The following is a 57671-nucleotide window of genomic DNA, read 5'->3' on the forward strand; positions in this document are numbered from 1 at the left end:
GCGCGCCGCCCGAGCCCTGCTCTCACACGGAGATGCCCGCCCTGGGGATCAGAGCTGGTCGCCGACGAAGACCGTGAGGTCGACGAGGCGGTTGGAGTAGCCCCATTCGTTGTCGTACCAGCCGAGGACCTTCACCGAGGTGCCCTCCTGGACCATGGTCAGGGAGGAGTCGAAGGTGCAGGAGGCCGGGTCGCTGACGATGTCCGAGGACACGATCTCGTCCTCGGTGTAGGTGAGGATGCCCTTCAGCTCGCCGTCGGCGGCCTTCTTGAACGCGGCGTTGACCTCGTCCTTGGTGACCTCGCGGCCCAGCTCCACGACCAGGTCGGTGAGCGAGCCGGTGGGGACCGGGACGCGCATGGCCATGCCGTCGAGCTTGCCCTTGAGCTGCGGGAGGACCAGCGCGGTGGCCTTCGCGGCACCCGTGGTGGTCGGGATGATGTTCTCCGCGGCGGCGCGGGCGCGGCGCAGGTCCTTGTGCGGGAAGTCCAGGATGCGCTGGTCGTTGGTGTAGGCGTGGACGGTCGTCATCAGACCGCGGACGATGCCGAAGTTCTCGTCCAGGACCTTCGCCATCGGCGCCACACAGTTGGTGGTGCAGGAGGCGTTGGAGATGACGTGGTGGTTCGCCGGGTCGTACTGGTCCTGGTTGACGCCCATCACGATGGTGACGTCCTCGTTCTTCGCCGGGGCGGAGATGATGACCTTCTTGGCCCCGCCGGCGATGTGCTTCTCGGCGTCTTCCTTCTTGGTGAAGATGCCGGTCGACTCGATGACGATGTCGACGCCCAGCTCGCCCCACGGGATGTCGGAGGGGTTGCGCTCGGAGAGCACCTTGATCGTCCGGCCATCGACGGTGATGGTGTCGGCGGTGTGGGAGACCTCGTGCTTGAGGCGGCCCAGGATGGTGTCGTACTTCAGCAGGTGCGCGGTGGTGGCGGTGTCACCCAGGTCGTTGACGGCCACGATCTCGATGTCCGCGCCCTGATCAAGCAGTGCGCGGAAATAGTTGCGACCGATGCGGCCAAACCCGTTGATGCCTACGCGGATCGTCACGAACCGATCTCCTCGTTGGTACGCCGGTTCTAGATACCGGCGAGCTGTATTGGGATGTCCCCGACCACCCACGACCCTACCCCCCCGACGTCCCCGTGGTGACATCGAGACAGCGCATGCACGGCAGGGCGGCCCGTACCCGTCGGTAGAGGTACGGACCGCCCTGCCTCCGGGCCTGCGGCCCGGGTGTTCGGCTAGCTGTCGAGGGAGGCGAGCGCGCTGCGGATCAGTGCCGCGCGGTCGGCCGCCGAGGTGAGGTGCTCCAGGCCGAAGCCGAGCAGCACGGTGTCGTCGGTGGTGACGGCGCCGTACGTGCGGAACAGCTCACCGGTGCGGGCCCAGTCCCGGACCACGGCGGGGCTGCCCGCGGGCGGTCCCGGTACGGTCCAGGCGCCGAGGGAGGTCTCGAAGCCCTCCGTCTGCGCGGTGCCGCCGATGACGAGGCTCGTCTCGTCGGCGAGGACGCCGCGACCGCCGCTGCCGGGGTCGGTGACATAGCTGAAGGACAGTTCGACCGTCTTCCCGGCGTAGGCGGACAGGTCGAACTCGACCTGCTGCCAGCCGGCCGACTGACCGGTCAGGCTGTTCCAGGAGCCGCTGGTGCCGGTCGGCGTGCAGCCGCCCGCGTCCCGGCTGAGATAGCGGGTGAGGGCGGGGTGGGCCTGGATGAAGTAGCCGGCCTCGCACTCGACGGGCACGGTGGTGCTGGTGGCGCCGCCCTGGTCGGGCAGCGTGGTCCAGTCGTCGCCGCCCGCGGTACGGGCCTCCAGCAGGGCGTGGTCGTAGCCCTCCTCGGTGTCCCACAGCAGCTGGGTGCGCAGGGTGGGCCGCTCGGCGGCGGTCACCGAGGTGAGGTCGATGGTCCGGGTGAGCCGGTTCCAGGCGTAGTCGGAGTGCGTGACGGCGGCCATGGACACGCCCGCGTAGGGACCGTACGGATTGACCGTGCCCGGGTACTGTCCGCCGCCCGCGCTGCCGAACTGCGGGAAGGTGCCCGGGGGCAGGGTGTCGGAGGTGACGCTGTAGGAGCCGGCGGCGTCCAGCGGGTTGCCGGGCGCGGCGCCGAGCGGCGCGGAGACGCCCGCCAGCTCGCCGCCGCCCTGGAAGGCGGTGGCGCCGGGCAGGGACGTACGGGAGTACGCGCCGAGGTAGTACTGGCTGAAGTCGTTGGACGGGTTGCCGCCGCCGAGGTCGACACTGCCGCCGGCCCGTTCGCCCGCCTCGATCAGCCGGCCGCCCTCGTTGAGGTACGCGCGCAGCTGGAGCTGGGTGGGGTTGCCGGGGATCGCGCTGCCCGTGTAGTGGACGACGGTGTCGAAGTGGCTGAGCACGCCGAGCGCGTCGGGGGCACCCTGCTTGGCGACGTCCCAGACGATCGCCTTGCGGCCGTTGGCCTTGAGCGCGTCGACGTAGGTCTGCGCCTGGGTGGCCGTCGCGCCCTCCTCGGCGACGACGAGGGTGTCGGCGCGGGGCCGTTCGGCGATGGTGTAGGTGAAGCGCTGGCTGGTGACCTTCTTGCCGGCCTTGGTCTCGCCGGTGAACCAGACCTCGACCTTGTCACCGGGCTCGCCGTCCTGGACCTGCGCCCGGTACTCGTCGAAGTGGAGGTTGTCGTCGCCGCCGTAGACCTCGCCGCCCTTCCAGGCGCGCAGTGTCTGGTCGTGGACCCGGCCGCCGTTGACCCGGTAGTTCAGTTCCTTGTCCCGCAGCGACTTGCGGGCGACGACGGAGATCTCCTGGTCGGCGCCGCGCGAGTACGAGGTGGTGAGCGCCGCCGGGGTGAAGTCGGCGGCCTCGATGCCGACCGAGGACTTGGGGCGGTCGGGGGTCGCGGCGGACTCGGCGACGGAGAGCGCGAAGGGGATGTTGGTGACGAACTCCTCCTGGATCAGCTTCTCGTCGTCCGGGAAGTTGAAGCCGGAGCGGCAGTCGGCCGCGTTCCAGGCGTCGTCCGGGTACTTGGCGGAGACGGTCTGGCAGGTGGACATCTCCGGGGTGAACATCGCTGTGCCGTTGACGTTGGCCGCGTGGCCGTCGGCCTCACCGTTGGTGGTGTACAGCTCGGAGGAGACCTGCGGGTGGTAGCCGGGGATCGCGGAGTTCTCGGGGGTGCCGGCGAGCGCCTCGTAGAGCACGTCGTCCGGGGTGGAGGTGGCGACCTGCCAGCCCACGCCGTACAGGAGCAGTTCGGCGGCGGAGTGGTAGTTGATGCCGAGGTCGAATCCGATCCGGCGCTGGAAGGCGTCGATGGCCTTGGTCTCGGGCTCGGAGTTCGGGCCCGTGCCGCGGTAGGTCTCGCTGGTGGGGTTCGGGGAGGAGCCCTCGTTGTCGTAGCCCCACTTGTACGAGAAGTTGCGGTTGAGGTCGACACCGTCGCCGGTGGAGATGACACCGTCGGCGTTGTTGTCCCGCAGGTTCTTGCGCCACAGGCGGGTGTCGTCGCTCTCGAAGGTGTAGTCGTAGCCGTCGGGGTTGGCCGAGAGCACGAACCACAGTTCGGTGGAGTCGACGATGTTCTTGATCCGCTGGTCCTTGCTGTAGTTGTCCAGATAGTGGTGGAGCAGGCGCCGGGTCATCTCCGGGGTGATCCACTCACGGGCGTGCTGGTTGGACATGTACAGCACGGAGGGCTTGGAGCCGTCCTTGCTCTTCTTGGCGTTCTTGGTGAGCTTCAGCGCGAGGATGTCCTGGCCGCCCGCCGACTTCCCGATGGAGACGACCTTGGTGAGCCCCGGATTCTCCTGGGCGGTGGCGAGAATCTCCTCCTGGAGCCCGCCGCTGCCGCTGTACGGCCGGAACACGCCGTCGGAGGCGGCCTCGACGCGTGCCTCCGCCTTCGCGGAGATCTGGTGCTCGGTGAGATCGACGCCCTGCTGCTCCAGCTTGTCGGCCTCCCTGTCGGTGAGGAAGACCTCGACGGTCGCGGTGCCGTTCTCGGGCGCCCGCTCGTTCAGCTCGTGACCGTCCTGGCCGGCGGCCAGCAGCAGCGGGATCTGCTCCTTGGTGACCTCGGCCTTGAAAACCTTGACCTCGTCCGCGTCGGAGTCCTTGTCGGAGTCCGCGTCGGACGAGGTCGCGGTGGCAGCCGCCGGGCTGCCGGGCAGTGCCTGGGCGATGGGTGCGATGAGCGCTCCGCTGGTCAGGAGCGCGCCGACAGCGAGGATCGATCTCGCTCTGTGTCTCATGAACCCCCCTTGCAGGTGTTCGCCACCACGGCGAATGCTTGCCAGGCTCATGTCACCTCATGATCCAGTCAAGGGTGCGGATTGGGTCTTCGACACGCGGGGGGGTGGTGAGGGGGGTGGGTGAAGCGGGGGGTGAAGGGGGGGGAAGCGGGGGGGGTGAAGGGGGGGTGAGGGGGTGGTGGCGGGACGGTGGGGGTGGCTGGGGCCTCCCCCGGGGTGCCCCCGAGGACGCCCCCTCGGGACAACAGCCGCCGCGTACGGTGCCCGTGTTCGTGCCGGGAGACAGCGTCCGTACGGTTTGCGGCCCCACGCGGACCGGCCCAGCCCGACCCGAACTCGACCTTCACGACCCCCGAACGGGTTCGATTCCGTCAAACGTCCGAATTCCAAAGTCCCTCGGATGGGGCCGGTTTTCCGCCATGCGGCGCGACTTTCACGGCCCCACGAGCGGGAAGCCCGGCTTCCCGCGTACGGCCGCCGAACGGCCCGGGCTCTCTTCGTGCGCCGCTCCAGGTGCCGGTGTGGGGGTCGGTCGGCCGGAGCCGGCGTCTTCGGCGGGGTGGGGCGGTGACCGGGGAAGCCGGTCGGGCGCATCAGGCCGGTTCGGCTCATCGGGTGGGGGCGCTCGCCCCGGTGCGGGCCGGCTGAAGCTTCACCCTCCGGGGCTACGTCCACGGGGGCTACGTCCTCCGGGGCTACGTTCTCGGGGGTCACGCCCTCCGGGGCTACGTCCACGGGGGTCACGCCCTCGGGGTCGCGTCCTCCAGGGACTGCGCCTCCTGGTGTCCCGCGCGGCCATCGCAGTGCGCCCGCGCCGCGCCGCGCCCGCGCCGTCGGCAGGGGCGCGCGGGGCACCCCTGCGTGCCCCGGCGGGGCCGTCACCCGGCGACGTTGTCGACCAGGTCCTCCGAGAGGTTGGCCTCGGTGCCCGGGATGCCCAGGTCGGAGGCGCGCTTGTCGGCCATGGCGAGCAGCCGGCGGATCCGGCCGGCCACGGCGTCCTTGGTCAGCGGCGGGTCGGCGAGCGCGCCCAGCTCCTCCAGCGAGGCCTGCTTGTGGTCCATGCGCAGACGTCCGGCGGCGGCCAGGTGCTCGGGGACCTCGTCAGCGAGGATCTCCAGCGCACGGGCGACCCGCGCACCGGCGGCGACGGCCGCGCGGGCGGAGCGGCGCAGGTTGGCGTCGTCGAAGTTGGCCAGCCGGTTGGCCGTGGCCCGGACCTCGCGGCGCATCCGGCGCTCCTCCCAGGCCAGCACCGACTCGTGCGCGCCGAGCCGGGTGAGCAGGGCGCCGATAGCGTCGCCGTCGCGGACCACCACCCGGTCCACTCCCCGCACCTCACGGGCCTTCGCGGCGATCGACAGCCGGCGCGCGGCGCCGACCAGGGCGAGCGCGGCCTCGGGGCCGGGGCAGGTCACCTCCAGGGAGGAGGACCGGCCGGGCTCGGTGAGCGAGCCGTGTGCCAGGAACGCCCCGCGCCAGGCCGCCTCCGCGTCACAGGTGGCCCCCGAGACCACCTGCGGGGGAAGCCCGCGGATCGGGCGGCCCCGGCCGTCGACCAGACCTGTCTGCCGGGCCAGCTGATCCCCGCCGGCGACCACCCGCACGACGTACCGCGAACCCCGGCGCAGACCGCCCGGAGCCATCACGATCAGCTCGGAGCTGTGCCCGAAGATCTCAAGAATGTCCCGCTTGAGGCGGCGGGCCGCCATCGCTGTGTCCAGCTCCGCCTCGATCACAATGCGCCCGCTGACCAGGTGGAGGCCGCCGGCGAACCGCAAAATGGCGGAGACCTCCGCCTTCCTGCAACAGGTCCGGGTGACGGGTAGCCGGGAAATCTCATCCTTCACCGCTGCCGTCATCGCCATGGGCCGATCCTTCCATGCATCCGAAAAATACGGTCGTACGCGGCGGCCAGCAGCTCCGGGTCGTGCCGCGGAGTCCCGTCCGTGCGGGCCACCGTCGCCAGCTCCACCGCGGCTCCGAAGCGCTTGGCGGCATCGGTCAGCGAGTCGCGGTCGGGCACGGCGGCTTCGTCGGCCAGCACCACGTCCAGAGCGAGTTTAGGGGCGTGTCGTCCCAAAACCTCCAAATGACGCTGCGGGGAGAAGCCGTCGGTTTCTCCGGGCTGCGGCGCGAGGTTCAGCGAGAGCACCCGGCGGGCCTTGGTCTCGGTCAGCGCGTCCAGCAGCTCGGGGACCAGCAGATGCGGGATGACCGAGGAGAACCAGGAGCCCGGACCGAGCACCACCCAGTCCGCGTCCAGGACGGCGGCCACGGCCTCGGGGACGGCCGGTGGATCGTTCGGCACCAGGTGCACGGACTGCACCTCGCCCGGGGTGAGCGCCACGGTGGCCTGGCCGCGTACGGTGTCCACCTCGTCGGCGCGGGCCGGGTCATGGCCCCTGACCAGCGCTTGCAGCTCCAGCGGCACCGCCGACATGGGCAGCACCCGTCCGTGCGCGCCGAGCAGCCGGCCCACCAGGTCGAGCGCCTGCACATGGTCGCCGAGCTGCTCCCACAGGGCGACGATCAGCAGATTGCCGACCGCGTGGCCGTGCATCTCGCCCTCGGACTGGAAGCGGTGCTGGATGACCCGGGCCCAGGTCTGGCCCCAGTCGTCGTCCCCGCACAGCGCGGCCAGCGCCTTGCGCAGGTCGCCGGGCGGCAGCACCCCCATCTCGTCGCGCAGCCGCCCGCTGGAGCCGCCGTCGTCGGCGACGGTGACGACGGCGGTGAGGTCGCCGGTGATCCGGCGCAGCGCGGCGAGCGAGGCGGACAGGCCCATGCCACCGCCGAGGGCGACGACCTTCGGCTGGGTGCCGCGCCGGCGACCCCGGCCGACGCGTCCCGCGGGGGCCGTCCGGCCCTCGGGGGTGGCGCGGCCGTCGAGGGTCCTCCGGCGCAGCCTGGCCAGCCGCGGAGTACGGTCGGTCATTCGCGTCCCATGTCCCGGTGCACGACCACCGTCTCCACGCCCTCGGCGACGAGGCGCGCGGCGAGCTTCTCCGACATGGCCACCGAGCGGTGCTTGCCACCCGTACAGCCGATGGCGATGGTCACATACCGTTTGCCCTCGCGCCGGTACCCGGCCGCGATCAGCCGGAGCAGCTCGGCGTAGCGGTCGAGGAACTCCTTGGCGCCGGGCTGGTTGAAGACATACGCGGCGACCTCCTCGTTCAGCCCGTTGAACGGCCGTAGCTCGGGCACCCAGTGCGGGTTGGGCAGGAACCGCATGTCCGCCACCAGATCGGCGTCGACCGGCAGTCCGTACTTGAAGCCGAACGACATCACCGTCGCCCGCAGCTCCGGCTCCTCCTCGCCCGCGAACTGGGCGTCCATCTTGGCGCGCAGCTCGTGCACGTTGAGGCTGGAGGTGTCGATCACCAGATCGGCGTCGCCGCGCAGCTCGCGCAGCAGTTCGCGCTCGGCGGCGATGCCGTCGACGATCCGGCCGTCGCCCTGGAGCGGGTGCGGGCGGCGCACGGACTCGAAGCGGCGCACCAGGGCGTCGTCCGAGGACTCCAGGAAGACGATCCGCCGGGTGACGTTCTTCGACTCCAGGTCGGCGAGCGAGTCGCGGAGATTGTCGAAGAACCGCCGTCCGCGCACATCGACCACGACCGCGATCCGGGCCACATTGCCCTGGGAGCGGGCGCCCAGCTCCACCATGGTGGGGATCAGCGCGGGCGGGAGGTTGTCGACCACGAACCAGCCGAGGTCCTCCAGACACTTCGCGGCCGTCGACCGGCCGGCTCCGGACATGCCGGAGATGATCACCAGCTCGGGGATGGCGGTGTCGGGGATCCCCGGGGCCGCCGCGTCCGTACTCACCTGTTCTCCATCACCCTCACCCGCGCCGGCCTGCTGCGGGCCGGTCTGCTGTGCGTCGGCCGCTCGCGGGCCGGTCTGCTGTGTTCCGGCACGCCGCGTGTCGCCGCGCGTCGTGTCGTCCCGCGGAGCGGCGCCCCGGGTCGTGCCGTCACTGGCGGCGTCGTCACCGGCTGTGTCGCCCCGGGACGCGTCGTCGCTCCGGTTCCCGGGCACGGGCTGTTGCCCGGCTGTGTGCTGCTTGTCCTGCTCGCTCATCTCTCCTGCCCCCGTCTCTCGTCCGGGGCGCTCGCTGTCACGGGCTCCCCTGAGGCCCCCGCCGTCGTCTCGGGTGCCTCGTCCTCCATGTCTTCCATGATCTCCCCGGTCGCCGTGTTCACGGCGGGTGCGGCCGGGGCCGCGCGGGCCAGGGTGGCGGCGACGGTCTCTGCCGTCTTACGACCTATGCCCGGTACCTCGCAGATCTGGTCGATTGTCGCGGATCTCAGCTTCTTCACCGAACCGAAGTGCTTGATCAGCGCCTGCTTGCGGGTCTCGCCGAGGCCGGGCACCTCGTCCAGCGGACCGGCCCGGAACCGTTTGGCCCGCTTGGCGCGCTGGTAGGTGATCGCGAAGCGGTGCGCCTCGTCGCGGACGCGCTGGAGCAGATACAGGCCCTCGCTGGTGCGGGGCAGGACCACCGGGTCCTCGTCGTCCGGCAGCCAGACCTCCTCCAGGCGCTTGGCGAGACCGCACACGGCGATGTCGTCGATACCCAGTTCGTCCAGCGCGCGCCGGGCTGCGAGCACCTGCGGCCGGCCGCCGTCGACGACCACCAGCTGGGGCGGGTAGGCGAACTTCCGGGGGCGGCCGTCGTCGTCCTTGGGGCCGGTGTCGGGGACGGCGTTGCCCTTGCCGTCCAGGAACGTGTCGGCGCCTGAACCAGGACCCTCAGCCGCGCCGGGACCCTCACCCCCGCCGGGGTCCTCGATGCGGCCGTCGGCGCCGACGCCGTCGACATGCGCGTCCGCCACCCATGCGCCGGTGCGCTCCTGCTCGGCGAGGTAGCGCCTGAAGCGGCGGGTGATCACCTCGTGCATGGACCGGACGTCGTCCTGCCCCTCGAAGCCCTTGATCTGGAAGCGGCGGTACTCGCCCTTGCGCTGGAGTCCGTCCTCGAAGACCACCATGGACGCCACCACGTCGTCGCCCTGGAGATGCGAGATGTCGTAGCACTCGATGCGCAGCGGGGCGCTGTCCAGGTCGAGCGCCTCGGCGATCTCCTCCAGCGCGCGGGAACGGGTGGTGAGGTCGGAGGCGCGCTTGGTCTTGTGCAGCACGAGCGACTGCTGGGCGTTGCGCTGGACGGTCTCCATCAGCGCCTTCTTGTCGCCGCGCTGCGGGATGCGCAGGGAGACACCGGAGCCGCGCCGGTCGGCGAGCCACTGCTGGAGCGGCTCCACCGGGTCGGGCAGGGCCGGGACCAGGACCTCCTTGGGCACGGCGTCCCCGCTCTCCTCGCCGTAGAGCTGCTGGAGGGCGTGCTCCACCAGGGCGCCGGTGGTGACGTCCTCCACCTTGTCCGTCACCCAGCCGCGCTGGCCGCGCACCCGCCCGCCGCGGACGTGGAAGATCTGCACGGCCGCTTCCAGCTCGTCCTCGGCGACCGCGATCAGATCGGCGTCGGTCGCGTCGGCGAGCACGACCGCGTTCTTCTCCATGGCCTTCTTCAGGGCCTCGATGTCGTCGCGCAGGCGGGCGGCGCGCTCGTACTCCATCTCCTCGGCCGCCTCCGCCATCTGCTTCTCCAGCCGGCGCAGATAGGCGCTCGTACGGCCGGCCATGAAGTCGCAGAACTCTTCCGCGAGTTCATGGTGGTCCTCCGGGGTGATCCGGCCGACGCAGGGCGCGGAGCACTTGCCGATGTACCCGAGCAGACAGGGGCGGCCGGTGCGGGAGGCGTTCTTGAAGACCCCGGCGGAGCAGGTGCGCACCGGGAAGACGCGCAGCAGGAGGTCCACGGTGTCGCGGATCGCCCACGCGTGCCCGTACGGCCCGAAGTACCGCACGCCCTTGCGCTTCTGACCGCGCATCACCTGGACGCGCGGATACTCCTCGTTCATCGTGACCGCGAGATACGGGTAGCTCTTGTCGTCGCGGTACTTGACGTTGAACCGGGGGTCGTACTCCTTGATCCAGGAGTACTCCAGCTGGAGGGCCTCGACCTCCGTGGACACCACCGTCCACTCCACGGACGCGGCCGTGGTGACCATCGTGCGGGTGCGCGGGTGGAGACCTGCCAGGTCCTGGAAGTAGCTCGCCAGGCGCTGGCGCAGACTCTTCGCCTTCCCGACGTAGATCACCCGGCGGTGCTCGTCGCGGAATTTGTACACCCCCGGGGTGTCCGGGATCTCACCCGGCCTGGGGCGGTAGCTGGAGGGATCGGCCATGTCTCCAACCCTACTGGCGGGCAGTGACACTCCGAGGAGCCTGTGGATAACCTCGCGCGTCACCGTGTGTGACCACTCGGCTCCCGCCCTCCCCCTCCCGCGCACCCGTCTCCTCGTCCGGCACCACATCATGCCGAACATATGTATGACATGCCGTCCGGAAGTACGGCTCTGTTGGGCAACAGGTGTTGTCGGGACTTGGTCAACACGCTTCAATGCGGGGGAACTCGGGGCGGGGAACGGCGGCGCACGGAGCGAAACAGGCCCGGCGCCGACGGGGGTGGCCCCATGACCAACGCCGACGGCCTGACCAGCCGTGGTGAACCGTGACAGAAAGGCCCCCTGCATGCCGCACGCCACTCAGCCCGTGGAGCACCACGACCTCACCACCGCGGAACTGGACACGGCCCTGCGCGGCGGCCCCTTCCACGTCGCACTGCGAGCCGCGATCGCCGCCCGCGGCCTGCCCCTGCAACGCGTCCAGCACCATCTCACCCGCCACGGCGTGAAAGTCGGCGTCACGAGCCTCAGTTACTGGCAGCAAGGCGCCCGCCGCCCCCAGCGCCCCGAGTCCCTGCGGGCCGTCCGGGCGCTGGAGGAGATCCTCCAACTGCCCGAGGAGTCCCTCATACGGCTCCTCGCCGACCCCGACGACCCACGCACCGGCCCACGAGCCGCCACCCGCTCCTACCGCTCCCTCGTCGAGGCCTCCGGCGTCCTGGACAGGCTCCTCGCCGAGCTGGACATCCCACACGACGGCGGACTGCACATGCTCGGCCACCACGAGCGCGTGGACATCGGCCCGCACCGCGAACTCCTCGGCCGCGAGTCCCACCACATCGTGCGCGCCCACCGCGACGGCGTCGACCGCTTCGTCGCCGTCCACCACGGCGACCCCGGCTGCGCCCCCGGCGACATGGCCGTGCACGCCCTGGAGAACTGCCGCACCGGCCGGGTCCGCCGCCACCACGACACCGGCGTCCTGGTCGCCGAACTGCACTTCGACACCCGGCTGCGCGCCGGGGACACGTATCTCTTCCGCTACACCGTCGAGGACGGCACCGCGGGCTCCTCCCGCGAGTACGTCCGCGGCTTCGGCCCCGCCGGCGGGCAGTACGCCCTCCAGGTCCGCTTCCACGAACACGCCCTCCCCGTCCGCTGCCACCGCTTCACCCAGCACTCGGCGGCGGCCCCCCGCATCGGACGTCAGGACCTCCCCCTGACCGCCCACCACTCGGTCCACCTGGTGGAACCCCGCATACGGACAGGAATCATCGGCATCGGCTGGGACTGGGAGTGACCACACCCACCCGACGAACCGACCGATCGACCAGCCTCTAAGCCTCCGGCCCGACGACCAGCCTGCCGTTCTCGGCCTTCACCGGCAGCTCCGGCAGCGCCACCGTCGCCGGGCCCTGAAGCACCTCACCGGTCAGCGCGTCGAACTCGCTCCCATGGCAGGTGCAGATCAACTTCGTCCCTTCCAGGTCACTGATCGCACACCCCGCGTGCGTGCACACGGACCCGTACGCCGTCACCGCCCCGTCCGTGGAACGGCTCACCACCACGTTGTGATCCTGGTACAGCACCGCCCCGCCCTTGGCGACCTCGCCCTCCGCACCGACATCCACCGGCGCGGTCGGCGTGGCGGGCCGCGCGGAGTCCCCCGGCGAACACGCCGTCAGCCCCAGCCCCGCGGCGACCGGCACGACCGCCGCTCCCCGCAGAACGGTACGACGGCTCGCTGAGGGACTGGTGCCGGACATGAGGACTCCACGTGCGTGCGTTCGATGCGGTGTCTGGTGACCCTAGCCGACGGTCATCACGGCAGCTCCGGGAGGTCGACCCAGGGGCGACGGTCGACGCCAGGCGAGGGGGTGAGGAGGAGGACGGACCGGGAGCGGTACGGGAGCAGGACGGGAGCCGCACGGTGGTCGACGGGGACGTAAACGTTTGCGCAAGCGTTTACGTCCATGCGGGAATGGGATACGTTCCCGACCGAGGGGCGTGACGTGGGCGTGGGCGTTGAGCCGAGGCTCAGGGCCCGGCGTCTGATACTTGGCCCCCGGAACCCCGGTCCCCGGCCCGTGGATCACAAGGAGAGGCGCGAGGCGCGATGCGCGTCGCGAAGGAGGCGGCACCATGGCGACGATGGCCGACGTGGCCCGCAGGGCGGGTGTCTCCGTGGCGACCGTCTCGCACGTCCTGAACAGCACCCGCCCCGTGCTCCCCCGGACCCGCCAGGCCGTCCTGGACGCCATCGACGCACTCGGCTACACCCCCAACACCCTCGCCCGCTCCCTGGTCACCTCCCGCACCCGCTCCATCGGGCTCGCGGTGTCGGCCATCACCAACCCGTACTTCACCGAGATCCTCCAGGGCGTCGAGGCCGCCGCCCTGGAACACGGCTACAGCCTGCTCATCGCCGACCCCCACGACGATCCCGACCATGAGCGCAAGGTCGTCCAGCTCCTGCACGAACGCCGCGTCGACGGCATGATCGTCACCCCCTCGTCCGACCCCCGCGCCCTGCTCACCTACCTCCGCCGCCACGCCGTCCCGACGGTCTTCCTGGACCGACTCATCGACCCCACGACGGGCGAGGCTGCTGCCGGGGACGCACCCGGGGGCAGCGGGACCCCGGACGACGGACCCGTGGGCAGCGCCCCCGCAGGAAACGGGCCCTCGTCCCACAGCCCCGCACTCGACGCCCTCGCGGACACCGCGCCCTCGAAGGACCGGCCCACGGACGACGACCCCTCGGGCGGGAAGGCCCTGGCCGACGCGCTGCCGCCCACGCTCGCCGTCGCGGGCCGCCCGGACGACGGCCCCCGCTTCGACCAGGTCTGCGCCGAGAACACCGCACCCACGGCCCGGCTCGTCACCCACCTCGCCGCCCTCGGCCATCAGCGCATCGCCCTGGTCGCGGGCCTGCCCGGCCTGAGCACCACCGCCGAACGCATCACCGGCTACCGCCAGGGCCTCACCGCCGCCGGCCTCCCCCACGACGAGCGTCTCCTCGCGCACGGCGACTCCACCTCGGAGGCCGCCGAACTGGCCACCGCGGCCCTGCTGGCCCTGCCCACGCCGCCCACCGCCCTGGTCACCGCCAACAACGCCATGACCATCGGCGCCCTGCGCACCCTGCGCGCACGCGGCCTGTCCGTACCCGACGACCTCGCCCTGTGCTGCTTCGACGACTTCGCCTGGGCGGACCTGTTCTCCCCCCGGCTCACCGCCATCGCCCAGCCCAGCCGGGAGATCGGCGCCCAAGCGGTACGGGTCCTGCTGGACCGCCTCGCCGACCCGGACCGCCCGGCCCGCACGGTCCGCCTCCCCTGCGCCTTCGTCCACCGCAGCTCGTGCGGATGCCCGGAGGAACGGCCCCGGTGACCGCGCGCCCACCAGGCCACACCCCACGCTGAGCCCCACCCCATTCCCCCGCCCCGCTCCCCCCTCCCCCACCGCCCCGCCACGAGAGAGGAACCGCCCCGTGATCGTCGTCACCGGTGAAGCCCTGATCGACCTGGTACCGCAGGGCACGGGCGCCCTCGCGACCCTGCGACCCGCGCTCGGCGGCGGCCCGTACAACACCGCCGTGGCCCTCGGCCGCCTCGGCTCCCCCACCGCCTTCTGCTCCCGCACCTCGCGGGACGTCTTCGGTGAGGCCCTGCTCGACGGCCTGCGCCACTCCGGCGTGGACGTCTCCGCCGTACAACGCGGCACCGAACCCACCACCCTCGCGGTCGCCACCCTCGACCACGCCGGATCGGCCGCCTACGTCTTCTACGTCGAGGGCACCGCCGACCGGTTCTTCACCGCCCCCGCCGAACTGCCCACCGGCACCCGTGCCCTCTCCTTCGGCACCTGCTCCCTGGTCCTCGAACCGGGTGCGACCGCCTACGAGGAACTGTTGCGGACCGCCGCCGCCCAGGGCGTCTTCACGACCCTGGACCCGAACATCCGCACGATCATCATCGACGACCCGGCCGCCTACCGTGCCCGGTTCCGGAGCTGGCTGCCCTCCGTCACCCTGCTCAAGCTCTCCGAGGACGACGCCCGCTGGCTGGGTGGCACCCCGCAGGAGTGGCTGGCCGAAGGACCGGCGGCCGTGGTGGTCACCCGGGGCGGCGACGGACTGACCGTCTTCACCCGGGACGGCGAGGAGTATTCCGTCCCCGGTGAGAAGGTCGAGGTCGTCGACACCATCGGCGCCGGCGACACCGTCAACGCCGCCCTGCTGCACGGCCTCGCCCAGCGGGACGCCCTGTCCGCCCCCGCCCTCGCCGCCCTCGGCCGTGACGGCTGGACCCGCCTCCTCCGCTTCGCCGCCCGCGCAGCGGCGATCACCTGCTCCCGAGCGGGCGCGGAACCGCCGCACGCGTCAGAGGTGGGGCAGGTCTAGAGACGCCTCAGCGGCATCGGGCTCGGCCCTGACTCCCGTCCTGCCCCTTGCCCCCCCCTGCCCCCTGCCCCCTGCCCCCTGCCCCCTGCCCGAGCCTCACCGGCAGCCGGGCATCTGGCTCACGTCCCCCGCGCTTCACCGCTCACCCACTAACCGCCCGCAACACCCCCGGCGTCCGCCCGTTCAGACGGTCGAGGGCCGTTGCCGTCGCCTCGTCGGCCGGGAGGTGGACCAGGAGGCGCTGGCCGTCGTCCGGCAGGGCGAGGGTCTCGAACGACAGTCGCAGCCGGCCCACGTCGGGGTGGTCGACGAGGTCGATGCCGGAGCGGACGGGCAGCTTCGGCACGGCGGCGAGCCGCTCGGTGAACGCCGCTCCCGCGGTGACCGTCAGCTCGTCCGCCAGCGACTTCAGGTGGGGGTCGTGGAGAGGCACCTCACACCGCAGATGGGCGATCTGCTCGTCGGCGAACCGCTCCCAGCCGGGGAACACGGCACGGGCCCGGTCGTCGGTGAACACCCACCGCATCACATTCGGCGGGCGGCCCTCCAGCAGTCCGAGCGGACCGGCGAGCCGCGCGAAGCCCTCGGTGTGGGCCACGATGTCGCCCAGCCAGTTGAGCAGGACGGCCGACGTGGGCTCCAGGCGGTCGAGAAGCACCCGCACCGTGGGGCGCACGGTGAGCGCGGGTGGCCGCCGGGCCGCGCAATGGATCTTGTCGGCGCCGGACTCCTTGGCCATCCGGTAGAGCAGCTCCCGGTCGGGACGGCTCATCAGCAGGGCGTCGGCCAGGGCGCCGAGCACCTGGGACGAGGGGTTGCTGTCCCGTCCCTGTTCGAGCCGGGTGAGGTACTCGACGCTGATGTCGGCGAGGGTCGCCAGCTCGGCCCGGCGCAGTCCCGGTGTGCGTCGGCGTGCGCCCGTGGGCAGCCCCACCTGGGCCGGCGTGACGGCCTCACGTCGGGTGCGCAGGAAGGTTCCCAGTGGGGTATCGCTCACCCTTTGAACGTACAGCGCGGTCCGGCGTCAAGGGTGTCCCTGCCACTACCACCCTCGGCGCGGTCTCCCTCCGGCCGCCGACCTGACCGAGGGTGGGGGACATGACTGACGACGACCGCTCCGGTTCACTGACCGCCACCGCCCTGCCTCTGTCGCCCGGGGACTGGACGCTCGATCCGGGCGCCTCGGCCGTCACCTTCTCCGTCCGCAAGATCGGGATCATCAAGGTGCACGGACGGTTCACCGAGGTGCGGGCCGAGCTGCGGATCGGTGAGACGGCCGAGGAGTCCCGGGTGGGTGCCGAGATCGCCCTGGCCTCGTTCCACACGGGGAACGCCAAGCGGGACACCCACACCCGCTCCGCCGATCTGCTCGATGTGGAGAAGCGCCCCACCATGGCCTTCCGCTCGACGGCCGTCTCCGGCGCTGGTGAGGACTGGACGATGGCCGGGGACGTGACCATCGGGGACGTGACCCGCCCGGTGTCGTTCGCCGTTTCCTTCGGCGGGGTGTCGCACTCCTCCGCGGATCGCAGGAGGCGGGCCGCTTTCACGGCGACGGGAGAGATCCGGCGCAAGGACTTCGGGCTGACCTTCCTGCCGGGAGTCATCGGTGCAGTTGTCAAGGTGCGGTTGGACATGCACTTCGTCGAGCCGCAGGGCCACGGCGGCTGAACTGCTGTGACAACGGGCGGCGCCCCGCGGGGAGTTCCCGCCGGACGCCGCCCGCGCCTCTATCACCGGATCGAGTGACAACCCTCTTCGGCACCCCGCCTGGCACCGTGCCCGGGAGCCCTCACCGACGCCGCACAACCCGCCAACACGACTCCGCATCGCACTGCACCAAACCAAACCGAGCCGCACCGCACCGCACCGAGGAGCCGACACGGCACGGAGGAGATCCCCCCGTCCGGCCGGTCGGCCCACGTCACCCCACCCTCGACCCGCTCACGCCTTCCGCGCCCGTGTCGTCTTCTTCGCGGGCGCCGTCTTCTTGGTGACGTCCGCCGCCTTCTTCGACGCCGTGTTGTTGGCGGTCCCGGCCGCCTTGGCCGTGGCGGTCTTCTTCGCCGGGGCCTTGGCCGCGACGGTCTTCTTGACCGCCGCCCGGCGCGGGGCCTTCACCGGGGAAGCGTCGCTGATCCGGTCCGCGCCGAGGACCTCCCGCAGGAACTTGCCGGTGTGGCTGGTCGAGACCCCGGCCACCAGCTCGGGCGTGCCCTCGGCGACCACGACACCGCCGCCGGCGCCGCCCTCGGGGCCCATGTCGACGACCCAGTCGGCGGTCTTGATCACATCGAGGTTGTGCTCGATGACGATGACCGTGTTGCCCTTGTCGACCAGGCCGGAGAGCACCTTCAGCAGCTTGCTGATGTCCTCGAAGTGCAGACCGGTGGTCGGTTCGTCCAGGACATAGACCGTGCGGCCGGTGGAGCGCTTCTGCAACTCGCTGGCGAGCTTCACCCGCTGTGCCTCACCACCGGACAGGGTGGTCGCCGACTGGCCGAGGCGGACATAGCCGAGCCCGACCTCATGCAGCGTCCTGAGGTGGCGGGAGATCGCGGGGACGGCCTCGAAGAAGTCCAGGGCCTCCTCGATCGGCATGTTCAGGACCTCGGCGATGGACTTGCCCTTGTAGTGGACGTCCAGCGTCTCCCGGTTGTACCGGGCACCGTGGCAGACCTCGCACGGGACGTAGACGTCCGGCAGGAAGTTCATCTCGATCTTGATGGTGCCGTCGCCCGCGCAGTTCTCGCAGCGACCGCCCTTGACGTTGAAGGAGAAACGGCCCGGCAGGTAGCCGCGCACCTTCGCCTCGGTGGTCTCCGCGAACAGCTTGCGGACATGGTCGAAGACACCGGTGTACGTCGCCGGGTTCGAACGCGGGGTGCGGCCGATGGGCGACTGGTCGACATGCACGACCTTGTCCACGAGGTCGTCGCCCTCCACGCGCGTGTGCCGCCCGGGGACGCTCCGCGCGCCGTTCAGCTCGCGGGCCAGGTGCGTGTAGAGGATGTCGTTGACCAGCGTCGACTTGCCGGAGCCGGACACGCCCGTGACCGCCGTGAAGACACCCAGCGGGAAGGACACGTCGATGTCCTGGAGGTTGTTCTCCCGGGCGCCGAACACCGTGAGCTGCCGGGACGGGTCGTGCGGGCGGCGGATGTCGGGCAGCGGGATGGCCTTCTTGCCCGCCAGGTACTGCCCGGTCTGCGACTCCTCGTTGGCGAGCAGCCCCTTCAGCGAGCCGCTGTGCACGACCTTGCCGCCGTGCTCGCCCGCGCCGGGGCCGATGTCGACGATCCAGTCGGCGACCTTGATGGTGTCCTCGTCGTGCTCGACGACGATCAGCGTGTTGCCCATGTCACGCAGCCGGACCAGCGTCTCGATCAGCCGGTGGTTGTCGCGCTGGTGCAGGCCGATGGACGGCTCGTCCAGGACGTAGAGCACGCCGACCAGCCCGGAGCCGATCTGGGTGGCCAGCCGGATGCGCTGGGCCTCGCCGCCGGAGAGGGTGCCCGCCGCGCGGTTGAGCGACAGATAGTCGAGGCCGACGTCGACCAGGAACCGCAGCCGTTCGTTGACCTCCTTCAGCACTCGCTCGGCGATCTTCTTGTCCCGGGCGTTGAGCTTCAGCTCGCCCAGGAACTCCGCGCAGTCGCTGATCGACATCGCGGAGACCTCGGCGATGGACTTCCCCATGACCGTGACGGCGAGGACGATCGGCTTCAGGCGGGTGCCCTGGCAGGTGGGGCAGGGCACCTCGCGCATATAGCCCTCGAAGCGCTCCCGGCTGGCGTCGGACTCGGCCTCGCTGTGCCGCCTCTTGACGAAGGGCACGGCGCCCTCGAAGGGCGTGGTGTACACGCGCTCGCGGCCGTACCGGTTGCGGTAGCGGACCTCGATCTGGGTCTTGTGGCCGTACAGCAGGGCCTTCCTGGCGCGCTGGGGCAGTCCCGCGAAGGGGATGTCCGTACGGAATCCCAGCGCGTCCGCGAGGGCGCCGATCAGCCGGCCGAAGTAGTCCTTGGTGTGTCCGTGCGACCACGGGTGGATCGCGCCCTCGTCCAGGCTCTTGTCCTCGTCGGGGACGATCAGCTCGGGGTCGACCTCCATGCGCGTGCCGATACCGGTGCAGTCCGGGCAGGCGCCGAAGGGCGAGTTGAAGGAGAAGGAGCGGGGCTCCAGCTCCTCGAAGGACAGGTCGTCGTACGGGCAGTACAGGTGCTCGGAGAACATCCGCTCGCGCTCGGGGTCGTCCTCGGGGAGATCCACGAAGTCGAGCACGATCATGCCGCCGGACAGCCCGAGGGCGGTCTCCACGGAGTCGGTGAGCCGGCGCTTGGCGGAGTCCTTGACCGTGAGGCGGTCGACGACCACCTCGATGGTGTGCTTCTCCTGCTTCTTCAGCGTCGGCGGCTCGGAGAGCTGGATGGTCTCGCCGTCCACCCGCGCGCGGGAGTAGCCCTTGGTCTGGAGGTCGGCGAAGAGGTCGACGAACTCGCCCTTGCGCTCGCGCACCAGCGGCGACAGCACCTGGAACCGGCTGCCCTCGGGCAGCTCCAGCACCCTGTCCACGATGGCCTGCGGCGACTGGCGCGAGATCGGACGGCCGCACTCGGGGCAGTGCGGCTTGCCGATGCGCGCGAAGAGCAGCCGCAGATAGTCGTAGACCTCGGTGATGGTGCCGACCGTCGAGCGCGGGTTGCGCGAGGTCGACTTCTGGTCGATGGAGACCGCCGGGGACAGACCCTCGATGAAGTCGACGTCCGGCTTGTCCATCTGGCCGAGGAACTGGCGGGCGTACGAGGAGAGCGACTCCACGTAGCGGCGCTGGCCCTCGGCGAAGATGGTGTCGAAGGCCAGGGAGGACTTGCCCGACCCGGACAGGCCCGTGAAGACGATGAGCGAGTCACGAGGCAGATCGAGCGAGACGTTCTTCAGGTTGTGCTCGCGCGCGCCACGGACGATGAGACGGTCGGCCACGCCGGTCCGCACCTTTCTTGAGAGAAGTGACAGGGGCGGGGCCCCCGTGCTTTCTCAGCCTAGGGGGAGCCACTGACAACGCCGGTCGGATCCCCGAGTCGCATAACAATCCCCGACTCTCCAGCATGCCCGACGCCACCGACGACCATATAGCACGTGCATTCGATTTATGGCCTCGGACAGCCGCCTTCACCCGAAGGAGTGGCGGGGCTAGGGTCGGCCCCATGACTGATCACGTGCGTGACCTGGCCTCTGTACGGGACGCGACGGAGCGGCTGCTGACCGCCATCGCCAAGCTGGACAACGCCGCCGTCGGCGAAGCGTCACGGCTGCCCGGCTGGACCCGCGGCCACGTCCTCGCCCATCTCGCCCGCAACGCGGACGCCCTCACGAATGTCTGGGAGGAGCGCCCCATGTACGTCTCGGGCGAGGCCCGGGACACCGACATCGCGCGGGACGCACCCCGCCCGCTCGACGTCCAGCTCGCCGACGTCCGCGACACCGCGGCCCGCTTCGAGGCCGCCGCGGCGGCCACCGCGGACTGGTCCCGCACGGTCGAGCTGCGCAACGGGGTCACCGACTCCGCGTCCCGGGTGCCGTTCCGGCGCTGGGCCGAGATGGAGCTGCACCACGTGGACCTCGGCATCGGCTACGAGCTGGAGGACATGCCGGAGGAGTTCACCGAGCGCGAGATCGACTTCCTGGCCGACCGTTTCTCGGGCCATCCGGATGTGCCCCCGACCCGGCTGACCGACGGCACGCGCGCGTGGAGCACGGGCCGGGTCGCCGACGGGCCCGGGATCACCGTCACCGGCACCCCGGCCGACCTGGTCGGCTGGCTCGCGGGCCGCCGCGAGGGCGCCGCCCTGACGGTGACGGGCGGCCCTCTGCCGACCCTGCCGCCGCTCTAGGGCCCGTGCCCGACGCCCCCTCCGATGCGGACGCCCAGCGCCCTAGACTGGCCGCCATGACGTACAGCGGACAGGTGACGGTCGGTGGCCCGGCGGACGTGCACGAGCTGAAGGACCTGATGATCACCAAGATCGCGGTCGGTCCGATGGACAACAACGCCTATCTGCTGCGCTGCCGTGCCACGGACGCGCAACTGCTGATCGACGCGGCGAACGACGCCGGCACCCTGCTCGGCACGATCGGTGACGACGGCATCGCGTCCGTCGTCACCACCCACCAGCACGGCGACCACTGGCAGGGGCTCGCCGAGATCGTGGCCGCCACGGGCGCCAGGACGTACGCGGGCCGCGACGACGCCGAGGGCATCCCGGTGCCCACGGACGTCCTGGTCGACGACGGCGACACGATCACCGTCGGCCGCGTGACTCTGACCGCGCGCCATCTGGTCGGCCACACTCCCGGCTCGATCGCCCTCGTCTACGACGACCCGCACGGGCATCCCCATGTGTTCACCGGCGACTGCCTCTTCCCGGGCGGCGTGGGCAACACCCGGAAGAATCCCGAGGCGTTCGCCAGTCTGCTCCACGACGTGGAGACGAAGATCTTCGACGTGCTCCCGGACGAGACCTGGGTCTACCCCGGCCACGGCAACGACACCACGCTCGGCGCCGAACGTCCCCACCTGCCGGAGTGGCACGCGCGCGGGTGGTGATTCTCCCCCAGGGGCGGGGGAATCCCCGCCCCCGCAGGGCCGCGTACAACCGCCGGGCAGCCCGTACCCTCACCGGGCACACGGCACCCCGTCCACGCGCAGCCGAACACCGACCACGCGCGCGGACGCCCCGCCGCGCACGGCATACGCCCCCCCCTGGGCCGCATACGCCTGCTTGGGCCACGTACGGCTCCCCACGCGCGCGTGCGCCCAAGTCAGCCGCGCGCAAGGCTCACCCGGGCGCGCAAGCGTCATCACACGCCCCGTGTGAATTCCGCGCACGCACCGAAGTCGAACGTACGCTCCCGGTGCACATCCTTGCGGGGTCAACTGGAAAGCAGCCCCGCGCTGGATGACGGCTCCGGCGCGGTACGGGCCGCCGGTCCATCGAATCCCCGCCCCCGACCGGCGGCCCCGGCCTGCCGCGACACGCCGGGGAACTACGGAAGCACCCGGCGACACGCCGAGGTACAGGGCGGAGCGACGCGCCTATGCGGCGCCTACCAGCGCCGCGACCCGCTCCACGCCGAACACATACCCCTGTACCCCGCACCCCGCGATCACCCCGTCCGCCCGCTGCGAGACGTAGGAGTGGTGCCGGAACGCCTCCCGCTGATGGATGTTGGAGATGTGCACCTCCACCACCGGCAGGCCGTCGCAGGCGTTGAGCGCGTCCAGGATCGCGACGGAGGTGTGCGAGTAGGCGGCGGGGTTGATCACGATCCCGCAGTGGTTCAATCGCGCTTCCTGGATCCAGTCGACGAGTTGGCCCTCGTGATTGGACTGGCGGAAGTCCACCGTGCCGCCGAGCGCCGCCGCGGCCTTGACGCACCGGGCCTCGACATCGGCCAGCGTGTCCGAGCCGTAGATCTCCGGCTGGCGCTGACCGAGCAGGTTCAGATTGGGGCCGTTGAGGATCATGATCGGGGCGTTGGCCAGGCTGCGGGGCACGGTTCCTCCGGTCCGTTCGCGGGATGTCGCGGGGATGCGGTCACCGGGACCGCCGTCGGGACCGGTTTATCACGGTGCGCCGGCCGGACGGCCCTCGTACGCTCGCGGGATGATCACACCCGCCACACCGCTGATCACTCCCGCCAAGCCGGTTCCGGGTGACCGCGTCGCCGTCATCTCCCCGTCCGCCGGTCTGCCCGCCCTCTTTCCGCTCCCCTTCGAGCTGGGCCTGAAGCGCCTGCGGGAGGACTTCGGCCTCGAACCGGTCGAGTACCCGGCGACCCGGCGCATGGGCTCGACCCCCGGGGAGCGCGCCGCGGACATCCACGCCGCCTTCGCGGACCCGGACATCAAGGCGGTCATCACGTCGATCGGCGGGGACGACCAGATCACCGTACTGCCGCTGCTCGACCGGGAGTTGATCAGGGCGAACCCCAAGCCGTTCTTCGGTATGAGCGACAACACCAATCTGCTCGCCTTCCTGCATACGAGCGGGATCGTCGGCTATCACGGCGGCACGCTGATGACCGTGCTGGGCCGCCCCGGCGCCCTGCACCCGCAGTCCGCCGAGTCCCTGCGGGCCGCTCTGTTCACCGCGGGCGAGTACGAGGTGCGCCCGGCCGAGCGGTGGGGGGACGTCAACCGTGACTGGGCGGATGCGGCGACCTTCGCGTCCGAGCCGGAGACCCGGCCCGGCACCGGCTGGACCTGGGTGAACGCCGATCGGGTGGCGGAGGGCCGCAGTTGGGGCGGCTGTCTGGAGATCGTCGGCCGGCTGCTGATGGCGGACCGCGAGATCGCCCGCGACCTCTCCCGGTACGACGGCGGGGTGCTGTTCCTGGAGACCTCGGAAGAGATGCCGAGCGCCGAGGAAGTCTTCCGCGTCCTGCGCAACATGGGCGAGCGCGGCCTGCTGCACCGTTTCTCCGCCCTCCTCATGGGCCGCCCCAAGACCTGGTCCTTCGAGCGATCCCTCGGCCCCGAGGAGGGCGCGCGGTACGCCGCCCGGTAGCGCGAGGCGGTCCTGCGCGCGATGCGCCGGTACGCCCCCACCGCCACGATCGTCTTCGACGTCGATCTCGGCCACACCGACCCGCAGTTCGTCATCCCGTACGGCGGGACGGTCCGCGTCGACGGCCCCGCCCGGCGCGTCGTCGTCACGTACTGAGCGCGCGTCGTCGGCGGGGCGGGTGCCGAGCGCGTCACCGGCCGTGCTCCGCGCTGTACGCACCTCCGCGCGCCCCCGTAACCCGTGATCACCGTGGGTAGTTGACGCGGCATGCACGATGTACACACCGTAAAGAAACCCAGCATGCTGCGGCTCGCGATGGCCTCGCTCGCCGGGACGGCCATCGAGTTCTACGACTTCTTCGTCTACGGGACCGCGGCGGCGCTGGTCCTCGGGCCGCTGTTCTTCCCCACGTTCTCGCCGCTCGCGGGGACGCTGGCCGCCTTCGCGACGTTCGCCGTGGGTTTTGTCGCCCGGCCACTGGGATCGGTGCTGTTCGGGCACATCGGGGACCGGCGCGGACGGCGGCCGGTCCTGGTGATGTCGCTGCTGCTGACCGGCGCCTCGACCGTCGCCGTCGGCTGCCTGCCCACGTACGGCAGCATCGGGATGGCCGCGCCCCTGCTGCTGGTGGGGCTGCGGTTCGTCCAGGGGCTCGGGCTCGGCGGCGAGTGGGGCGGTGCCGTGCTGCTGACCGCCGAGCACGCGCCCGCGGACCGCCGCGGGCTGTGGTCGAGCTTTCCGCAGATGGGACCGCCGCTGGGCTTTCTGCTGGCCAACGGGGTGATGCTCCTGCTGTCGGCGACGCTGTCGGACGCGCAGTTCGCGGCCTGGGGGTGGCGGATCCCGTTCTGGGCGGCCGGGGTGCTGGCGCTCGCGGGGCTGTGGCTGCGCTCGTCGCTCACAGAGAGCCCACAGTTCCTCGAACTCGACGAGCACGCGCGCATGCCGCTCGCCGAGGTGGTGCGCGACCACTGGCGGCTCGTCCTGCTCACCGCCGGGGCGCTCGCCATCGGGTACGCGATCTTCTACGCGGTGACCACCTGGTCCCTCGCCTACGCGACGGAACGGCTGGGTGTGAGCCGTACCGTCATGCTGACCTGCATCATGGCCGCGGTCGTGGTCAAGGGCTCGCTGACGCCGGTGGCGGCCCTGCTCGGCGACCGCTACGGGCGACGGCCGCTGTGTCTGATCGGGTGCACGGCGGCGGCGTTGTGGATGTTCCCCATGGTCGCGCTGCTGGCGACCGGTGCCCCGCTGCTGATGTTCCTCGGGTTCCTGGGCGCGATGCTCGCGTTCATCACGATGTTCGCGGTGATCGCCGCGTATCTGCCGGAGCTGTACGAGCCTCGGGTGCGCTGCACGGGCGCCGCCGTGGGCTACAACCTCGGTGGCGTGGTCGGCGGCGCGCTCACCCCGATCGTGGCGACCGCCCTCGCCGAGCAGGGCGGCCGGGTGCCGTGGGGCGTGGGCGCGTATCTGACCGGCATCGCCCTCCTCAGCCTCGCGTGCTTCGCCCTGCTGCCGGACACCCGCCCGGCGCCGGTACCGGCCGCGCAGCCGGTGTCTGGGTGAGGTGAGGGCCCGGGCCGGAGGACATACGAAGGGGGTGCCGGAAACACCGGCACCCCCTTCGCCGTACGGCCGCACTGGATCACGTACGGCGCACTGGCTCACGTACGACCACGCGGGATCACGTACGACCGCTTGCGACCGTCTACGCCCCTACGGATTCATCGCCAGCACCAGATACGCCGCGAACAGCACCAGGTGTACGCCGCCCTGGAGGGGTGTGGCTCGGCCTGGCACCACGGTCAGCGAGCTGACCACGACTGTCAGGGCGAGCAGCACCATATGGGTCGAGCTGAGGCCGAGGACGAGCGGGCCGGAGAGCCAGATCGAGGCGAGGGCGACGGCGGGGATGGTCAGGCCGATGCTGGCCATGGCGGAGCCGAGGGCGAGATTGAGACTGGTCTGCACCCGGTCGCGGCGGGCGGCGCGCAGCGCGGCGATGGTCTCGGGGAGCAGCACCAGCAGCGCGATGATCACACCGACGACGGCCTGCGGCAGCCCGGCGCCCTCCACGCCCGATTCGATGGTCGGCGACACGCCCTTGGCGAGGCCGACCACCCCGACCAGTGCCAGGCCCAGCAGACCGAGGCTGAGGAACGCGGTGCGGGAGGACGGCGCGTCGGCGTGGTCGTCGGCGGTGATCACTTCACCGGCATGGGTGATCGGCAGGAAGTAGTCGCGATGTCGTACGGTCTGGGTCGCCACGAACAGTCCGTACAGGACCAGGGACGAAACCGCCGCGAAGGCCAGTTGGACCCCGGAGAACTCCGGTCCCGGCTTGCTGGTGGTGAACGTCGGCAGCACCAGGCTGAGGGTGGCCAGGGTGGCGACGGTCGCGAGGGCGGCGCCGGTGCCCTCGGGGTTGAAGACGGCCGTGCCGTGCCGCAGCGAGCCCACCAGCAGACACAGACCCACTATGCCGTTGCAGGTGATCATCACGGCGGCGAAGACGGTGTCACGGGCCAGGCTGGAGCTCTTGTCACCGCCGTCGATCATCAGTGTGACGATCAGGGCGACCTCGATGATCGTGACGGCCACGGCCAGCACGAGGGAGCCGAAGGGCTCGCCGACCCGGTGGGCGACCACCTCGGCGTGGTGCACGGCGGCCAGTACGGATCCGGCGAGCACGACGGTGACCACCGCGACGACCCCGCCGGGCAGATCGCGTCCCCAGGTGAAGATCAGCAGGATGATCGCGAGCAGAGGCACCACGAACGTCCACTGCCTCATCAGCGACCCGAGCCGAGCGATCATGCTGCGATCGTCCCAGAGGGCCTCGGGCTTCGCACTCCGGTGCGCGTCGCCCCCGTGCGGCGTTTCGTCGGTCGTGCGACGGGCCTTCCGGTCGGCCGCCCGGGTGTCCGGTCTGTCCTGCGGTCGCTGCTGCACATAGCCTCCCCTGCGTCTCGAACGGCGAGAGGAAGCGATCGGGCCGGTGGTGCGAGGGTTCGGCCGTCACCGGGCCCGGCGGGTGGCTGCCACCCCGGACCCCAACCGGCCTTGCGGGGCCGGCCCCTTCATCTCCTCCTGCGCTCGAACTGATGCGGATCTAGCGGAACTAGCGGATCTGACGGATCTGACGTTTTGACGGATCCGGCGGGATTGACGGATCCGGCGGGATTGACGGATCCGGCGGGATTGACGGATCCGGGGGACCCGCTCGCACCGACGCGGATCCATCGGTTCACGTGCCGGGGCGGCGGTCGGCTGGTCGCCGATCGCCGTCCCGGTGGTGATGCGTTCTCTTTGTGTACGACGCCCTCAGCCGTCCTTGCGACGGCCGAGGCGTCCTCGGGCTACGCCGTGCTCAGGCGTCGATGCTGTTCTTCGGGGCGTCCGGGCCGCCGCCCTGCTCCGCCTCGGCCGCCGCCTTCTTCTTGGAGGCGATGAGGCTGGTGATCGTGGTGACGATCAGCACGGAGCAGATCACGCCGAGGGAGACCGGGATGCTGATCTCGGGGACATGGACCCCCGACTCGTGCAGTGCGTGCAGCACCAGCTTGACGCCGATGAAGCCCAGGATGATCGACAGGCCGTAGCTGAGGTGGACCAGCTTCTTCAGCAGTCCGCCGATGAGGAAGTACAGCTGCCGCAGACCCATGAGGGCGAAGGCGTTGGCGGTGAAGACGATGTACGGGTCCTGGGTCAGACCGAAGATCGCCGGGATGGAGTCGAGGGCGAACAGCACGTCGGTGCTGCCGATGGCCAGCATGACGACCAGCATCGGCGTCATGACGCGCTTGCCGTTCTCCTGGATCCACAGCTTGGTGCCGTGGTACCGGTCGGCGACGCCGAACCTGCGCTCGGCGGCCTTCAGGAGCTTGTTCTCCTCGAAGTCCTCGTCCTCCTCATCCGCGCGGGCCTCCTGGATGAGCTTCCAGGCGGTCCAGATCAGGAAGGCGCCGAAGATGTAGAACACCCACGAGAAGCTGGCGATGATCGCGGCACCGGCGACGATGAACACCGTGCGCAGCACCAGGGCGATGAGCACACCGATCAGCAGAACCCGCTGCTGGTACTGGGACGGCACCGCGAACTTCGCCATGATCAGCACGAAGACGAACAGGTTGTCGACGCTCAGTGATTTCTCGGTGATATAGCCGGCGAAGAACTCGCCGCCGGGCTCGCCGCCGCCGAAGATGAGCAGGCCGATACCGAACAGGCCGGCGAGCACGATCCAGACGATCGTCCAGATTCCGGCTTCTTTGATGGACACGTCATGGGGCTTGCGCCCGATGAAGAAGTCCACGGAAATGAGGGCCGCAAGGCCCACGACGGTCAGGACCCAAAGGGTCACGGAAACTTCCACTGCGCCTCCGGCAGTACGTAACGGCAAACAGTCAGTCAGCGTCGTCGCTGCCGGAGGTCTCTTCCACCCGGTCCTTCCCTGCGCGTGTCGCGCACGGAAGCCGCGGGCCGACGCCCCGGGATCTGGCCTGATCCGTATTGACGGGTACGTCGCAGTTGGCAGGGAGTACTCCCCTCCGTGCCGATAACCATACCCCAATACCCAAGGGAAGGTAAAGGGTTGGGTAAAGAGAGTATAAAATTGCCTGGTCAGGCGACTTTTACCACGCCTTGAACAAAGAAGAGAGCGGGTCTCGGACGGCGGGTAGGAAGGTCAGCGGCGCCAGGCGCGACGGGCATCGGCGACCTGAGCGAGGACCTGCTGGAGCACCTGGCTGCCGGTCGGCGTCAGCGGCGGCTCGTACGTCCACGCATGCCCCACCCAAGGGTCGGCCAGATGGTCGTCGGGCACCGGGGTCAGTCGCAGAAGCGAACGCCACAGCGGGTCCAGGAGCGGTCCGTAGCCCGCGGCGTCCTCGCGGTCGGCGACCATCATCAGATGGACGCCCACGGCCGGGCCCTCGTCCGCGAGATAGCGCAGCTGGGTCACCGCCCGGTCGTCGAAGCCGTGCGGGAAGTCATGGACCACCAGCAGCTGCTGGGCGGTGTCGAAGCCGGGCGGGAGCGCGTCGGACGCGCCGCCGCGGATCGCCATCTGCACCAGGTCGACCCGCTGGGTGAGCCGGGCGAGGGTCTCGGTGACACCGGCCGCGCCGTGCGCCGGCGGGGCGGCGAGCACACCGGTGCGCACCAGCGGGTCGAGTGCCTGGGCGCCGGAGCCGGCCGGGTCGATCACCTGCACGGTGAACTCGCCCGGCGGATGCGCCGCGAGCAGCCGGGCCGTGTGCGACACGGCGGTCTCCATCGCCAGCCGGCGCAGATCGTGGGCGTCGGTGAACGAGCCGTCGAGCGATCCGGCCCGGCCGGCGTCCACCCAGATCCCGCGCTCCAGCGGCAGCCGGGCGAGCAGCGGGATGCGCAGCTGGGCGCTCTCGGGCAGATGGAGATCCCCCAGCCGCATCGCCATGGGCATCTCCATCGGGACACGGTAGGCGTGCCAGACGGGGTTGTCCCAGCGGGCGTAGGCGGCGGGCAGGGCGGGCTCGACGACCTCGGACTCGGCCGCGAGCTGGGCGACGTCCCGGTCCAGGGACTGCCGGGCCTGGTCGACGAGTTGGTCGTGCTTGGCGCGGGCGGCCTCGCGCGCGGCATCGCCCTGGCCCCCTATGCGGCTGCGCGGGTCGGACAGGACCTGGTCGAGTTCCTTCTCCATCCGGGACTCGGCGAAATCGACGGCGCTGCGGTACGAGGCGGTGGTGCGGGCCAGGTCCTCGAACATGCCCCACACCTGGTTGTAGAGCCGTTCCTCCATGGACCAGCCGGTGGCGTCGCCCGCGACGGGCCGGGCGGGGCCGCCGCCGGGCGGGGCGGAGGGCGCGGTGGGCGGGGGCGGCGGTGGAGCGGCGGTGCGGCGGCGCGGGTGGCTGTAGTCGATCGGGCCGCCGGTGGGCGCCGACGGCTGGGTGAGGGCCGACGGGTCGCCCGTGGGCGGGGGCGGGGGCGCGGGGTAGCCGGGCCGGGTCGGTGCAGGGCCCGGGGAGGTGCCGTAGGGCGAGCCGGGCTGGTCCGGGCGGGGCGCGGGGGCCGCCGCCTGGCGGGTGCGGTCGGCGTCCTGGGTGCGGGGCGGCGGGGCGGCCACGGAGCGGGCGACGCCCGAGGCCACCGCGTCGTTGATCGTGGTCGCGAGCAGGCGGGCCTGTGGCAGGCCCTGGTCGGTGAGGAGCTCGGCGAGGCCGCCCGCGTAGCCCTGGCCGACCGCGCGCACCTTCCAGGCGCCCTGGCGCCGGTACAGCTCCAGGGCGACGACGGCGGACTCGGCGTCCAGGCCGGTGATGGTGTAGCTGGCGACCTCCGTGCCGTCGAGGCCGGTGACCGCGACGAAGGGGGCGGCGACCGCGCCGAAGGAGAGCGGGCCGCCGACGCCGACCGGCAGGGCGAGCAGCACACTGAGCCGGTGCGCGGTGTCCGGCAGGGCGTCCAGGTCCACCGCGAGCCGGTGGTCCGCCGCCGCCTGCCGGGAGACCTCCAGGCCGGGCAGAGTGGGTGCGCCCGGGTGGGCCACCCACTCCACTCCGCGGACCCTGCCGTCGGCGTCACCGATCGCGGCCACGGCCACGATCGGTTTTCCGGCCGAGACCCGGATCTCCAGACGGGCCTTGGAGAGCGGGTGGTTCTGCCCCCGCACCAGCTCGGCCGTCATCGCGTCAGTCCCCCTGTGTCGCTGCTCGGTGTGGTGTGCCGCCCGCCGACGGCGGTGTGCCCGTGGTCCTACAGGTGCGGCAGGATGGCCGGCATCAGGTCCTGGAAGGTACGGCCGTTGGCGGGCGTGCCGACGGCGGTCATCGTCCAGTTCGCGCCTGTGCGGTGGACCTTGGCCATGATCTGGGCGGTGTAGGCGCCGCCGCCGGCCAGCGTGTAGCGGGCCAGTTCCTGGCCGTTGGTCTCGTCCACGATGCGGCAGAACGCGTTCTGCACCTCCTGGAACGTCTGCCCGGTGAAGGAGTTCACGGTGAAGACGATCTGGTCGATGTGGACCGGCACGCGCGACAGGTCGACGAGGATCGCCTCGTCGTCGCCGCCCTGGCCGACGCCGCCGACGAGGTTGTCGCCGGTGTGCCGCACCGAACCGTCGTCGCTCACCAGGTGGCGGAAGAAGACGACGTCGACCGGCTGCTTGTCCGCGAACAGCACCGCGGAGGCGTCCAGGTCGATCTCCCGGGTGCGCGAGCCGAACAGGCCGCGCCGGGGGGCCGCCTGCCAGCCGAGACCCATGCGCACCGCGGTCAGGCTGCCGCCGTCGTTCTTCTGAAGGCTGATGGCCTGACCCTTGGTCATGTTGACGGTCACGCGCTGATTCCCCTCTTTGAAAGCTGTCCCCTGTTCCCGCGAAATCGCGGTGGCACGAACCCTACGCAGGGGCACTGACAGTGACGTACCCCGGTGGGGACTTTGTGTCGGTCTTGCAACACAGGGCGTCCGGTGGCCGATCGCGGTGTCCGCGCGCGTGCCGGTCCCGGGGCGTGGACCGGCACGCGAGGCGGGTCTCAGCTCAGACCCGCCTCCTTCATCTGGCGCAACTCCTTCTTCATCTCCGACACCTCGTCGCGCAGCCGGGCGGCGATCTCGAACTGGAGGTCGGCGGCTGCGGCACGCATGCGTGCGGTCAGTTCCTCGATCTGGTCGGCGAGGTCGGCGGCGGGCCGGTCGGTCGGCACCGTCTCCTTGGTCCTGCCCTTCGCGGCCCGGCCCGGTGCGGCGGCCTTGGCGGCCGTGCCCGCCCGGCCGAGGGAGGGCACGGGGGCCTTGGTGCCCCGGCCGTCCTTGGCCGCTCTGCGGTAGCCGGAGCCGAGCAGTTGCTCGGTGTCGACGTCCTCGCGGGCGATCCGGGCGACGATGTCGTTGATCTTCTTGCGCAGCGGCTGGGGGTCGATGCCGTTGGCCTTGTTGAAGGCGACCTGCTTCTCCCGGCGGCGGTTGGTCTCCTCGATGGCCTTCTCCATCGCCGGGGTGATCTTGTCGGCGTACATATGGACCTGGCCGGAGACATTGCGCGCCGCGCGGCCGATGGTCTGGATCAGGGAGGTGCCGGAGCGCAGGAAGCCTTCCTTGTCGGCGTCGAGGATCGCCACCAGGGAGACCTCGGGCAGGTCGAGGCCCTCGCGCAGCAGGTTGATGCCGACCAGGACGTCGAACTCGCCGGCGCGCAGCTCGCGCAGCAGCTCGACCCGGCGCAGGGTGTCGACGTCGCTGTGGAGATAGCGCACGTGGATGCCCAGCTCCAGGAAGTAGGCCGTGAGGTCTTCGGCCATCTTCTTGGTGAGGGTGGTGACCAGGACGCGTTCGTCCTTGTCCACGCGCTTGCGGATCTCGTGCACCAGGTCGTCGATCTGGCCCTCGGTGGGCTTGACGACGACCTCGGGGTCGACGAGGCCGGTGGGACGGATGATCTGCTCGACGACGCCGTCGGAGCGGGACAGCTCGTACTTCCCGGGGGTGGCCGACAGATACACGGTCTGGTCGACGCGCTTTTGGAACTCCTCCCATTTCAGCGGGCGGTTGTCCAGCGCGGAGGGCAGCCGGAAGCCGTGGTCGACCAGGGTGCGTTTGCGGGAGGCGTCGCCCTCGTACATGGCGCCGATCTGCGGGACGGTGACATGCGACTCGTCGATGACCAGGAGGAAGTCCTCCGGGAAGTAGTCCAGCAGCGTGTTCGGCGGGGAGCCGGGCTCGCGGCCGTCGAAGTGCATCGAGTAGTTCTCCACACCGGAGCAGCTGCCGATCTGGCGGAGCATCTCGATGTCGTACGTGGTGCGCATGCGCAGCCGCTGGGCCTCCAGGAGCTTGCCCTGCTTCTCCAGCTCGGCGAGGCGCTCCACCAGCTCCTTCTCGATGTCGTTGACGGCCCGCTCCATGCGCTCGGGACCGGCGACGTAGTGGGAGGCCGGGAAGACGTACAGCTGCTCGTCGTCGCTGATGATCTCGCCGGTGACGGGGTGGAGCGTGGACAGGGCCTCGATCTCGTCGCCGAACATCTCGATGCGGACGGCCAGCTCCTCGTAGACCGGGAAGATCTCGATGGTGTCGCCGCGGACCCGGAAGGTGCCGCGAGTGAAGGCCATGTCGTTGCGGGTGTACTGGATGTCGACGAAGCGGCGCAGCAGCTGGTCGCGGTCCATCTCCGCGCCGACCTTCAGCGGGACCATGCGGTCCACGTACTCCTGCGGCGTGCCCAGGCCGTAGATGCAGGAGACCGAGGCGACCACCACGACATCGCGGCGGGTGAGCAGCGAGTTGGTCGCGGAGTGGCGCAGCCGCTCGACCTCCTCGTTGATCGAGGAGTCCTTCTCGATGTAGGTGTCCGACTGCGGGACGTACGCCTCGGGCTGGTAGTAGTCGTAGTACGAGACGAAGTATTCGACCGCGTTGTTCGGCAGCAGTTCGCGGAATTCGTTGGCCAGCTGGGCGGCCAGTGTTTTGTTCGGCGCCATGACCAGGGTGGGGCGCTGGAGCTTCTCGATCATCCACGCCGTGGTGGCGGACTTGCCGGTGCCGGTGGCGCCGAGCAGGACGACGTCCTTCTCGCCGGCTTCGATGCGCCGGGCGAGGTCGGCGATGGCCGTCGGCTGGTCGCCGTTGGGCTGGTAGGGGCTGATGACCTCGATGGGCGCCACCGAGCGTTCGATCTGGGAAACGGGCCGCATGGGTTCCACCGTACGACCCACCACTGACAACCGGGGGACTTCGCCGAGTCCAGTGGCTTTGACCTGGGGTTTTGCCGGGGTGTGGGTGCGGCGGGTCAGGAGCGCCGACCGGCCGGGGCGGCGTCGGGCGCGGTTTCCCGGTCGCGGCGGGGGCGCAGGACGAGGCGGCGGGTCTGGCGGGGCAGCACGGGCGTGTGGGCGGGGACGCCGGGCCGGGGCTCGGGGCGGGGCGGGGCGGGCTTGCCGAGGGCCAGCAGCGGGTCGAAGACCACGACCGCGGCGGCCAGGCACAGGAAGGCCAGCGGGCCGATCAGCATGGGTGCCAGCAGTGCGGCGGCCGACTCCCCGCCGGCCGGGGCGGAGGTGCCGTGCAGCCGGACGCTGAGGGCGGCCATGCCCGTGTAGTGCATGCCGGTGACGGCGAGGCCCATGATCAGGCCGGCGGTCACGCTCCACAGGAAGCCCCGGACCTGCCCGGCGGCCCACAGGGCGGCGGTGGCGGCGACCATCGCTATCAGGACCGACGCGGCGACGGTGGCGGTGTCGTACAGGAACGTGCCTTCCAGGTGCATGCCGGCCATGCCCAGGTAGTGCATGGTGGCGATGCCCAGCCCGGTGACGGTGCCGCCGGTGAACAGGGCGGCGCCCTTGGCGCCCTTGTAGCCGACGATGAAGATCCCGACGCCGACCATGACGATGGCGACGGCGAGGCTCGCGAAGGTGATCGGCTTGTCGTAGTGGATCGGCGCCTCCCGCACCGTGAAGCCCATCATCGCGATGAAGTGCATGGTCCAGATGCCGGAGCCGATCGCGGCGGAGCCGAGGGCGAGCCATCCGGGGCGCCAGGAGCGGGAGACGAGCACGGCTCTGGAGGTGCAGCGCAGTCCGAGGGCGCCGCCCAGGCAGGCCATGAGATAGGCCACCAGCGGTGTGACCAGGCCGTAGCTGAATCCGTCGACCGTGCCGTGCATGCGCGGCTGCCCTTCCGCCCTGTGCGTCCCGCGATTCTGTGACGTGCGCCCCCTCCCCGGACCGACCCGCCGGTCAGGGTTGACGCAGAGAGTATGACTCCCGCCGGAACACTCGAACGACTTTCCTGCAAAGACACACGACCTCGCCCCATTTGTGTGGCTCACGTGTGAGGACCTTGCGCAGATGCGTCCATGTGCAGATTCCGTCCATTTGCAGATTCCGTGGCCGTCGCCCATGGGCACCGGCCAGGAATGACCGGCTGGCGAGGGGCAGCTCCCCTGGCCGTCGCTTGGGGAGCCGGGCGTGGTGCGGGAGGCGACCGGTGGGGCGGCGTTGTCAGTGGTGGGTCGTACCGTGGGCTCATGAACAGCGATGGGCAGTACGAGCAGCGGGTCGTGTGGGCGGTGGTCGGAAGCGACATCGGCCCGCTGATGCTGGCCGCCACCCCGGAGGGCCTGGTCAACGTCGTGTTCCACGCCACGGACCCGGTGCGCGACCGGGCACTGGAGCGGCTCGCGGCCCGGCTGGGCACCGAGCCCGTGGAGGCGCCCGGCTCCCCGCTGCTGGCCGAGCCGATACGCCAGCTCACGGCGTATTTCGCGGGCGGGCGCAAGGACTTCGAGCTGCCCCTGGACTGGTCGCTGATCTCCGGCTTCAACCGGCAGGTGCTGCGCGAGCTGGCCGCCGGGGTGGCGTACGGATCGGTCGTGGGCTACGGCGATCTGGCCGGCCGGGTCGGTCAGCCCGGTGCCGCCCAGGCGGTCGGGGTGGCGATGGGCGCCAATCCGCTGCCCGTGGTGGTGCCCTGCCACCGGGTCGTCGAGAGCGACGGCGGGATCGGCGGGTTCGGGGGCGGCCTGGAGACCAAGCGGAAGCTGCTCGCCCTGGAGGGCGTGCTTCCCCAGCCGCTGTTCTGAGCCCGCTCCGGTCGCTGTCGCAGGCCGGCGAGGGCGCTCTCGTGAGCCTGTGAGGGCGCTCGTTGCGCCTGCGAGGGCGCCCTCGCAGGCCGCACCGGGCCGCTCCCGCAAGCCGCGAGCCGCCCCTGTGCGGCACCGTCCCCGACCGCGCGCGGGAGCCCGTTGGGTGGCAGGGCCACGCCCCCGGTAGCAGACTCGTTGGTGCGCACAGCCGCTGACATCCGACTGGCTTCCGGGAAGGCACGGGGCCGAAGGGACGGCGATCAGGCATGAGCGGAAACAGGGCAGTGGCGTATCTCAAGCCGGGCACGGTGGAGGTAAGGACCATCGACTATCCCGGACTGGAACTTCAGGACGGGCCAGGGGTCGCCCCAGCGAATGTCGGCCGTAAGTGCCGGCACGGGGTGATCCTCAAAGTGCTCGCCAGCAATATCTGCGGAAGCGATCAGCACATGGTGCGCGGGCGGACGACCGCGCCCGAGGGGCTGGTCCTGGGGCACGAGATCACCGGGGAGGTGGTCGAGCGAGGTCCGGACGTCGAGTTCATCGACGTCGGGGACGTCGTGTCGGTGCCGTTCAACATCGCCTGCGGCCGGTGCCGCAACTGCAAGGAGGGCGACACCGGTATCTGTCTGAACGTCAACCCGGCCCGGCCGGGCGCCGCCTACGGCTATGTCGACATGGGCGGCTGGGTCGGCGGACAGGCCGAGTACGTCATGGTGCCGTACGCCGACTTCAATGTGCTGCGGTTCCCGGACCCGGACGAGGCACGCGAGAAGCTCCTCGATCTCACGATGCTCTCGGACATCTTCCCGACCGGCTTCCACGGCGCGGTCACCGCGGGCGCGGGCGTCGGCTCGACGGTCTACGTCGCCGGGGCGGGGCCCGTGGGCCTGGCGGCGGCGGCCTCGGCGCAGCTGCTCGGCGCGGCGGTCGTCATCGTCGGGGACCTCAACACGGAACGGCTCGCGCAGGCGCGCAGCTTCGGCTGCGAGACCGTCGACGTGTCACAGGGCGACCTCGGTGAGCAGATCGCGCAGATCATCGGGGAGCCGGAGGTGGACGCGTCCGTCGACGCGGTGGGCTTCGAGGCCCGTGCCAACGCGCCGGACGCCCAGGAGGCGCCCGCGACGGTCCTCAACTCGCTGATGGGCGTCACCCGCGCGGGAGGCGCCCTGGGCATTCCGGGCCTGTATGTCACCGACGACCCCGGCGGGGTCGACGCGGACGCGAAGTCCGGAACGCTGAAGGTACGGCTGGGCCTCGGCTGGGCCAAGAGCCACCGCTTCAGCACCGGTCAGTGCCCGGTGATGCGCTACCACCGGGGCCTGGCGCAGGCGATCCTGCACGGGCGTGTGCACATCGCGAAGGCGGTCAACGCCACGGTGATCGGCCTGGAGGACGCGCCGCGCGGCTACGCCGAGTTCGACCAGGGCGCGAGCCGCAAGTACGTGCTCGATCCGCACGGGGCGCTGGCGGGCGTACAGCCGGTGTGAGAGTGGTACTGAACGGCACGGGAGCGATTCCCGTGCCGTTCGGTCGGCGGTCCTGTGATCCGCTGTCGGGGGCGCTCCGGGTTTCTGGGCAGGCTCGGGCCCCGGCCTGCCGGTCAGTCGTAGTGCCGGGCCTCGATGACGTTTCCGTCCGGGTCGCGGAAGTAGAAGCTGCGGCGGGCCGGGCCACGGGCGCCGTAGGAGTCGTGGGAGAGGTCGGACAGGGGGATCTCGTGGTCCCGCAGCCGGGTGTGGAGGGCGTCGAAGCCGGCCTGCGGGAGGGCGATGCAGACGTGGTTGACGGGGTGGCCCGCGCTCTGTGCGGCGCCGGGCAGCATCGTCATGCGCTCGGCCATGGTGAGCGGCATCAGGTCGATGATGGATTCCTCGTTGAGCCGCACGGAGGGGAACGGAACCTGGCCCGCCGCGAATTCGGCGAGCCGCAGGGGCTCAAGGCCGGCCGTCCGCTCGTAGAAGCCCGCCGCGGCGATCGGATCGCGCACCCAGAGGACCACATGGTCGAGACGTGTCAGGTTGTCCGTCATACCTCCAGCCTGGTGGGCCGCCGGACGGGCCGCAAAGGGTTTGACGGCGGGTGGCGCCCGCCAGAGATGAGGCAGGACGACTGACAGGAGGCAGCTGTGACGCCGGTGGTGTCCGAAGAGGTACGGGAGGCCGTAGAGGCGGGGCGTCCCGTGGTGGCCCTGGAGTCGACGATCATCGCGCACGGGCTGCCCCGGCCGCGCAATCTGCGGGTGGCGGAGGAACTGGAGGCGGTCGTACGGCAGCAGGGGGCCGTACCGGCGACGATCGCCGTGCTGGACGGGCGGCCGTGTGTCGGTCTCGACAAGGCGCAGCTCGTGCGGATCGCCACCGAGGACGGGATCCGCAAGCTGGGCCACCGGGATCTGCCGCTCGCGGTGGCGGCCGGGGCGAGCGGTGCCACAACGGTGTCGGCGACGGCGCTGCTGGCGGCGCGGGCGGGCGTACGGGTGTTCGCGACGGGCGGGCTCGGCGGGGTGCACCGGGAGTGGACGGTGACGCTGGACGAGTCGGCGGACCTGGGGCTGCTCGCGCGGACCCGGATCACGGTGGTGTGCGCGGGCGTCAAGTCGATCCTCGACGTCCCGGCGACCTTGCAGCGGCTGGAGACGCTCGGCGTGACGGTCGCCGGATACGGAACGGACCGCTTCCCCGGGTTCTATCTCGCCGACTCCGGTCATCCGGTGGACTGGAGGCTCGACACGCCGGGTCAGGTGGCGGACGTCATGCGGGCGCAGGACGCGCTCGGCGGGCCGGCATCGGCGCTGATCGTCGCCCAGCCGGTGCCGGAGGAGGATCAGCTGGATCCCGCGCTGCACGCGCGCGTGCTGGCCGACGCGTTGCGCGCGTGCGAGACGCGGGGCGTCACCGGTCAGGGCGTCACACCGTTCCTTCTGGACTACCTGGTGCGGCACACCGACGGTGCCTCCCTGGCGGCCAACCTGGCGGCGGTACGGGGGAATGTGCGGCTGGCCGCGGAGATCGCCGGGGTCTGGGCCGAGGCGGAGTGAAGGACGCCGGTGCGGGCCCCGCGGGCACGCGCGGGGCGCTGCTCGTCATCGGGGACGTCATCACCGATGTCGTCGCCCGGCATCGCGGGCCGCTCGCGGCCGGTACCGACACGGGCGCGGCGATCCGGACGGTGCCCGGTGGCGCGGGCGCCAATGTGGCCTGCTGGGCGGCGCATTGGGGCTGTGCGGACGTACGGCTGCTCGGGCGGGTCGGCGCGGACACGGCCGGCTGGCATGAGCGGGAACTGGCGGCGAGCGGCGTACGGCCTCTGCTGGTGGTCGATCCGGGGGCGCCGACCGGGACGGTGATCTGCCTCGTCGACGCGGGCGCGGCGGCCGAGCGGACGTTCCTGACCGACAGCGGGGCGTCGTTGCGGATCGGTCCCGGCGACTGGTCGGACGCCCTGCTCGACGGGGTCGTACGGCTGCATCTGTCGGGGTATCTGCTGTTCTCGGAGTCGGGCCGGGCGCTGGCGGGCGTGGCGCTGGCGGCGGCGCGTGAGCGGGGTGTGCCGGTGAGTCTGGATCCGGCGTCCGTGGGGTTTCTGCGGGAGTTGGGCGTCGCCCGGTTCCTGTCGCTGGTCGCGGGGCTCGATGTGCTGCTGCCGAGCAGTGCGGAGGCGGTTCTGCTGACGGGGCGGTCCGACGCGGCAAAGGCGGCGGCCGAGTTGAGCCGGCGGGTGCCGCTGGTGGTCGCCAAGCATGGGGCGCGGGGTGCGCTGGTGGCATGGGAGGGGGCGGTTCGCGCGCGCGGACCGGCGGGTCCGGTGTCGCCCCACAACACGACCGGCGCCGGGGACGCCTTCACGGGGGCCTTCCTCGCGGCGCTGGTCGCGGGGGCCGGGGTCGAGGAGGCGGCGGCGCAGGGGTGCCGGGCGGGGGCGGCGGCGGTGGAACGGGTGGGAGGCAGGCCGGTGGGGACGGGGCGCCGCGGAGGCCGGGAGGCGGGGAATCGGCCGTCTGACGGGGGCTTGTGAAGGAGCCCTCCGCTTTCCTGCGCATCGGGGCAGGGCAGTGGCTGGAACGGCGTGCACCGGGTCGACGCTCTGCGCCGACGGCTCGTCGTGCCCATGTCGTGAGGGCGTGCCTCGACCGGCGGGCGGGCTGCGGAGGTGGTCGTCCGCGAGGTTTCGCGAGGTGTCGATGTCGGTGGCGAGGACCTCGGCGGTCGGGCTGGCCCGATCTGTGAACCCCCTTTGCCCACAGGCGAGAACAAGGAGTTATCCACAGGCGGGAACAAAGCGGAATCCGCGCTATCCACAGGCTTGTACGGCGTTGCCCCAGCCCTGGCAAACTGGCGCGACAGGGCGGCGGAGACGCGGCACGGGGGAATTCACGCAAGGAGATCACGATGTCCATGGCAGGGAATCTGCGCAAGGTCACCAGCCTCGGCGCGGTCGACGGCCTGCGCCGGGTGGCCCGGATGGCGCGGCGGCGTCGACGGGTCGATCTGAGCCATCCCGCCCGGTCCCCGCTGGGTTCTTCGGTGGTCAACTGCGTGGCCTACGAGTACGGGTGCCGGGTTCCCACCTGCGTGGATCTGGTGGACGCGGTGGAGCGGGTGCGCAAGACAGGTGAGGGCTTCGTCTGGCTGGGGCTGCATGAGCCCACGGCCCGGGAGTTCGCCGGGATCGCCGAGTTGTTCGATCTGCATCCGCTGGCGGTGGAGGACGCGATCGAGGCCCATCAGCGGCCGAAGGTGGAGCGGTACGGCGAATCGCTGTTCGCGGTGTTCAAGACGGTCACCTATGTCGAACACGAGGAACTCACCGCGACCAGCGAGGTGGTGGACACCGGCGAGATCATGGTGTTCGTCGGCCGGGACTTCGTCATCACGGTGCGGCATGGCAGCCATGGCTCACTGGGGCCGCTGCGCGAGGAACTGGAGGCATCGCCCGAGCATCTCGCGAAGGGTCCGTCGGCGGTGCTGCACGCGGTGGCGGACCATGTGGTCGACGACTACCTCAGTGTCGTGGAATCCGTGCAGGAGGACATCGACCAGGTCGAGACGGACGTCTTCGCGGAGAACGGGGCGCGGACCGACCCCGGCCGCATCTACCAGCTCAAGCGGGAACTGCTGGAGCTGAAGCGGGCCGTGGCACCGCTGGGCCGTCCGCTGCTGGAGCTGTCCGACCCGACCCTGCGGACCGTCGACGAGGAGATACGGGCGTACTTCCGCGATGTCTCCGACCATCAGCAGCGGGCGGCGGAGCAGATCGCCGCGTTCGACGAAATACTCAACTCCATTCTCCAGGCGCATCTCGCGCAGGTGACGGTCGCGCAGAACGAGGACATGCGGAAGATCACGGCGTGGGCGGCGATCATCGCCGTACCGACCATGGTCTGCGGGATGTACGGGATGAACTTCGACCACATGCCGGAGCTGCACTGGCGCTACGGCTACGGGATGGTCATCGGCGTCATATCCGTGGTCTGCGTGACGTTGTACCGCCGCTTCCGGCGGATCGGCTGGCTGTGACCGGTGTGGAACCGGCGCGGGTCGGAGCCGAAGCCGGTATCGGTATCGGTATCGCGCCGACGCGGGTCAGCGCGTGGCGCTGCGGGCGTAGACCCGTCCGGCCCAGCTCGCGATCTGGTCGTCCGTCAGATGCTGGGCCAGATCGGCCTCGCTGATCATGCCGACGAGACGCTTGTTCGCGATGACGGGGAGCCGGCGGATCTGGTGCTCCTGCATCTCGTGGAGCACCTCGCTGACATCGGCGTCCGAGTCGATCCAGCGGGGGGTGCCCTGGGCCATCTCGCCCGCGGTGACCTTGGCCGGGTCGTGGCCCATGGCCACACAGCCGATCACGATGTCGCGATCGGTGAGGATGCCGCAGAGCCGGTCGTCGGGGTCGCCGATGGGCAGGGCGCCGACGTTCAGCTCACGCATCAGCTGGGCGGCGCGGTCGAGGGTTTCGTGGGTGGGTATCCACTGGGCACCACGGTGCATGATGTCTTTGGCGGTGGTCATGAAGTACCTCCCGGTGCCGGGCGGCCGGTGCGACGCGGGACACGCCGCTAGTCCCGGCGCCCTCATTCTCGCCGCGCCACGGAACCCACGCACCCGGAGCCGCCGGGTGCCGCCGGGACCGGGCTCCGTTGTCCGCGCCCACCGGCTCAGGCCGAGAATCCGATGATCTTGTGCGGCACCACGCGCACGATCACCCGGACCTGGTCGTCCCTCTCCCCGGGCGGGTCGGCGCCCAGGTACTTGTGCGACAGCTCGCGCGGGAGCCATTTGGTCTCGTCGGGAAGGATCTCGGCGGTGCCGCGGATCTCGACCGAGGTGTACGGGTCGGCGAGGTCGTAGACGGAGAGGCTGACGCGGGGGTCGCGGCGCAGATTGCGCACCTTCTGGCGGTTGTCGATGGAGGAGAAGAGCACGGTGTCGTCCTCGCGTTTGATCCAGACGACCGAGTTCTGCGGGGCGCCGTCGGGGCCGATGGTGGCGACGCCGGCGAAGTTCTTGCCGTCGAGGAGGGCGCGGACGGAGGTGTCGAAGGTGACAGGTGCGGTGGAGTCGTTCATGAACACACCCTAGGTATATGCACGTGCACATAAAAGGGGTTCGTTGGAATCCGTCGCCCAGGAACCCGAACGGCATCGGAGGACAACCGGCGGCTCGGCGGAGTCATCCCTTCCAGCCGCCCCACGCCGGGTGGCGCGGGTCGTCGGCGCGGACCAGGACATCGGCGGCGGCGGCCGGATCGGTCTCGGCCGTGTAGCGCTCGAAGGCGGGGAGGGTCCAGTGGTCGGCCTCGGGGGTGCGGCGGCGCAGGGCGGCCGGGGAGAGGAGGACATGGACGGTGAGGTCGAAGGGGAACCAGTGCCGGAGCAGGAGGGGGCCGTGGAGCAACAGCGTTCCACCGGGCGGGAGTCGGACGTAGTCGCTGCGGGTGGCGCGGTCGGTGGCCGGGTCGCGCAGGTCGGGCAGGACCCGGCCGTCGCCGCCGGGTTCGAGCGGGCCGAACACCTCGCGCCACAGGGCGCCGGTGTCGAACCAGCCGTCGAAGTAGGCGTCCACGTCCTGGTGTCCGTGCTCCAGCCGCAGCGAGGCGGGGCGGAGAAAGCCCTCGACGCCCACGGAGAGCGCGGGCCTGCCGCGGACCCGCAGGGCCTCCCGTACGCGTTCGGCGAGGTCACCGGGGCGGGCCGCCGGAGCCCCGTCGAAGGCGATACGGGGCCAGGGGCTGCCGTCGACCGGTTCCAGGTCGAGCAGCCGGTCGGCGAGCAGGTCGCCGAGCCGGTCCCAGGTGATCGCTTCGAGTCGCACCCGACCATGATCGGTCAATCCGGTCGGGCACCGGAACACCACGTCCGGTGGGGGTCACCGCGTGGATCGGGTGCCGGGGCCAGGAAGGAAGCGGACATGGCGACACGGTCGACAGGCCCAACCCCTCTCTCCTCTCCCGGACTTCTCGCCCTCCAGCCCCTGAGGCGCAAGCGTTGTGCGGCCTGTGGGCGCGGGCCGTCGGCGATGCTGGTGCCGGAGGAGGCGGCGCCCCGTTGTCCCGGCTGTGCCGACCCTGGGCGGCTGGTCCATCTGACACGCGGCGACACGGCGCTGGGCCGGGCGGAGGCGCGCAGACGCCGCCGTCTGTGGGATGGGGCCCGGCGGGCGGCGCAGGACCTGCGGTTCACGGACGCCTTCGCGTGGGAGATCCACCGGCTGTTTCCACGCTGCCCGGAGCAGCGGGCGCGGGAGATCGCGGCGCACGCCTCGGTACGGGGCAGTGGGCGTGCACTCTCCGAGGGAGCGGTGGTCTCGGTGGTGGTGGCGTCCATAGGGCATGTGGACGTCGTACGGCCGGCTGCTCATAAGCGGCGTGTCGCGGTACGAGGCGCGGCGGCGGATCGCGCCGATGGTGGAGGCGGTGCTCGGCGCGTGGCAGGAGCAGGGACAGCAAGGTCAGCAGGGTCGGAGTCAGGAGGAGGTCCAGAGCAGAGGCAGAGGGCGGAGGGCGAAGCAGAGGTGGGCAGGGGTCGGCTGAGCCGTCCCGCGGCCGTGGACGCTCACATATGGCTCTGCGCGGCTGGGGCATGTTCGGGGGACGGTGGAGGGCATTGACTGAGAGTGACGTAGCCGCCGAGCGGTCTGTCCCGACGCTCGGTGACCGGCGGATGACCGGCCGCCGACCCGGACCGAACACTTCACAGGAGCGGACGTGGAAGTCGACATGATCGAGGGACCGTACTTCGTGCTGACCGTTCTGGGAGTGCTCGGGACGGGTCTGGTCGCCGGGGTCTTCTACGGCTTCTCGACGTTTGTGATGCGGGGCCTGGCCGCGCTGCCGCCCGCGCAGGGGGTCGCGGCGATGCAGTCGATCAACGCGATGGCGCTGAAGCCGGCGTTCATGGGCCTGTTCGCCGGTACGGCGGTGCTGAGCGCGGTGATCGCGGTGGTGACGTTCGTGCTGTGGCCCCGGGAGGGGACGGTCGAGCTGCTGCTGGGCAGCGCGCTGTATCTGTTCGGCACGTTCGGGCTGACGATCGCGGGAAACGTGCCGCGCAACGAGGCGCTGGCGAGACGGGAGGCCGGTACGGCGGAGGCGTCGTCGTACTGGTCGGTGTACCTACGGGAGTGGACGGCCTGGAACCATGTCCGTACGGCCGCCTCGGCCGCCGCCGCGGTCTGCTACGTCCTCGCGCTCGCTTAGGGCCGCTGGTCTGGATCATGCCGGGCTCGTGGGCCCTTGCACCGCTCCCTGATCCCACCTGATCCACTCCCTGATCCCGCCTGATCCACCTGATCCAAGGGAAAGGCCCCTGGGGCCGCGTCGGCACGAAAGCGCCGCTCATCGACGAGTCGTCGCCGGTGACCGATGGTCGTATGGTGGCCGGAAGGACCCGGTCGAGGGGCGTCGGGGACGTCGCGGGAACCCGCCGAGGGAACCGCCCGACGGACGACGAGGCTCCCCGGAAACCTCCCCGAGGAAGACGCCCATGGCAGACCCCAAGGGATTCATGACCACACCCCGGCGGGAGTGGCCGCGCAGGCCCGTCGAGGAGCGGGTGCGTGACTGGGACGAGGTGTATGTCCCAGGGGCACTGCTGCCGATCATCAGCAAGCAGGCGGACCGGTGCATGGACTGCGGGGTCCCGTTCTGCCACGACGCCTGTCCGCTGGGGAATCTGATCCCGGAGTGGAACGACCTGGTGTCGCGGGAGGACTGGCGCGCGGCGGCGGACCGGCTGCACGCGACGAACAACTTTCCCGAGTTCACCGGGCGGCTGTGTCCGGCGCCGTGCGAGGCGGGGTGTGTGCTGGCGATCAACCAGCCCGCCGTCACCATCAAGAACGTCGAGTGCGCGATCGCCGACCGCGCGTGGGCGGACGGTTTCGCGCCGCCGAGGCCGCCCGACCGGCTGTCGGGGCGGACGGTCGCCGTCATCGGCTCCGGGCCGACCGGGCTGGCCGCCGCCCAGCAGCTCACCCGGGCCGGGCACACGGTCGCGGTGTACGAGCGGGACGACCGGCTCGGTGGGCTGATGCGCTACGGCATTCCCGAGTTCAAGATGGAGAAGCATCATCTGGAGCGACGGCTGGCGCAGATGCGTGCCGAGGGCACCAAGTTCCGTACGTCGATGGTGGTGGGCCGGGATGTCCGCGCGGACGAGCTGCGGACCCGTTACGACGCCGTCGTCCTGGCCACGGGTGCGACGGCGTGGCGTGAACTGGACGTGCCGGGGCGTGAACTGACCGGTATCCACCAGGCGATGGAGTATCTGCCGCTGTCCAACCGGGTGCGTGAGGGCGACCTCGATGTGTCCCCGCTGTCGGCCGCCGGGAGGCATGTCGTGATCGTCGGGGGCGGCGACACGGGGGCGGACTGCCTGGGGACGGCGGTCCGGGAAGGGGCCGCGTCCGTGACGCAGCTGGACATCTACGGCCGCCCGGACGCCGCGCGCGACGAGGATGCCGAGCCCTGGCCGACGTACCCGAAGATCTACCGGCTGTCGGGGGCGCACGAGGAGGCGGGCGAGCTGGGTACGGCGCCCGCGGCGGACGCCGACGCGCGGCTGTTCGCGGCGTCGACGCTGCGTTTCACGGGGGACGCGGACGGCAGGGTGCGGGCGCTGCATCTGGTCGGGGTGGACGCCGGGCGCCGCCCGCGCCCCGGCACCGGGCGGTCGCTCCCGGCCGACCTGGTGCTGCTCGCCCTCGGCTTCACCGGGCCGGACCGCGAGGACGGGATCCTGGAGCAGTTGGGGCTGGCCATGGAGCCGCGCGGCACGATCGCGCGGGACCGGGACTTCGCGACGAACGTCCCCGGGGTGTTCGCCGCCGGGGACGCGGCCCGTGGGCAGTCGCTGATCGTGTGGGCGATCGCCGAGGGCCGGGCGGTGGCGGCGGCCGTCGACCGGGCACTGACGGGCAGTTCGACACTGCCGGCGCCGATATCGCCGTACGACCGGCCGATGACCGTCTGAGCGGGGCCGACGCGGCGCGGCCACGCCCTGGGGCGCGCGAATGGCGTGCGCCGCGCCGCTCGGCGCCACCGCTCACCCCCGTCGGGCGGGTCAGCGGCGTTCGTCCGTTCCCGCGACCTTGCCGGTCGCCAGGGCCACCCGGTTCCAGGTGTTGATGGTGAGGATCAGGGAGATCACGTGGGCCAGTTCGGTCTCGTCGAACTGGGCCGCGGCCTGGGCGTACACGTCGTCGGGGACGCCGGCGTCGGCGACCAGGGTGATCGCCTCGGTCAGTGCCAGGGCGGCCTGTTCCTTGGCGGTGAAGAAGTGCCGGGCCTCGCGCCACACGGCGACCAGGTGCAGCCGGTCCTCGTCCTCACCGGCCTTGCGGGCGTCGTTGGTGTGCAGGTGGAGGCAGTAGGCGCAGTGGTTGAGGTGTGAGGCGCGGATCTGGATCAGCTCGACGAGAGCGGGGTCCAGGCCCTCGCGGGCGGCGGCGTCGAAGCCGATGATCGCCCGGAAGACCTTCGGGGCGGCCTTGGCCATGTCGATGCGGGGCTTTCGGGCTGCGGCGGAGGTGGCAGAGGCAGGAGCGGAGGGGATGTCGATCGCGTCCGTCACGTCCGTCACGTCGGTCACGTCCGTCACGTTCATCGTGTTCGTCGTGGTCATCGCGTCCGTCGCCGTCATCGTGTTCGTCGTCATGACCATGAATCTACGTCCGGAAAGACCGGCGGTAGAGTTCAATCCCATGGCAGATTCGTGGGTCAATTCAGCGGAGCGCATCGGTGCGGATCTGCATCTGGAGCTGACCGGGCCGGGCGGTCGGCGGGCGGCCCTGATCCAGGCGCTGCGGGAGGCGGTACGCGGTGGACGGCTGCCCCCGGGCACCCGGCTGCCGCCGTACCGTTCGCTCGCCGCGGACCTCGGGGTCGCCCGCAACACGGTCGCCGACGCCTACGCGGAACTGGTCGCGGAAGGCTGGCTCACCGCGCGCCAGGGGTCGGGGACGCGGGTGGCCCTGGGGATCGCCGGGCCGACACGACACGCCGGGCGAACGCCCCCGAAGGCACCTCCACGCGCGCGTGGGCCACGACACGATCTGCGCCAGGGAACGCCGGACGCGTCGGCGTTCCCGCGCGCCGCGTGGGGCACGTCCTATCGCCGGGCGCTCCAGCAGGCGCCCCATGACGCGTTCGGGCCCGGGGATCCGGCCGGACGCCGGGAACTGCGGGAGGCGCTCGCCGAGTATCTGGCACGCGCGCGTGGCGTACGGGCCGAGCCGGACCGGATCGTGATCTGCTCCGGCTTCGCGCACGCCCTGCGGCTGCTCGCCGCGAGCGGGGTGCTGCGCGGCCCGCTCGCCGTGGAGGAGTACGGTCTCGGCTTCCATCGCGACCTGCTGGCCGGCGCCGGGGTACGGACCGTCGCGCTGCCGCTGGACGAGGACGGTGCGCGGGTCGAGGAGTTGGGGCGGGAGCGGGCCGTTCTGCTCACGCCCGCCCACCAGTTCCCGACCGGCGGCCCGCTGCACGCCTCGCGCCGCGCGGCGGTGATCGAGCGGGTACGCGCGCGGGGCGGGGTGCTGCTGGAGGACGACTACGACGGGGAGTTCCGCTACGACCGCAAACCCCTGGGGGCGGTCCAGGGGCTGGCCCCCGAGCACGTGATCTACATCGGTTCGGTCAGCAAGAGCCTGTCCCCCGCGCTGCGGCTGGGCTGGATGGTGCTGCCGGAGCGTCAGGTCGCGGAGGTACTGGCCGCCAAGGGTGAGCGGGAGGGCTGGGCGAGCGTCCTCGACCAGCTGAGCCTCGCCGACTTCCTCCTGTGCGGCGCCTACGACCGTCATGTGCGGCGCATGCGCCAGCACTACCGGGGACGGCGGGACCGGCTGGTCGCGGCGCTCGCCGAACGGGCGCCGCGCATCGGGGTGACCGGTGTGGCGGCCGGACTGCATGCCGTGCTGCGGCTGCCGCCTGGCACCGAGGCGTCCGCGGTCAAGGCCGCCGTCTGGCAGGGCGTGGCCCTGGACGGCCTGTCCGCGTTCCGCCATCCGGCGGCCCTGACACCGCCGGTGGACGGTCTGGTCGTCGGTTACGCGACCCCGGCGGAACATGCGTACGGGGCGGCGCTGGAGGCGCTGTGCGGGGTGCTGCCGCCGGGGTAGGCAGAGGGGGTCGATGCGGCCTGGTGAGTTCGGCGGTCCACGGGGCCTGCGTCCCGTGGCCCCTCCCCTCTCCCGACGCCCATCACCCCTCCCCCTCCCCCTCCCCCGCCTCGCCCCTCCCTCGTCTCAAGGCTTGCGCGCGACCGCCCCGTACCCCGGTATCACCCCGTCGTTCTGCCCCGGCACCGGCTCGCCCAGCTCCGGCTTCCACTCGTCGACCACGACGACACCCGGGTCGATGAGTTCCAGGCCGGTGAAGAAGCGGGCGAACTCCGTGCGGGAGCGCAGGGCGAGGGTGATGCCCGCGGCCTTGAGCGTGGCGGTCGCGGCGGCCGACTCCTGCGGGGTGAAGTCGCCGGTGGCGTGGGTCATCATCAGGTGGCTGCCGGCGGGAAGCGCGGCGACGAGCCGGGTGACCAGCTCATGGGCGCCGTCCTCGTCGGCGACGAAGTGCAGCAGGGCGACGAGGGACAGGGCGACGGGCCGGGTGAGGTCCAGGACCTTCCCGGCGGCCTCGACTATGGTCGCCGGGTCACGCACATCGGCCTGGACGTACTCGGTGACGCCCTGTGGCGTGCTGCGCAGCAGGGCGGCGGCGTGGGCGAGGACGATCGGGTCGTTGTCGCAGTACACGACCCGGGCGTCGGGCGCGATCTCCTGGGCGACCTGATGCAGATTGGGTTCGGTCGGTATGCCGGTGCCGATGTCGAGGAACTGCCGTATCCCCTGCCCCGCGAGCCAGCGGGTGGCGCGGTGCATGAAGGCCCGGTTGACCCGTGCCATCACCGGGACCCTGGGGTCGAGGGCGAGCATCTGCCGGCCCATGGCCTCGTCCACCGGGTAGTTGTCCTTGCCGCCGAGATACCAGTCGTACATTCGTGCGGGGTGCGGCTTGCTGGTGTCGATCTCGATGGCGCCGATGGGGTCCAGCCCGGTCATGAGCCACTCCGTGAGCGTCGGACGGGTAAGAGACGGGAACGAACGAGAACGGACGAGCAGAGGGGGAGCGAGACGCGGGCCGAGGTCACGCGCGGGTCTGTACAAGCCAGTACAGATCAGTACGGTCAGTCCAGGTTGTACAGGTCAGTACAGGTCAGGCAGGTCCATATGGATCAAGTGGATCGTACGGATCGGACTGGTCGGGGGATCGCCCCGTGGTGAGCGATCCCGGTCCTGCGGTCAATGGTCAATTTAGCGTGGCCGGTGCTTAGTTGGTGCTCAGTTGACGCTCAGTCGGCGGTGGTGAGGGATGCTGGGCACGGAAAAGCAGCAAGGTCGTTCAGGAGAGCAGGAAGTCGGCCTCCCCCGCCTTGGCGCCCTCGATGAAGGCGGTCATCTCGTCGGTGGTGTAGATCAGCGCCGGGCCGTCGGGGTCGGTGGACTGCCGGACCGCGATCCGGCCGTCGGCGAGTTTCATCGCCTCCAGGCAGTTGCCCCCGTTGCCGCCGCTCCACGGCTTGTGCCAGCCTTCGCTGCCCAGCTCGCGGGCAGGCATGCCGTTGTAGATCCGCGCCATGCGGGTCAACGGCCTCGGCTGGGACGTGATGCCATCCATTCACAGCTCCTCGCGGAGATCCCTGAGGATCTCCTTCGTACGTTGTGCAGTAGCGGCCTGTGCCGCCATGCGGTCCATGACCTCCAGGTAGGTGGCTACCTCGGCACGCGCGTCCAGGTAGACGGCGCCGGTCAGGTACTCGCTGTAGACCATGTCCGGCAGTTCGGGCATGGCAAATCGGAAGAGGACGAAGGGGCCGTACGTACCGGGGTGCGGGCCTGAGGCGAACGAGATCACCTGGAGCGTCAGATTCGACAGCTCGGTGGCCTCCAGCAGCCGGTCGATCTGCCCCCGCATCACCTCGGGGCCGCCCACGGAGCGGCGCAGCGCGGTCTCGTCCATGACGACCCACACCCGGGGCGCGTCCGCGCGGGTGAGCAGGTCCTGGCGCTGCATGCGCAGGGCGACATGGCGCTCTATGTCGTCGGGCCGGGTCTGGCCGACGGCGCCCGCCCTGAGCACGCCGCGCGCGTAGTCCTCGGTCTGGAGCAGGCCGGGGACGAAGTGCGGGTCGTAGCTGCGGATGAGCCGGGCGGCGCCCTCCAGGCTGACGTACATGGAGAACCAGCCGGGAAGGATGTCGTGGAAGCGCTGCCACCAGCCGGGTTTGTTGGCCTCCTCGGCGAGCTGGACGAAGGCTTCGGCCTCCTCGTCCTGGACGCCGTACGCCTTCAGGAGCAGCTGGAGGTACGGGATCTTGAGCCCGACCTCGGCCATCTCCATCCGGCGGACCGTGGCGGGCGCGACGCGGAGGATCTTGGCGGCCTCCTCGCGCTTGAGCCCGGCGCTCTCCCGCAGATCCAGCAGGCGCCGGCCGAGGACGACCTGGCCGACCGTCGGCGCGGACCGTGGCTCACTCACGCTCCACCTCCACTCCACACAAGAACTCGATGGACTCGACGGACTCAGGGGACCCTGGGGATCCAGGGGCCCGGACGCACTTCAGGGGCTCGAACGGGCTTCAGGGCTCGGGGGGCTCAGGGGGCCAGGAGGACTCATGGAGCCTCTGGACCTCCGGGACCCCCGAAGGGACAAACAGGTAGATCCTGACAAGTGCTCCGGCAGGCATTCCGGCAGGCGCAATGGCAAGTGCTCCAACAGGCTTCACGGCGCCCTTCGAAAATGTATTCGAAGGCGTGAACAGACCTTCGTTTTCGAACTGACGCCGCTCCACATGCTGTTGCGAGCAGTGTGCCACGACCGTGCAGAGAGTCATACGGCACTCTGCAATTTTCAGAGTGACACTTGCCAAGTGTTCACGGCGGGGCGATAGTGGCAAGCGTGATTCCGTCCCCGCCCTTAGGAGCAGACGCCGCCGCAGGCCCCTTCGGCCTCGACGGCGCCGCTACGCCGGCCGGTCCCGCCGAGACCGTCGCCGAGCGCCGGTTCCGCTTCGAACTGGCCGCGCATCCGGGTTCCCCCGCGCAGGCCAGACGGCTGACCCGGGCCAGGCTGACCGGCTGGTCGGTGTGCGAGGACACGTGCGACACGGCGGCCCTCGTGGTCTCCGAACTGGTCACCAACGCGATCGTGCACACCGCGAGCGACATCGTCGTCTGCGAGCTGCACGACGGCGACGACCTGGTGCGCATAGCCGTGCGGGACGAAGGTTTCGCACCCGGTGAGCCCCAGCCGTCGCCACAGCGGCCGGATGAGGAGCACGGGAGGGGATTGCTCCTCATAGACGCCCTGTGCCGGGCCTGGGGCGCTCAGGAGCATGGCCCTGGGCTGCTGGTCTGGGCGGAGCTGCCGCGACAGGCCGAGGTCGCCCCCCGGGGCGACCTCGGCTGGGGCGCCCGCCCCAAGCCCGGTCCGGTCAAGGGCGGCTCCGGCGACGACGAGGGGGCCGACGCGCTGCTGCGCAGCCCGGTCATGATGCCGCGCGAGCGGGACGGGGAGAGGGGTAGGCCGTGAATGCCGTGTCCTGCGGCGGACAGGTGCTCAGCCTGGACACACTGGTCCGTCTGGGGCGCGGGGTACGGGCCCCGGGCGCGTCGGTGCCGGGTGCGCCCCGCAAGCTGTCCGTACCCGACGGGATGACCGCACCGATGGGCTGCGACGCGGTGGCGGTACCCGCCGACTTCGGCCCGCTGGTCATACCCCGGCTGCCGCGCGTGGGGTGCGTCTACGCCGATGAGGCGCACTGGTGGTGGCTGGTCCCGTCCGACTCGGACTACGCCCTCGACTGGCCGGCCCCGGCCCAGTACACGGCGGGCGCGCTGGTCGCCGACGCCCCGAAGCTGATCCACCGGCCCGACGGGACACTTCCGTACACGCCGCCGATCCCCCTGTATCTGGCACTGTGCCGCCTGACGGGGGCGACGCCCAGCTGGTCTCGGCCGGTCAGCGCGTAGGGCTCCGCCAGAGGGCGTGGGGCTGCTCCGGGTGCGGCCCAGCAGAGTGCCGCTGAGGGTCGTATGGCCTCGCGGGGGGGCCGCAGGGCTCCGCTGAGGGCCGACAGGGCTCCGCTGAGGGCCGTAGTACTTCGCCGAGGACCGGATACCGGTAGGGCTACCGGATACCGGTAGGGCTCACCCGAAAGCGCAAGCTCCGTAGAGATCCGTCCGCCGTGGCCGCCCGCCAGCCCGCCCCGGCGCCCCCACCCTCCGGCGTACGCCGTCGCACCCCCGTCTCCCCCCTTCGCGCCCCGCCACGCCCTCCCCCCTCGCTCCCCCGGCGGCAATAGTGGGCCGTTCGTCGACGGACGGGAGGCCGACGGTTGGGCACGCGAAGAAGCGGGGGGAGAGGCGGTCGGAGAGGCGGCCGGACAGAGGAGCAGCCCGACGGATCGAACCCGGCGGAACAGCCCCCGGCACCCCCGGGACCCGAAGCACCCGAGGCACCCGAAGCACCCGAGGTATCGGACTCCGAGCGGCTGCTCTTCGGCGGCCCACTGCGCTACGACCTCGGCTGGAGCAAGCACGAGGACGCCTTCCTCGAACTCAACTTCCGGGCGATGATCAAACGCCTCCCGGCCCTGCTCACCGCCAGCCTGCGCCTCGCCCTGGCGGCCGACCGCCGCGCCACCCGCACGGTACTGACCGCCGAGATCGCCCGGGGCCTGGCCCAGGCGGTCAGTCTGCTCGCCGTCAACAGCGCGCTGGGCCGTCTCATCGCCGCAGGCCCGATCGAGGACCGGCTGCGCGGCGCGCTCCCCGCGCTGGTCACGATCGCCGCCGTCACCGTACTGTCCGCGCTGCTGCGTGCCGCCTCCACGTACGCCACCGGACGGCTGGAGCCCAAGGTGGAGCGGGTCGCCACCGAGCAGTATCTGGAACGGGCGGCGGCGGTGGAGCTGTCGGCGATCGAGGACCACGCCTTCCACAAGCTCCTGGACACCGCGCAGTACGGCGCCTCCTCCGCCCGACGGATGATCTCGTACGCCACCCGGGTGGTGAACGCGGCCATCTCACTCGTCGCCGCGGCCGGCGTACTCACCGTGCTCCACCCGGCGCTGCTCCCGCTGCTCGTGACGATGACCCTGCCCAGCGCCTGGAGCGCGCTGACCATGGCCCGTCGCCGGTACGAGTCCTTCCACGCCTGGGTGCAGCACGCGCGGGCCGGCCGGCTGATCGGCCAGTTGCTCATCCAGCCCGAAGCCGCCCCGGAGATCCGGCTGCACGGCGTCGGCCCGTTCCTGCTGCGCCACTTCCGCTCGATGTCGGAGAACGCGGAGGCCGAACAGGCCCGTCTCGCCAAGCTCGCCGCCCGTACGGGGCTGATCGCGGCCACCTGGACGGGCCTGGCGACCGTGGCGACGTACGCCACCCTGGGCGGCCTGCTGCTGGGCGGCGCGATGGCACTGTCCGTCGCGGGTACGGCGGTCATCGCGATCCGCACCGGCTCGGCGAACCTGGACACCCTGGTCGTGGAGGTGAACTCGCTCCACGAGGAGGCCCTCTTCGTGGGCGACCTCCAGCGGCTGCACCAGGAGGCGGAACGCCGGATGATCCCCGTGGGCGGGGCGGCGCTGCCCGAGGAGCCGCGCGAGATCCGGTTCGAGAACGTCAGCTTCGCCTACCCGGGTGAACGCCCCCGCCCCGCCCTGGCCGACGTCACCCTCTCCGTGCCCCTCGGCAAGATCGTCGCCCTGGTCGGCGAGAACGGCTCCGGCAAGACGACCCTGGTCAAACTGCTCGCCGGTCTGTACTCGCCCGACCGCGGCCGGATCCTGTGGGACGGCGTGGACGCGGCCGGCGCCGACCGCCACGAGCTGGCCGCGCGCGTCGCCATGGTCGCCCAGGATTTCAAGCGCTGGCCCTTCACCGCGCGGGTCAATGTCGCCGTCGGCCGCTCCTCCGCGCCCCTCACCGAGGAGCGGCTGGCCAAGGCGGTCGGCGAGGCCGGGGCCGAAGGGGTGGTCGCGGATCTGCCGAACGGGCTGGACACCCTCCTCGCGCGGGAGTTCAGCGGCGGCCACGAGCTGTCCGGCGGCCAGTGGCAGCGGCTCGGCATCGCACGGGCCGCGTACCGGCAGGGCCGCATCCTGATCGTGGACGAACCGACCGCCGCGCTGGACGCCCGCGCCGAACTGGAGGTGTTCGAAAAGATTCGGTCACTGGCCGGGGCGGGCCAGACGGTCGTCCTGATCACCCACCGGCTCGCCTCGGTCCGCCACGCGGACCTGGTGCACGTCCTGGACCGTGGCCGCCTGATGGAATCCGGCACTCCGGACGAGCTGCTGGCCACCGGCGGGATCTACGCGGAGCTGTACGCGCTCCAGGCGGAACAGTTCACGACGGCACGCGTCCCGAGACCCGCGTCGGCAGCGGCACGGGCGTCGGCGGCACCGACGTCCGCGCCCAAGGCCGGTTGACAGGGCGGACGCCCCCTTCACGCCACCAAACCCCCCGCGCCCTCCCCACCCCGCACGATCACCGGAAACGCGTTCGACGCGAGGTCCATGACCACCTCGGCCGCCGGCCCTTCCCTCCGCCGGGCCTGCGCGAACTCCTCCGCGGGCCACGATCCGCGCGGCCCGCCCGCGGGAAAGCGTTCGAGCACCCGCCGCCCGTTCACCGTCTCGCACCTCCAGAAAGCGTCGAAACCTGTGAGAGTCAACGTCTTCCGGAGGCCGATCGGCTCGCCTTGTCGCCGGACCGAGACCTTCTTGACCGGTGGAGCGAGGCATCCACACCCCCCACCTCAATCAATGTCAATCAACATCAACCCGAATCAATCCACATACTCATCGTGATACTTGAGGTGCGCGCTGCCCGCGAGCGGCCCGAACGCCTCCGCACGCCCCTCGGGTGCCTCCCACTCCTCCTGCCGTCCGAGCGCGGTGAGATCGAGGAAGCCGGTGGCCGAGCCGAGCCCGTCGAGTCCGCGGTCGTACGTCGAATAGGTGTGGAAGACCTGATCCCGGTCCCGCAGGAAGCAGCTGAGCCCCGGCTGTTCGAACAGCTCTCCGTCCCGCTCGCGCGTCACCTCGAAGTCGGTGTTGAAGTCGGAGTCGTGGGACGAGTACCAGGGCACCGTCCAGCCCATCCTCGCCTTGAACGGCAGCAGCCTGGTGTACGGCGCCCGGGAGACGGCCGCTAACGAGGTGCGGCGGGCGTGCAGATGGGCCGGGTGGCCGAGCTGATCGAGGAAGTACGAGCAGCCGGGGCAGCCGTTCTCCCACTCGGGGGCGAACATGAAGTGGTGGACGACGAGTTGATCGCGTCCCTCGAAGAGGTCCAGCAGGGTGGCCTTGCCGTTGCCTCCCTCGAACACGTACTCCTTGTCGATCTCGACCATGGGCAGCCCGCGCCGCTCCCTGTTGAGGGCGTCTCGCGCGCGGGTCGCCGCCTTCTCCTTGGCCAGCAGTTCTTGCCGTGCCCTGCGCCACTCTTCGCGCGATACGACCTTCGGAAGCGACATGGATCCTCCTGTGCGACAGTCCCGTTGAGGTGGTGACTGCCGGACTCACCGGAACTCATCGCGCGACCCGGAATTTCTCCGAGAAATCCCGCCCCGTCCATCGGCCCAACCTTCTTCGCAGGTCAGATGGTTGAGCTGTACGACACCGGAAGGGTGAGCAGTCCTCGGGCGCGCAGCGAGGGCCGCCAGCGGAGGCCGGCGTCATCATGGGTGTCCGCCGGGGCCAGGGCGAGCCGCGGGAACCGTTCGAGGAGCGCGGCGAGGGCGATCTCGGTCTCCGCGCGGGCGAGCGGGGCGCCCAGGCAGTAGTGGATGCCATGGCCGAGGGCGAGATGCCCGGAGGTGTCCCGGCCCAGATCGAGCCGGTCGGGGCCGGGGAAGCGGACGGGGTCGCGGTTGGCGGCGGAGAGCGAGAGCCAGACGGTCTCACCGGCCGGGACGGTGACGCCGCCGAGGGTGATGTCCTCGGTCGGGAAGCGCCGGATGGCGAGCAGCGCGGGCCCCTCGTATCGCGCGAACTCCTCGACGGCGGCGGGCAGTCGCCCCGGGTCTGCGCGCAGGGCGGCGAGTTGGTCCGGGTGGTGCAGCAGGGCCAGTACGGCGTTGCCGATGAGCTGCACGGTGTTCTCGTAGCCGGCGAAGAGGATGAGGAAGGCGAGCGACATCAGTTCGTTCTCGCTCAGCCGGTCGCCCTCGTCGCGTACGGCGATGAGGTCGGAGAGCAGATCGTCGCCAGGGGTGGCGCGCTTGTCGGCGATGAGGGCGGTGAAGAAGGCGAGCAAGGCGGCCACCGCGTGCCGAGCCGCTTCGGGGCGTTGCGGATCCGGGGCGACGAGGGCGTCGGTCCAGACCCGGAAGTCCCGGCGGTGCGGGCCGGGCACGCCCAGCAGATCGGAGATGACGGTGATCGGCAGGGGCGCGGCGTAGGCGGCGATGAGGTCGGTGGTGCCGTCGGGGCCGAGCACGTCGAGGAGCCGGTCGGCGGTGTGTCGTACGGGCGTACGAAGGCGGGTGATCCGGCGCGGGGTGAAGGCGTTACCGACCAGGCGCCGGACGCGGGTGTGGTCGGGCGGGTCCATGTTGAGGAGGTTGGCGTCGAGCGCGGGCGGCAGCGCGAACCCCCGGTAACCGCCCACCGTGGCATGCCGCTTGTCCAGGGACAGCCGGGGGTCGGCGAGGGCGGCACGGACATCGTCGTACCGGGTGACGAGCCAGGCCGGGGTGCCATCGGGCCCGGAGATGCGATGCACGGGGGCGCTGTCGCGCAGCCGCCGGTAGACGTCGTAGGGCTGTTCGAGAAGCCCGTCGGCGAGATCCATGCCCCTATGAAACCGGGCGGGGACCACGTGGGATGGACAGGAGCCGAACTCACTCACCGTACGAGCGACACACCCACCCGACGACCGACGTCAGTCCCCGCACGCCCCCCACACCCCGGACACACCAACTACTCCAGACACCACCTCCTACCCCTCCGACTCCGCCTCCTCCGACTCCTGGTACCTCTGAATCCGCCGCCCATGGCTCCGGTCGAGCAGGGCGGGCATGCGGGCCGTCATCTCCCGTACGACGGCGGGCACGTCGACCGTCAGCAGTTGCCGGTCCCGCATCAGCACCCGTCCGTCGACGACGGTGGCCCGTACGTCGCCGGAGCGGACGCTGTGGACGAGGGTGGCGGCGAGGTCGTGGACGGGCTGGGTGTGCGGCCCGGTGAGATCGACGAGGGCGATGTCGGCCCGTCGCCCCGGCGCGATGCCGCCGATCGTGTTCCCCAGCCCCACCGCGCGGGCGCTCTGCACCGTGGCATGATGCAGGGCCTGGCTGGCGGTCAGCCAGCGGGGATCGCCGGTCACGGACTTCTGCACCAGGGCGGTGAGCGCCATGGACTCCCAGACGTCGAGGGAGTTGTTGGAGGCAGCCCCGTCGGTGGCGAGCCCGACGGGAATGCCGATCTCGCGCAGAGCGCGGATGGGCGTGGTGGTGGGCCAGCCGAACTTCAGATAGCCGCGCGGGGCGGTGGCGACGGCGATACGGCCCCCGGCGCGGCCCCGTACGGCAAGGTCGCGGTCGAGAATCCCCGTGCCGTGGGCGATGAGGAGGTCCGTTTCCAGCAGCCCGGCACGTTCGAGTGTCTCGATGGGGGGGACCCCGTGCCGGTCGAGGGCTGCCTCGGCCTGTGCGCAGTTCTCGGCGGCGTGGAGGTGCACGGGAAGACCGTGTGTGCGGGCGAGGTCGGCGGTGGCGGCGAGGTCGGGGTCGGTGAGGTGTAGGGGGCGTGCGGGGCGAGCGCGGTGGTGATACGGCCGCCCGCGCTCCCCCGGTACCGCAGCGCGAACTCCAGCGGCCGTTCGCGCCCCCGATCCCCCTGGGACGAGAAGTACGCCTCGCCGAGCAGCGCCCGCATCCCGCACTCCTCGACCACTGCGGCGACGGCGTCCATGGCGAAGTAGTGGTCGGCGAAACAGATCACGCCGCCCCGGATCATCTCGGCGCAGGCGAGCCGCGCCCCCAACGCCACGTCTTCCTCGGTGAGGTTGGTCTCCACCGGCCAGACGACGTCGTCGAACCACTCCTCGATCGGCA

45 protein-coding genes and 2 pseudogenes (1 of these 47 running past the window's edge) are annotated in these 57671 nt (G+C 71.1%); 19 read left to right on the top strand and 28 right to left on the bottom strand.

Going from position 1 to position 57671, the window contains the following annotated elements; translation table 11 throughout:
* Nucleotides 1-48 precede the first annotated feature (48 nt).
* The 6 genes from gap to uvrC form a co-directional block, all read right to left on the bottom strand.
* Complete coding sequence (gene gap / locus ACFXAZ_RS01175) at nucleotides 49-1056, bottom strand: type I glyceraldehyde-3-phosphate dehydrogenase (protein ID WP_384583135.1); 1008 nt, start codon at nucleotides 1054-1056, stop codon at nucleotides 49-51.
* A 194-nt stretch (nucleotides 1057-1250) separates the two neighbouring features.
* Nucleotides 1251-4241 (bottom strand): M14 family zinc carboxypeptidase, encoded by a 2991-nt coding sequence (locus ACFXAZ_RS01180; RefSeq protein ID WP_384583139.1) that lies wholly within the window; start codon nucleotides 4239-4241, stop codon nucleotides 1251-1253.
* An 878-nt stretch (nucleotides 4242-5119) separates the two neighbouring features.
* A complete protein-coding gene (whiA, locus tag ACFXAZ_RS01185; RefSeq protein ID WP_384583142.1) occupies nucleotides 5120-6109 on the bottom strand; it encodes a DNA-binding protein WhiA in 990 nt (329 codons plus the stop codon).
* Nucleotides 6100-7179, bottom strand: coding sequence for a uridine diphosphate-N-acetylglucosamine-binding protein YvcK (yvcK, locus tag ACFXAZ_RS01190; protein WP_384583145.1), 1080 nt, complete (start codon nucleotides 7177-7179; stop codon nucleotides 6100-6102). Before yvcK ends, whiA begins: the two co-directional genes overlap by 10 nt.
* Nucleotides 7176-8330 (bottom strand): RNase adapter RapZ, encoded by a 1155-nt coding sequence (rapZ, locus tag ACFXAZ_RS01195; RefSeq protein WP_384583148.1) that lies wholly within the window; start codon nucleotides 8328-8330, stop codon nucleotides 7176-7178. The genes yvcK and rapZ overlap by 4 nt, the downstream gene beginning before the upstream one ends.
* The gene (gene uvrC, locus ACFXAZ_RS01200; RefSeq protein ID WP_384583150.1) at nucleotides 8327-10849 is read right to left on the bottom strand and encodes an excinuclease ABC subunit UvrC; all 2523 of its coding nucleotides are present in this window, start codon (nucleotides 10847-10849) and stop codon (nucleotides 8327-8329) included. Before uvrC ends, rapZ begins: the two co-directional genes overlap by 4 nt.
* On the opposite strand from uvrC, the gene ACFXAZ_RS01205 reads away from it, so the two are divergent.
* Nucleotides 10848-11801 carry a hypothetical protein gene (locus tag ACFXAZ_RS01205; RefSeq protein ID WP_384583153.1) on the top strand — a complete coding sequence of 318 codons (954 nt, stop codon included), beginning with the start codon at nucleotides 10848-10850 and terminating at the stop codon, nucleotides 11799-11801. The two genes, uvrC and ACFXAZ_RS01205, sit on opposite strands and share 2 nt — an antisense overlap.
* A 37-nt stretch (nucleotides 11802-11838) precedes the next feature.
* Here the strand turns inward: ACFXAZ_RS01205 and ACFXAZ_RS01210 are convergent, their stop codons facing one another.
* A complete protein-coding gene (locus ACFXAZ_RS01210; protein WP_384583156.1) occupies nucleotides 11839-12267 on the bottom strand; it encodes a Rieske (2Fe-2S) protein in 429 nt (142 codons plus the stop codon).
* 376 nt (nucleotides 12268-12643) lie between these two features.
* Here ACFXAZ_RS01210 and ACFXAZ_RS01215 point away from each other — a divergent pair, with 376 nt between their 5' ends.
* Nucleotides 12644-13894 carry a substrate-binding domain-containing protein gene (locus ACFXAZ_RS01215; RefSeq protein ID WP_384583159.1) on the top strand — a complete coding sequence of 417 codons (1251 nt, stop codon included), beginning with the start codon at nucleotides 12644-12646 and terminating at the stop codon, nucleotides 13892-13894.
* A gap of 100 nt (nucleotides 13895-13994) precedes the next feature.
* Nucleotides 13995-14906 (top strand): carbohydrate kinase, encoded by a 912-nt coding sequence (locus ACFXAZ_RS01220; RefSeq protein WP_384583162.1) that lies wholly within the window; start codon nucleotides 13995-13997, stop codon nucleotides 14904-14906.
* Nucleotides 14907-15048: 142 nt separating this feature from the next.
* Here the strand turns inward: ACFXAZ_RS01220 and ACFXAZ_RS01225 are convergent, their stop codons facing one another.
* Nucleotides 15049-15903, bottom strand: a complete 855-nt coding sequence (locus tag ACFXAZ_RS01225; protein ID WP_384583165.1) for a helix-turn-helix domain-containing protein — start codon at nucleotides 15901-15903, stop codon at nucleotides 15049-15051.
* A 101-nt stretch (nucleotides 15904-16004) separates the two neighbouring features.
* Between ACFXAZ_RS01225 and ACFXAZ_RS01230 the strand changes: the two genes are divergently transcribed.
* A complete protein-coding gene (locus ACFXAZ_RS01230) occupies nucleotides 16005-16577 on the top strand; it encodes a YceI family protein (RefSeq protein ID WP_384583168.1) in 573 nt (190 codons plus the stop codon).
* Between the two features lie 273 nt (nucleotides 16578-16850).
* On the opposite strand, the gene uvrA is transcribed toward ACFXAZ_RS01230, so the two are convergent.
* On the bottom strand, nucleotides 16851-19889 hold the full coding sequence (gene uvrA, locus ACFXAZ_RS01235; RefSeq protein ID WP_384583171.1) for an excinuclease ABC subunit UvrA: 3039 nt from the start codon (nucleotides 19887-19889) through the stop codon (nucleotides 16851-16853).
* A gap of 224 nt (nucleotides 19890-20113) precedes the next feature.
* Here uvrA and ACFXAZ_RS01240 point away from each other — a divergent pair, with 224 nt between their 5' ends.
* Both ACFXAZ_RS01240 and ACFXAZ_RS01245 read left to right on the top strand, forming a co-directional pair.
* A complete protein-coding gene (locus ACFXAZ_RS01240) occupies nucleotides 20114-20800 on the top strand; it encodes a maleylpyruvate isomerase family mycothiol-dependent enzyme (protein ID WP_384583174.1) in 687 nt (228 codons plus the stop codon).
* Nucleotides 20801-20856: 56 nt separating this feature from the next.
* Nucleotides 20857-21513, top strand: coding sequence for an MBL fold metallo-hydrolase (locus ACFXAZ_RS01245; protein ID WP_384583177.1), 657 nt, complete (start codon nucleotides 20857-20859; stop codon nucleotides 21511-21513).
* 489 nt (nucleotides 21514-22002) lie between these two features.
* On the opposite strand, the gene aroQ is transcribed toward ACFXAZ_RS01245, so the two are convergent.
* The gene (gene aroQ / locus ACFXAZ_RS01250) at nucleotides 22003-22464 is read right to left on the bottom strand and encodes a type II 3-dehydroquinate dehydratase (RefSeq protein WP_384583180.1); all 462 of its coding nucleotides are present in this window, start codon (nucleotides 22462-22464) and stop codon (nucleotides 22003-22005) included.
* A gap of 109 nt (nucleotides 22465-22573) precedes the next feature.
* Between aroQ and ACFXAZ_RS01255 the strand changes: the two are divergent.
* Together ACFXAZ_RS01255 and ACFXAZ_RS01260 are read left to right on the top strand one after the other, a co-directional pair.
* Nucleotides 22574-23632 (top strand): annotated as a pseudogene (locus tag ACFXAZ_RS01255) (S66 peptidase family protein).
* A 144-nt stretch (nucleotides 23633-23776) separates the two neighbouring features.
* Nucleotides 23777-25048: an MFS transporter gene (locus ACFXAZ_RS01260; RefSeq protein WP_384583183.1), complete on the top strand. Its 1272-nt coding sequence runs from the start codon at nucleotides 23777-23779 to the stop codon at nucleotides 25046-25048.
* 150 nt (nucleotides 25049-25198) lie between these two features.
* Here ACFXAZ_RS01260 and ACFXAZ_RS01265 read toward each other — a convergent pair whose 3' ends face one another.
* The 6 genes from ACFXAZ_RS01265 to ACFXAZ_RS01290 form a co-directional block, all read right to left on the bottom strand.
* The gene (locus ACFXAZ_RS01265; RefSeq protein WP_384583186.1) at nucleotides 25199-26299 is read right to left on the bottom strand and encodes a calcium:proton antiporter; all 1101 of its coding nucleotides are present in this window, start codon (nucleotides 26297-26299) and stop codon (nucleotides 25199-25201) included.
* A 553-nt stretch (nucleotides 26300-26852) separates the two neighbouring features.
* Nucleotides 26853-27854, bottom strand: coding sequence for a TerC/Alx family metal homeostasis membrane protein (locus ACFXAZ_RS01270; protein ID WP_384583189.1), 1002 nt, complete (start codon nucleotides 27852-27854; stop codon nucleotides 26853-26855).
* A gap of 312 nt (nucleotides 27855-28166) precedes the next feature.
* Nucleotides 28167-30152: a TerD family protein gene (locus ACFXAZ_RS01275; RefSeq protein WP_384583192.1), complete on the bottom strand. Its 1986-nt coding sequence runs from the start codon at nucleotides 30150-30152 to the stop codon at nucleotides 28167-28169.
* Between the two features lie 68 nt (nucleotides 30153-30220).
* Nucleotides 30221-30799 carry a TerD family protein gene (locus tag ACFXAZ_RS01280; RefSeq protein ID WP_384583195.1) on the bottom strand — a complete coding sequence of 193 codons (579 nt, stop codon included), beginning with the start codon at nucleotides 30797-30799 and terminating at the stop codon, nucleotides 30221-30223.
* 197 nt (nucleotides 30800-30996) lie between these two features.
* A complete protein-coding gene (gene uvrB, locus ACFXAZ_RS01285) occupies nucleotides 30997-33153 on the bottom strand; it encodes an excinuclease ABC subunit UvrB (protein WP_384583198.1) in 2157 nt (718 codons plus the stop codon).
* A 95-nt stretch (nucleotides 33154-33248) separates the two neighbouring features.
* Nucleotides 33249-34124: an MHYT domain-containing protein gene (locus ACFXAZ_RS01290; protein ID WP_384583201.1), complete on the bottom strand. Its 876-nt coding sequence runs from the start codon at nucleotides 34122-34124 to the stop codon at nucleotides 33249-33251.
* Nucleotides 34125-34487: 363 nt separating this feature from the next.
* On the opposite strand from ACFXAZ_RS01290, the gene ACFXAZ_RS01295 reads away from it, so the two are divergent.
* A complete protein-coding gene (locus ACFXAZ_RS01295; RefSeq protein WP_384583204.1) occupies nucleotides 34488-35042 on the top strand; it encodes a methylated-DNA--[protein]-cysteine S-methyltransferase in 555 nt (184 codons plus the stop codon).
* Between the two features lie 269 nt (nucleotides 35043-35311).
* A complete protein-coding gene (gene fdhA, locus ACFXAZ_RS01300; RefSeq protein ID WP_384583207.1) occupies nucleotides 35312-36538 on the top strand; it encodes a formaldehyde dehydrogenase, glutathione-independent in 1227 nt (408 codons plus the stop codon).
* 113 nt (nucleotides 36539-36651) lie between these two features.
* On the opposite strand, the gene ACFXAZ_RS01305 is transcribed toward fdhA, so the two are convergent.
* The gene (locus tag ACFXAZ_RS01305; protein ID WP_384583210.1) at nucleotides 36652-37080 is read right to left on the bottom strand and encodes a VOC family protein; all 429 of its coding nucleotides are present in this window, start codon (nucleotides 37078-37080) and stop codon (nucleotides 36652-36654) included.
* Nucleotides 37081-37176: 96 nt separating this feature from the next.
* On the opposite strand from ACFXAZ_RS01305, the gene ACFXAZ_RS01310 reads away from it, so the two are divergent.
* The 3 genes from ACFXAZ_RS01310 to ACFXAZ_RS01320 all read left to right on the top strand — a co-directional run bounded on the left by ACFXAZ_RS01310 (nucleotide 37177) and on the right by ACFXAZ_RS01320 (nucleotide 40567).
* Entirely contained in the window at nucleotides 37177-38088 is a 912-nt protein-coding gene (locus ACFXAZ_RS01310) for a pseudouridine-5'-phosphate glycosidase (protein WP_384583213.1), read from the top strand.
* Nucleotides 38085-39065 (top strand): carbohydrate kinase family protein, encoded by a 981-nt coding sequence (locus ACFXAZ_RS01315; RefSeq protein WP_384583216.1) that lies wholly within the window; start codon nucleotides 38085-38087, stop codon nucleotides 39063-39065. The genes ACFXAZ_RS01310 and ACFXAZ_RS01315 overlap by 4 nt, the downstream gene beginning before the upstream one ends.
* Nucleotides 39066-39439: 374 nt before the next feature.
* Nucleotides 39440-40567, top strand: a complete 1128-nt coding sequence (locus tag ACFXAZ_RS01320; RefSeq protein ID WP_384583219.1) for a magnesium and cobalt transport protein CorA — start codon at nucleotides 39440-39442, stop codon at nucleotides 40565-40567.
* Nucleotides 40568-40633: 66 nt separating this feature from the next.
* On the opposite strand, the gene ACFXAZ_RS01325 is transcribed toward ACFXAZ_RS01320, so the two are convergent.
* The 3 genes from ACFXAZ_RS01325 to ACFXAZ_RS01335 form a co-directional block, all read right to left on the bottom strand.
* On the bottom strand, nucleotides 40634-41062 hold the full coding sequence (locus ACFXAZ_RS01325) for a CBS domain-containing protein (RefSeq protein ID WP_384583222.1): 429 nt from the start codon (nucleotides 41060-41062) through the stop codon (nucleotides 40634-40636).
* Between the two features lie 146 nt (nucleotides 41063-41208).
* Entirely contained in the window at nucleotides 41209-41619 is a 411-nt protein-coding gene (locus ACFXAZ_RS01330; protein WP_384583225.1) for a PPOX class F420-dependent oxidoreductase, read from the bottom strand.
* Nucleotides 41620-41722: 103 nt separating this feature from the next.
* A complete protein-coding gene (locus ACFXAZ_RS01335) occupies nucleotides 41723-42364 on the bottom strand; it encodes a uridine kinase (RefSeq protein ID WP_384583228.1) in 642 nt (213 codons plus the stop codon).
* Nucleotides 42365-43268: 904 nt separating this feature from the next.
* On the opposite strand from ACFXAZ_RS01335, the gene ACFXAZ_RS01340 reads away from it, so the two are divergent.
* Nucleotides 43269-43748, top strand: a complete 480-nt coding sequence (locus tag ACFXAZ_RS01340; protein WP_384583581.1) for a DUF1772 domain-containing protein — start codon at nucleotides 43269-43271, stop codon at nucleotides 43746-43748.
* Nucleotides 43749-44034: 286 nt separating this feature from the next.
* Nucleotides 44035-45522 (top strand): glutamate synthase subunit beta, encoded by a 1488-nt coding sequence (locus ACFXAZ_RS01345; protein WP_384583232.1) that lies wholly within the window; start codon nucleotides 44035-44037, stop codon nucleotides 45520-45522.
* A 90-nt stretch (nucleotides 45523-45612) separates the two neighbouring features.
* Here the strand turns inward: ACFXAZ_RS01345 and ACFXAZ_RS01350 are convergent, their stop codons facing one another.
* Entirely contained in the window at nucleotides 45613-46212 is a 600-nt protein-coding gene (locus ACFXAZ_RS01350) for a carboxymuconolactone decarboxylase family protein (RefSeq protein ID WP_384583235.1), read from the bottom strand.
* A gap of 40 nt (nucleotides 46213-46252) precedes the next feature.
* Here ACFXAZ_RS01350 and ACFXAZ_RS01355 point away from each other — a divergent pair, with 40 nt between their 5' ends.
* The gene (locus ACFXAZ_RS01355) at nucleotides 46253-47668 is read left to right on the top strand and encodes a PLP-dependent aminotransferase family protein (RefSeq protein WP_384583238.1); all 1416 of its coding nucleotides are present in this window, start codon (nucleotides 46253-46255) and stop codon (nucleotides 47666-47668) included.
* Between the two features lie 126 nt (nucleotides 47669-47794).
* Here ACFXAZ_RS01355 and ACFXAZ_RS01360 read toward each other — a convergent pair whose 3' ends face one another.
* The 3 genes from ACFXAZ_RS01360 to ACFXAZ_RS01370 form a co-directional block, all read right to left on the bottom strand.
* Nucleotides 47795-48607 carry an SAM-dependent methyltransferase gene (locus ACFXAZ_RS01360; protein WP_384583242.1) on the bottom strand — a complete coding sequence of 271 codons (813 nt, stop codon included), beginning with the start codon at nucleotides 48605-48607 and terminating at the stop codon, nucleotides 47795-47797.
* A gap of 340 nt (nucleotides 48608-48947) precedes the next feature.
* Nucleotides 48948-49223, bottom strand: coding sequence for a DUF397 domain-containing protein (locus ACFXAZ_RS01365; RefSeq protein WP_384583245.1), 276 nt, complete (start codon nucleotides 49221-49223; stop codon nucleotides 48948-48950).
* Nucleotides 49224-50084, bottom strand: coding sequence for a helix-turn-helix transcriptional regulator (locus ACFXAZ_RS01370; RefSeq protein ID WP_384583248.1), 861 nt, complete (start codon nucleotides 50082-50084; stop codon nucleotides 49224-49226). It lies immediately after the preceding gene.
* 411 nt (nucleotides 50085-50495) lie between these two features.
* On the opposite strand from ACFXAZ_RS01370, the gene ACFXAZ_RS01375 reads away from it, so the two are divergent.
* The 3 genes from ACFXAZ_RS01375 to ACFXAZ_RS01385 all read left to right on the top strand — a co-directional run bounded on the left by ACFXAZ_RS01375 (nucleotide 50496) and on the right by ACFXAZ_RS01385 (nucleotide 54039).
* Nucleotides 50496-51137, top strand: a complete 642-nt coding sequence (locus ACFXAZ_RS01375) for an ATP-binding protein (RefSeq protein WP_384583251.1) — start codon at nucleotides 50496-50498, stop codon at nucleotides 51135-51137.
* Nucleotides 51134-51577 (top strand): hypothetical protein, encoded by a 444-nt coding sequence (locus ACFXAZ_RS01380; RefSeq protein ID WP_384583254.1) that lies wholly within the window; start codon nucleotides 51134-51136, stop codon nucleotides 51575-51577. Before ACFXAZ_RS01375 ends, ACFXAZ_RS01380 begins: the two co-directional genes overlap by 4 nt.
* Nucleotides 51578-52098: 521 nt before the next feature.
* Nucleotides 52099-54039: an ABC transporter ATP-binding protein gene (locus tag ACFXAZ_RS01385; RefSeq protein ID WP_384583584.1), complete on the top strand. Its 1941-nt coding sequence runs from the start codon at nucleotides 52099-52101 to the stop codon at nucleotides 54037-54039.
* Nucleotides 54040-54056: 17 nt separating this feature from the next.
* Here ACFXAZ_RS01385 and ACFXAZ_RS01390 read toward each other — a convergent pair whose 3' ends face one another.
* From ACFXAZ_RS01390 to ACFXAZ_RS01405, 4 genes and pseudogenes are all read right to left on the bottom strand, one after another.
* Nucleotides 54057-54242, bottom strand: a complete 186-nt coding sequence (locus tag ACFXAZ_RS01390) for a hypothetical protein (RefSeq protein WP_384583256.1) — start codon at nucleotides 54240-54242, stop codon at nucleotides 54057-54059.
* Nucleotides 54243-54398: 156 nt separating this feature from the next.
* A complete protein-coding gene (locus tag ACFXAZ_RS01395) occupies nucleotides 54399-55088 on the bottom strand; it encodes a DUF899 domain-containing protein (RefSeq protein ID WP_384583259.1) in 690 nt (229 codons plus the stop codon).
* A gap of 122 nt (nucleotides 55089-55210) precedes the next feature.
* Complete coding sequence (locus ACFXAZ_RS01400) at nucleotides 55211-56407, bottom strand: cytochrome P450 (protein WP_384583262.1); 1197 nt, start codon at nucleotides 56405-56407, stop codon at nucleotides 55211-55213.
* Between the two features lie 147 nt (nucleotides 56408-56554).
* Nucleotides 56555-57671, bottom strand: a pseudogene (locus tag ACFXAZ_RS01405) (amidohydrolase) (it continues 262 nt past the right edge of the window).

This window comes from Streptomyces sp. NPDC059477 (assembly GCF_042749375.1).
GTDB lineage: Bacteria > Actinomycetota > Actinomycetes > Streptomycetales > Streptomycetaceae > Streptomyces.

Coding starts and splice junctions, on each gene's coding strand:
- ACFXAZ_RS01180 (WP_384583139.1), bottom strand. CDS start 4,241: ATGAGACACAGAGCGAGATCGATCCTCGCTGTCGGCGCGCTCCTGACC.
- whiA (WP_384583142.1), bottom strand. CDS start 6,109: ATGGCGATGACGGCAGCGGTGAAGGATGAGATTTCCCGGCTACCCGTC.
- yvcK (WP_384583145.1), bottom strand. CDS start 7,179: ATGACCGACCGTACTCCGCGGCTGGCCAGGCTGCGCCGGAGGACCCTC.
- rapZ (WP_384583148.1), bottom strand. CDS start 8,330: ATGAGCGAGCAGGACAAGCAGCACACAGCCGGGCAACAGCCCGTGCCC.
- ACFXAZ_RS01205 (WP_384583153.1), top strand. CDS start 10,848: ATGCCGCACGCCACTCAGCCCGTGGAGCACCACGACCTCACCACCGCG.
- uvrC (WP_384583150.1), bottom strand. CDS start 10,849: ATGCAGGGGGCCTTTCTGTCACGGTTCACCACGGCTGGTCAGGCCGTC.
- ACFXAZ_RS01210 (WP_384583156.1), bottom strand. CDS start 12,267: ATGTCCGGCACCAGTCCCTCAGCGAGCCGTCGTACCGTTCTGCGGGGA.
- ACFXAZ_RS01215 (WP_384583159.1), top strand. CDS start 12,644: ATGGCGACGATGGCCGACGTGGCCCGCAGGGCGGGTGTCTCCGTGGCG.
- ACFXAZ_RS01230 (WP_384583168.1), top strand. CDS start 16,005: ATGACTGACGACGACCGCTCCGGTTCACTGACCGCCACCGCCCTGCCT.
- ACFXAZ_RS01240 (WP_384583174.1), top strand. CDS start 20,114: ATGACTGATCACGTGCGTGACCTGGCCTCTGTACGGGACGCGACGGAG.
- ACFXAZ_RS01245 (WP_384583177.1), top strand. CDS start 20,857: ATGACGTACAGCGGACAGGTGACGGTCGGTGGCCCGGCGGACGTGCAC.
- ACFXAZ_RS01260 (WP_384583183.1), top strand. CDS start 23,777: ATGCTGCGGCTCGCGATGGCCTCGCTCGCCGGGACGGCCATCGAGTTC.
- ACFXAZ_RS01265 (WP_384583186.1), bottom strand. CDS start 26,299: ATGATCGCTCGGCTCGGGTCGCTGATGAGGCAGTGGACGTTCGTGGTG.
- ACFXAZ_RS01275 (WP_384583192.1), bottom strand. CDS start 30,152: ATGACGGCCGAGCTGGTGCGGGGGCAGAACCACCCGCTCTCCAAGGCC.
- uvrB (WP_384583198.1), bottom strand. CDS start 33,153: ATGCGGCCCGTTTCCCAGATCGAACGCTCGGTGGCGCCCATCGAGGTC.
- ACFXAZ_RS01290 (WP_384583201.1), bottom strand. CDS start 34,124: ATGCACGGCACGGTCGACGGATTCAGCTACGGCCTGGTCACACCGCTG.
- ACFXAZ_RS01295 (WP_384583204.1), top strand. CDS start 34,488: ATGAACAGCGATGGGCAGTACGAGCAGCGGGTCGTGTGGGCGGTGGTC.
- fdhA (WP_384583207.1), top strand. CDS start 35,312: ATGAGCGGAAACAGGGCAGTGGCGTATCTCAAGCCGGGCACGGTGGAG.
- ACFXAZ_RS01305 (WP_384583210.1), bottom strand. CDS start 37,080: ATGACGGACAACCTGACACGTCTCGACCATGTGGTCCTCTGGGTGCGC.
- ACFXAZ_RS01320 (WP_384583219.1), top strand. CDS start 39,440: ATGTCCATGGCAGGGAATCTGCGCAAGGTCACCAGCCTCGGCGCGGTC.
- ACFXAZ_RS01325 (WP_384583222.1), bottom strand. CDS start 41,062: ATGACCACCGCCAAAGACATCATGCACCGTGGTGCCCAGTGGATACCC.
- ACFXAZ_RS01330 (WP_384583225.1), bottom strand. CDS start 41,619: ATGAACGACTCCACCGCACCTGTCACCTTCGACACCTCCGTCCGCGCC.
- ACFXAZ_RS01340 (WP_384583581.1), top strand. CDS start 43,269: ATGATCGAGGGACCGTACTTCGTGCTGACCGTTCTGGGAGTGCTCGGG.
- ACFXAZ_RS01345 (WP_384583232.1), top strand. CDS start 44,035: ATGGCAGACCCCAAGGGATTCATGACCACACCCCGGCGGGAGTGGCCG.
- ACFXAZ_RS01350 (WP_384583235.1), bottom strand. CDS start 46,212: ATGGTCATGACGACGAACACGATGACGGCGACGGACGCGATGACCACG.
- ACFXAZ_RS01355 (WP_384583238.1), top strand. CDS start 46,253: ATGGCAGATTCGTGGGTCAATTCAGCGGAGCGCATCGGTGCGGATCTG.
- ACFXAZ_RS01360 (WP_384583242.1), bottom strand. CDS start 48,607: ATGACCGGGCTGGACCCCATCGGCGCCATCGAGATCGACACCAGCAAG.
- ACFXAZ_RS01365 (WP_384583245.1), bottom strand. CDS start 49,223: ATGGATGGCATCACGTCCCAGCCGAGGCCGTTGACCCGCATGGCGCGG.
- ACFXAZ_RS01395 (WP_384583259.1), bottom strand. CDS start 55,088: ATGTCGCTTCCGAAGGTCGTATCGCGCGAAGAGTGGCGCAGGGCACGG.
- ACFXAZ_RS01400 (WP_384583262.1), bottom strand. CDS start 56,407: ATGGATCTCGCCGACGGGCTTCTCGAACAGCCCTACGACGTCTACCGG.